This is a genomic window from Leucobacter sp. MMO-125, from assembly GCF_037148395.1.
Lineage (GTDB): Bacteria > Actinomycetota > Actinomycetes > Actinomycetales > Microbacteriaceae > Leucobacter.
On the sequence record NZ_JBBCTL010000004.1, the window covers coordinates 401,671 to 457,217 of the forward strand.

63 protein-coding genes (2 of these 63 only partly in view) are annotated in these 55,547 nt (G+C 65.1%); 44 read left to right on the forward strand and 19 right to left on the reverse strand.

What is annotated here, in order from left to right; all coding sequences use genetic code 11:
- Together WFI54_RS11945 and WFI54_RS11950 are read right to left on the reverse strand one after the other, a co-directional pair.
- Positions 1-2,187 carry the 5' portion of a hypothetical protein gene (locus tag WFI54_RS11945; protein ID WP_336653020.1) on the reverse strand. 552 nt of this gene lie to the left of the window's left edge, so only the first 2,187 of its 2,739 coding nucleotides appear in the window; its start codon is at positions 2,185-2,187; its stop codon lies beyond the left edge, outside the window.
- 1,514 nt (positions 2,188-3,701) lie between these two features.
- Positions 3,702-5,270, reverse strand: a complete 1,569-nt coding sequence (locus WFI54_RS11950) for an SLC13 family permease (RefSeq protein WP_336653021.1) — start codon at positions 5,268-5,270, stop codon at positions 3,702-3,704.
- A 160-nt stretch (positions 5,271-5,430) separates the two neighbouring features.
- Between WFI54_RS11950 and WFI54_RS11955 the strand changes: the two genes are divergently transcribed.
- From WFI54_RS11955 to WFI54_RS11975, 5 genes are read left to right on the forward strand one after another with little or no spacing between them, the layout of a single operon-like run.
- Positions 5,431-7,086 carry an AbgT family transporter gene (locus tag WFI54_RS11955; protein ID WP_336653022.1) on the forward strand — a complete coding sequence of 552 codons (1,656 nt, stop codon included), beginning with the start codon at positions 5,431-5,433 and terminating at the stop codon, positions 7,084-7,086.
- Positions 7,087-7,133: 47 nt separating this feature from the next.
- A complete protein-coding gene (locus WFI54_RS11960) occupies positions 7,134-8,651 on the forward strand; it encodes a leucyl aminopeptidase (protein ID WP_336653023.1) in 1,518 nt (505 codons plus the stop codon).
- A gap of 19 nt (positions 8,652-8,670) precedes the next feature.
- Entirely contained in the window at positions 8,671-9,096 is a 426-nt protein-coding gene (locus WFI54_RS11965) for a hypothetical protein (protein WP_336653024.1), read from the forward strand.
- A gap of 9 nt (positions 9,097-9,105) precedes the next feature.
- A complete protein-coding gene (locus WFI54_RS11970) occupies positions 9,106-9,396 on the forward strand; it encodes an SHOCT domain-containing protein (protein ID WP_336653025.1) in 291 nt (96 codons plus the stop codon).
- 57 nt (positions 9,397-9,453) lie between these two features.
- A complete protein-coding gene (locus WFI54_RS11975; protein ID WP_336653026.1) occupies positions 9,454-9,855 on the forward strand; it encodes a PLDc N-terminal domain-containing protein in 402 nt (133 codons plus the stop codon).
- Positions 9,856-10,459: 604 nt separating this feature from the next.
- Here the strand turns inward: WFI54_RS11975 and WFI54_RS12765 are convergent.
- The 6 genes from WFI54_RS12765 to WFI54_RS12000 all read right to left on the reverse strand — a co-directional run bounded on the left by WFI54_RS12765 (position 10,460) and on the right by WFI54_RS12000 (position 20,141).
- The gene (locus WFI54_RS12765; protein WP_442918652.1) at positions 10,460-10,759 is read right to left on the reverse strand and encodes an IS1595 family transposase; all 300 of its coding nucleotides are present in this window, start codon (positions 10,757-10,759) and stop codon (positions 10,460-10,462) included.
- 400 nt (positions 10,760-11,159) lie between these two features.
- Positions 11,160-12,188 (reverse strand): tyrosine-type recombinase/integrase, encoded by a 1,029-nt coding sequence (locus WFI54_RS11980; protein ID WP_336653027.1) that lies wholly within the window; start codon positions 12,186-12,188, stop codon positions 11,160-11,162.
- A 932-nt stretch (positions 12,189-13,120) separates the two neighbouring features.
- The gene (locus WFI54_RS11985; RefSeq protein WP_336653028.1) at positions 13,121-14,269 is read right to left on the reverse strand and encodes a carboxylate-amine ligase; all 1,149 of its coding nucleotides are present in this window, start codon (positions 14,267-14,269) and stop codon (positions 13,121-13,123) included.
- Positions 14,270-14,465: 196 nt separating this feature from the next.
- Positions 14,466-14,852, reverse strand: coding sequence for a hypothetical protein (locus tag WFI54_RS11990; protein ID WP_336653029.1), 387 nt, complete (start codon positions 14,850-14,852; stop codon positions 14,466-14,468).
- Between the two features lie 98 nt (positions 14,853-14,950).
- Positions 14,951-18,451 (reverse strand): DUF7507 domain-containing protein, encoded by a 3,501-nt coding sequence (locus WFI54_RS11995; protein ID WP_336653030.1) that lies wholly within the window; start codon positions 18,449-18,451, stop codon positions 14,951-14,953.
- A gap of 172 nt (positions 18,452-18,623) precedes the next feature.
- The gene (locus WFI54_RS12000; RefSeq protein ID WP_336653031.1) at positions 18,624-20,141 is read right to left on the reverse strand and encodes a SpaH/EbpB family LPXTG-anchored major pilin; all 1,518 of its coding nucleotides are present in this window, start codon (positions 20,139-20,141) and stop codon (positions 18,624-18,626) included.
- Between the two features lie 395 nt (positions 20,142-20,536).
- Between WFI54_RS12000 and WFI54_RS12005 the strand changes: the two genes are divergently transcribed.
- Positions 20,537-21,550, forward strand: a complete 1,014-nt coding sequence (locus WFI54_RS12005; protein ID WP_336653032.1) for an RNA polymerase sigma factor — start codon at positions 20,537-20,539, stop codon at positions 21,548-21,550.
- Positions 21,551-21,587: 37 nt separating this feature from the next.
- Here WFI54_RS12005 and WFI54_RS12010 read toward each other — a convergent pair whose 3' ends face one another.
- From WFI54_RS12010 to WFI54_RS12030, 5 genes are all read right to left on the reverse strand, one after another.
- Positions 21,588-23,300: an RNA polymerase sigma factor gene (locus WFI54_RS12010; RefSeq protein ID WP_336653033.1), complete on the reverse strand. Its 1,713-nt coding sequence runs from the start codon at positions 23,298-23,300 to the stop codon at positions 21,588-21,590.
- A gap of 545 nt (positions 23,301-23,845) precedes the next feature.
- Positions 23,846-24,763: a class C sortase gene (locus tag WFI54_RS12015; protein WP_336653034.1), complete on the reverse strand. Its 918-nt coding sequence runs from the start codon at positions 24,761-24,763 to the stop codon at positions 23,846-23,848.
- A 229-nt stretch (positions 24,764-24,992) separates the two neighbouring features.
- The gene (locus WFI54_RS12020; RefSeq protein WP_336653035.1) at positions 24,993-25,781 is read right to left on the reverse strand and encodes a class I SAM-dependent methyltransferase; all 789 of its coding nucleotides are present in this window, start codon (positions 25,779-25,781) and stop codon (positions 24,993-24,995) included.
- 146 nt (positions 25,782-25,927) lie between these two features.
- A complete protein-coding gene (locus tag WFI54_RS12025; protein WP_336653036.1) occupies positions 25,928-26,719 on the reverse strand; it encodes an SDR family NAD(P)-dependent oxidoreductase in 792 nt (263 codons plus the stop codon).
- Positions 26,720-26,848: 129 nt separating this feature from the next.
- Positions 26,849-27,070, reverse strand: a complete 222-nt coding sequence (locus WFI54_RS12030; RefSeq protein WP_336653037.1) for a hypothetical protein — start codon at positions 27,068-27,070, stop codon at positions 26,849-26,851.
- Between the two features lie 227 nt (positions 27,071-27,297).
- Between WFI54_RS12030 and WFI54_RS12035 the strand changes: the two genes are divergently transcribed.
- Positions 27,298-27,963 (forward strand): SOS response-associated peptidase family protein, encoded by a 666-nt coding sequence (locus tag WFI54_RS12035; RefSeq protein WP_336653038.1) that lies wholly within the window; start codon positions 27,298-27,300, stop codon positions 27,961-27,963.
- 297 nt (positions 27,964-28,260) lie between these two features.
- Here WFI54_RS12035 and WFI54_RS12040 read toward each other — a convergent pair whose 3' ends face one another.
- The 4 genes from WFI54_RS12040 to WFI54_RS12055 all read right to left on the reverse strand — a co-directional run bounded on the left by WFI54_RS12040 (position 28,261) and on the right by WFI54_RS12055 (position 31,191).
- The gene (locus tag WFI54_RS12040) at positions 28,261-29,403 is read right to left on the reverse strand and encodes a tyrosine-type recombinase/integrase (protein ID WP_336653039.1); all 1,143 of its coding nucleotides are present in this window, start codon (positions 29,401-29,403) and stop codon (positions 28,261-28,263) included.
- Between the two features lie 142 nt (positions 29,404-29,545).
- Complete coding sequence (locus tag WFI54_RS12045; RefSeq protein WP_336653040.1) at positions 29,546-30,220, reverse strand: SHOCT domain-containing protein; 675 nt, start codon at positions 30,218-30,220, stop codon at positions 29,546-29,548.
- Between the two features lie 18 nt (positions 30,221-30,238).
- Positions 30,239-30,637 carry a hypothetical protein gene (locus tag WFI54_RS12050; protein ID WP_336653041.1) on the reverse strand — a complete coding sequence of 133 codons (399 nt, stop codon included), beginning with the start codon at positions 30,635-30,637 and terminating at the stop codon, positions 30,239-30,241.
- Between the two features lie 11 nt (positions 30,638-30,648).
- Positions 30,649-31,191 (reverse strand): hypothetical protein, encoded by a 543-nt coding sequence (locus tag WFI54_RS12055; protein ID WP_336653042.1) that lies wholly within the window; start codon positions 31,189-31,191, stop codon positions 30,649-30,651.
- 88 nt (positions 31,192-31,279) lie between these two features.
- On the opposite strand from WFI54_RS12055, the gene WFI54_RS12060 reads away from it, so the two are divergent.
- The 19 genes from WFI54_RS12060 to WFI54_RS12150 all read left to right on the forward strand — a co-directional run bounded on the left by WFI54_RS12060 (position 31,280) and on the right by WFI54_RS12150 (position 42,967).
- A complete protein-coding gene (locus tag WFI54_RS12060; RefSeq protein WP_336653043.1) occupies positions 31,280-31,561 on the forward strand; it encodes a helix-turn-helix domain-containing protein in 282 nt (93 codons plus the stop codon).
- Entirely contained in the window at positions 31,558-31,800 is a 243-nt protein-coding gene (locus WFI54_RS12065; protein ID WP_336653044.1) for a hypothetical protein, read from the forward strand. Before WFI54_RS12060 ends, WFI54_RS12065 begins: the two co-directional genes overlap by 4 nt.
- An 84-nt stretch (positions 31,801-31,884) precedes the next feature.
- On the forward strand, positions 31,885-32,202 hold the full coding sequence (locus WFI54_RS12070) for a hypothetical protein (protein ID WP_336653045.1): 318 nt from the start codon (positions 31,885-31,887) through the stop codon (positions 32,200-32,202).
- Positions 32,203-32,413: 211 nt separating this feature from the next.
- Complete coding sequence (locus WFI54_RS12075; protein ID WP_336653046.1) at positions 32,414-32,794, forward strand: RusA family crossover junction endodeoxyribonuclease; 381 nt, start codon at positions 32,414-32,416, stop codon at positions 32,792-32,794.
- A 30-nt stretch (positions 32,795-32,824) separates the two neighbouring features.
- Positions 32,825-33,160, forward strand: coding sequence for a hypothetical protein (locus tag WFI54_RS12080; RefSeq protein ID WP_336653047.1), 336 nt, complete (start codon positions 32,825-32,827; stop codon positions 33,158-33,160).
- Positions 33,157-34,191: a YqaJ viral recombinase family protein gene (locus WFI54_RS12085; protein ID WP_336653048.1), complete on the forward strand. Its 1,035-nt coding sequence runs from the start codon at positions 33,157-33,159 to the stop codon at positions 34,189-34,191. The genes WFI54_RS12080 and WFI54_RS12085 overlap by 4 nt, the downstream gene beginning before the upstream one ends.
- Positions 34,191-35,099 (forward strand): phage recombination protein Bet, encoded by a 909-nt coding sequence (bet, locus tag WFI54_RS12090; RefSeq protein ID WP_336653049.1) that lies wholly within the window; start codon positions 34,191-34,193, stop codon positions 35,097-35,099. Before WFI54_RS12085 ends, bet begins: the two co-directional genes overlap by 1 nt.
- Positions 35,096-35,542, forward strand: coding sequence for a hypothetical protein (locus WFI54_RS12095; protein WP_336653050.1), 447 nt, complete (start codon positions 35,096-35,098; stop codon positions 35,540-35,542). Before bet ends, WFI54_RS12095 begins: the two co-directional genes overlap by 4 nt.
- Complete coding sequence (locus WFI54_RS12100) at positions 35,542-35,727, forward strand: hypothetical protein (RefSeq protein ID WP_336653051.1); 186 nt, start codon at positions 35,542-35,544, stop codon at positions 35,725-35,727. Before WFI54_RS12095 ends, WFI54_RS12100 begins: the two co-directional genes overlap by 1 nt.
- On the forward strand, positions 35,724-36,083 hold the full coding sequence (locus WFI54_RS12105; protein ID WP_336653052.1) for a hypothetical protein: 360 nt from the start codon (positions 35,724-35,726) through the stop codon (positions 36,081-36,083). The genes WFI54_RS12100 and WFI54_RS12105 overlap by 4 nt, the downstream gene beginning before the upstream one ends.
- Positions 36,084-36,088: 5 nt before the next feature.
- Positions 36,089-36,838, forward strand: a complete 750-nt coding sequence (locus WFI54_RS12110; RefSeq protein WP_336653053.1) for a helix-turn-helix domain-containing protein — start codon at positions 36,089-36,091, stop codon at positions 36,836-36,838.
- A complete protein-coding gene (locus WFI54_RS12115; protein ID WP_336653054.1) occupies positions 36,822-37,169 on the forward strand; it encodes a hypothetical protein in 348 nt (115 codons plus the stop codon). The genes WFI54_RS12110 and WFI54_RS12115 overlap by 17 nt, the downstream gene beginning before the upstream one ends.
- Positions 37,166-38,482: a replicative DNA helicase gene (locus tag WFI54_RS12120; protein ID WP_336653055.1), complete on the forward strand. Its 1,317-nt coding sequence runs from the start codon at positions 37,166-37,168 to the stop codon at positions 38,480-38,482. The genes WFI54_RS12115 and WFI54_RS12120 overlap by 4 nt, the downstream gene beginning before the upstream one ends.
- Before the next feature lie 3 nt (positions 38,483-38,485).
- Entirely contained in the window at positions 38,486-39,022 is a 537-nt protein-coding gene (gene ssb, locus WFI54_RS12125) for a single-stranded DNA-binding protein (protein WP_336653056.1), read from the forward strand.
- Positions 39,023-39,034: 12 nt separating this feature from the next.
- Positions 39,035-39,280 (forward strand): hypothetical protein, encoded by a 246-nt coding sequence (locus WFI54_RS12130; RefSeq protein ID WP_336653057.1) that lies wholly within the window; start codon positions 39,035-39,037, stop codon positions 39,278-39,280.
- Between the two features lie 157 nt (positions 39,281-39,437).
- Positions 39,438-40,643, forward strand: coding sequence for a DNA cytosine methyltransferase (locus WFI54_RS12135; RefSeq protein WP_336653058.1), 1,206 nt, complete (start codon positions 39,438-39,440; stop codon positions 40,641-40,643).
- A 78-nt stretch (positions 40,644-40,721) separates the two neighbouring features.
- The gene (locus tag WFI54_RS12140) at positions 40,722-41,030 is read left to right on the forward strand and encodes a hypothetical protein (protein ID WP_336653059.1); all 309 of its coding nucleotides are present in this window, start codon (positions 40,722-40,724) and stop codon (positions 41,028-41,030) included.
- A 420-nt stretch (positions 41,031-41,450) separates the two neighbouring features.
- Positions 41,451-42,089, forward strand: a complete 639-nt coding sequence (locus tag WFI54_RS12145) for a hypothetical protein (RefSeq protein WP_336653060.1) — start codon at positions 41,451-41,453, stop codon at positions 42,087-42,089.
- Positions 42,090-42,193: 104 nt separating this feature from the next.
- Positions 42,194-42,967, forward strand: a complete 774-nt coding sequence (locus WFI54_RS12150; protein WP_336653061.1) for a hypothetical protein — start codon at positions 42,194-42,196, stop codon at positions 42,965-42,967.
- Positions 42,968-42,972: 5 nt separating this feature from the next.
- Here the strand turns inward: WFI54_RS12150 and WFI54_RS12155 are convergent, their stop codons facing one another.
- Positions 42,973-43,146, reverse strand: a complete 174-nt coding sequence (locus WFI54_RS12155; RefSeq protein ID WP_336653062.1) for a hypothetical protein — start codon at positions 43,144-43,146, stop codon at positions 42,973-42,975.
- Between the two features lie 52 nt (positions 43,147-43,198).
- On the opposite strand from WFI54_RS12155, the gene WFI54_RS12160 reads away from it, so the two are divergent.
- Positions 43,199-43,819, forward strand: coding sequence for a hypothetical protein (locus tag WFI54_RS12160; RefSeq protein ID WP_336653063.1), 621 nt, complete (start codon positions 43,199-43,201; stop codon positions 43,817-43,819).
- Here the strand turns inward: WFI54_RS12160 and WFI54_RS12165 are convergent.
- Entirely contained in the window at positions 43,805-44,518 is a 714-nt protein-coding gene (locus tag WFI54_RS12165) for a hypothetical protein (protein ID WP_336653064.1), read from the reverse strand. The genes WFI54_RS12160 and WFI54_RS12165 overlap by 15 nt on opposite strands.
- Before the next feature lie 421 nt (positions 44,519-44,939).
- On the opposite strand from WFI54_RS12165, the gene WFI54_RS12170 reads away from it, so the two are divergent.
- The 17 genes from WFI54_RS12170 to WFI54_RS12250 form a co-directional block, all read left to right on the forward strand.
- Complete coding sequence (locus WFI54_RS12170) at positions 44,940-45,440, forward strand: NUMOD4 domain-containing protein (protein ID WP_336653065.1); 501 nt, start codon at positions 44,940-44,942, stop codon at positions 45,438-45,440.
- Positions 45,441-45,697: 257 nt separating this feature from the next.
- Positions 45,698-46,285 (forward strand): FxLYD domain-containing protein, encoded by a 588-nt coding sequence (locus tag WFI54_RS12175; RefSeq protein ID WP_336653066.1) that lies wholly within the window; start codon positions 45,698-45,700, stop codon positions 46,283-46,285.
- Between the two features lie 76 nt (positions 46,286-46,361).
- The gene (locus WFI54_RS12180; RefSeq protein WP_336653067.1) at positions 46,362-46,661 is read left to right on the forward strand and encodes an HNH endonuclease; all 300 of its coding nucleotides are present in this window, start codon (positions 46,362-46,364) and stop codon (positions 46,659-46,661) included.
- The gene (locus WFI54_RS12185) at positions 46,658-46,885 is read left to right on the forward strand and encodes a hypothetical protein (protein ID WP_336653068.1); all 228 of its coding nucleotides are present in this window, start codon (positions 46,658-46,660) and stop codon (positions 46,883-46,885) included. Before WFI54_RS12180 ends, WFI54_RS12185 begins: the two co-directional genes overlap by 4 nt.
- A 496-nt stretch (positions 46,886-47,381) precedes the next feature.
- Positions 47,382-47,648 (forward strand): hypothetical protein, encoded by a 267-nt coding sequence (locus WFI54_RS12190; RefSeq protein ID WP_336653069.1) that lies wholly within the window; start codon positions 47,382-47,384, stop codon positions 47,646-47,648.
- Positions 47,649-48,009: 361 nt separating this feature from the next.
- Complete coding sequence (locus WFI54_RS12195; protein WP_336653070.1) at positions 48,010-48,225, forward strand: hypothetical protein; 216 nt, start codon at positions 48,010-48,012, stop codon at positions 48,223-48,225.
- Between the two features lie 34 nt (positions 48,226-48,259).
- The gene (locus tag WFI54_RS12200) at positions 48,260-49,738 is read left to right on the forward strand and encodes a hypothetical protein (protein ID WP_336653071.1); all 1,479 of its coding nucleotides are present in this window, start codon (positions 48,260-48,262) and stop codon (positions 49,736-49,738) included.
- A gap of 13 nt (positions 49,739-49,751) precedes the next feature.
- A complete protein-coding gene (locus WFI54_RS12205; RefSeq protein WP_336653072.1) occupies positions 49,752-51,218 on the forward strand; it encodes a phage portal protein family protein in 1,467 nt (488 codons plus the stop codon).
- Positions 51,215-52,420: a head maturation protease, ClpP-related gene (locus WFI54_RS12210; RefSeq protein ID WP_336653073.1), complete on the forward strand. Its 1,206-nt coding sequence runs from the start codon at positions 51,215-51,217 to the stop codon at positions 52,418-52,420. The genes WFI54_RS12205 and WFI54_RS12210 overlap by 4 nt, the downstream gene beginning before the upstream one ends.
- 1 nt (position 52,421) lies before the next feature.
- Complete coding sequence (locus tag WFI54_RS12215; RefSeq protein ID WP_336653074.1) at positions 52,422-52,787, forward strand: DUF2190 family protein; 366 nt, start codon at positions 52,422-52,424, stop codon at positions 52,785-52,787.
- Positions 52,788-52,798: 11 nt separating this feature from the next.
- The gene (locus tag WFI54_RS12220) at positions 52,799-53,713 is read left to right on the forward strand and encodes a phage major capsid protein (protein ID WP_336653075.1); all 915 of its coding nucleotides are present in this window, start codon (positions 52,799-52,801) and stop codon (positions 53,711-53,713) included.
- Positions 53,713-54,030 (forward strand): hypothetical protein, encoded by a 318-nt coding sequence (locus WFI54_RS12225; RefSeq protein WP_336653076.1) that lies wholly within the window; start codon positions 53,713-53,715, stop codon positions 54,028-54,030. The genes WFI54_RS12220 and WFI54_RS12225 overlap by 1 nt, the downstream gene beginning before the upstream one ends.
- 20 nt (positions 54,031-54,050) lie before the next feature.
- Positions 54,051-54,410, forward strand: a complete 360-nt coding sequence (locus WFI54_RS12230) for a hypothetical protein (protein ID WP_336653077.1) — start codon at positions 54,051-54,053, stop codon at positions 54,408-54,410.
- Complete coding sequence (locus tag WFI54_RS12235) at positions 54,407-54,757, forward strand: hypothetical protein (protein WP_336653078.1); 351 nt, start codon at positions 54,407-54,409, stop codon at positions 54,755-54,757. The genes WFI54_RS12230 and WFI54_RS12235 overlap by 4 nt, the downstream gene beginning before the upstream one ends.
- A complete protein-coding gene (locus WFI54_RS12240) occupies positions 54,757-55,026 on the forward strand; it encodes an HK97 gp10 family phage protein (RefSeq protein WP_336653079.1) in 270 nt (89 codons plus the stop codon). The genes WFI54_RS12235 and WFI54_RS12240 overlap by 1 nt, the downstream gene beginning before the upstream one ends.
- Positions 55,016-55,465, forward strand: a complete 450-nt coding sequence (locus WFI54_RS12245) for a hypothetical protein (RefSeq protein ID WP_336653080.1) — start codon at positions 55,016-55,018, stop codon at positions 55,463-55,465. Before WFI54_RS12240 ends, WFI54_RS12245 begins: the two co-directional genes overlap by 11 nt.
- Positions 55,466-55,483: 18 nt before the next feature.
- Positions 55,484-55,547 carry the 5' end (the start) of a hypothetical protein gene (locus tag WFI54_RS12250; RefSeq protein WP_336653081.1) on the forward strand. 194 nt of this gene lie beyond the right edge of the window, so only the first 64 of its 258 coding nucleotides appear in the window; it begins with the start codon at positions 55,484-55,486; its stop codon lies beyond the right edge, outside the window.

Here is a 55,547-nt window from a genome sequence, read left to right on the forward strand (position 1 = left end):
GAGCGGCTGCTGGTCGGCATCAACGCAGGAAATGTTGCCCTTCCTCATGTAGAACTTCGCGTCCAGAAGCGCGTTCGGCTTGATCCGCTCGCTCACGATGTACTTCGTTCCGGGGGTGAGCTCGATCCCAATATCGCTGAGCACCTGGGTCGTGCCCCCCGGGTCGGTGATCGTGAGCTCCCAGTTCTTCGCGGAGAGCTCACCGAGCGTGCCATGCTCCACCGGGGCAATGGTCTTTGCACCGGTGATCTGCGGCTTCGCCGCAGCCGGGGCCGTGACGATGTAGACAGATATGCGGCTGTACGCGCCGATCACCGCGGACGGCACAGTCACGAGGCGGCTGCTGCTATCCCAGGAGCCGGGGACGATGAAGCCAAGATCCGGGCCGAACAGCGAGACGCTGGTGACCTCCGCTCCAGCCGGAAGCTTGCTGAGCCGGAAACTGACGGATGACGCCCGGTCCGACACATTCCCGTCGGCGAGCAAGGTGAGCCCGCCCCCCGGCGGCACCGTCGTCGTCGCTCCGGACGGGAACTGAACATTGGCGAAGCTGTCGATGGCGTAGTGCCCTGGGACACCTGCGACCCAGGCATCCACAGCCGTGTTCGCGTAGTTGCAACCGAAACCACCGTCGGAGGCGAGGTCGGTGATACCGCCCGCGTAGATCCCCGACGTCAGAGAGGTGTCTCCGGCATTGTTCGCTTTGCCGTTCAGCAGCTCGGCGACGCCGGTGCTGGGATCGATGCGCCAGAGGTACCTGGCCAGCACGGTCCTGGTCTGCGCTGTGCCACCCGTGATCGAGGGATAGGTGATAGTCCCCGAAGTGTTGTACCTGAGTCCGCTCGCGTAGAGGTAGCCTCCGCTGAAGGCGAGGCCGAGCGATCCACCCCCGTCAGTGCCGTCATTCAGTCCGTTGGCGCCGTCGATGACCGCGGTGTAGCTATTGGCGCCCACCTTGTACGTGCCGCGGAGCGGCTTGATTGCGCTGTATACCCAACCGCTTTCCGACTGCTCAAACTTCACGATCCAGCTGGTCGGCTTGGTCACTCCAAGGGAAGTATAGAAGGGGTCAATGTTCGAGCCGAGCTTGATGCTGGTCGAACGGACGATCGTATACGCGTTGCCGGAGGCGTCGATGGCGAGGTCGGAGGTCGGAGGCTGGCCTCCGACGCGAGCGGCATCATCGGCTGTTTTCGGCTTGATCGTCCCCGAGGTTGTGTATTTGCCTGTCTGCGGATCGAAGATCATGATCCGGTAACCACCGAAGGCGGAGTTACCGTTCGTGCTCAGCGCCTTGGTGTGCGAGAAGTAAATGTATCCGGTCTTCTGGTCGACGGCTCCGCCATCCCAGTAGTTGTCCGCATTATCCCCGCTCGCGCTCGGCACGGGCACAAAGAGCGTGGCATCGGGCTTGCCGCTCGTGCTGGTATTGGAGAACACGGCTACGCCCTGGTTTGAGCTCGAACCGGAGCCGGGACGGGACGCCCCGTTTCCGCTGCTGTCGACGAGGCCCGACACGTTGATGTCTCCGTTCCCGATGCTCCAGAGGTAGCTGCGTCCGGCTCTCAGACCGCCGCCCCCGCCGTCGATCGCCATCGAACCGAGTTCCGACATCGTCTTGGGGCTCCCGGTCCAGGTGTTCGTCGGCGTAGCTCCCGAGGTCGCCCCGGCTATTTTCGCGATCGTCGGCGTCGATGTGTTGTTCCCTGTGCCGGAGGCCATGGAGAAGAGCGCACCGGGATCGGTACCTGCGGTATCGACTCGTGCGACCGGCGCATAGGAGTAAGACGTGCCGCTCGTGCTGGTGTCCATGACAGTCGCCGCGTACAGGCCGCCCTGCACCACCTGCCTCGCCGTGCCTGCGGCGCGGCTCCCGGTGTATGTGTACATGTGCGGCTTGTTGCTGCCGGGGCCGTAGTAGCTGGAGAGCGTGACGTTGCGCAACGTGGAGCTGTCGGTTGCCTCGCAGGTCGCGAAAGCCGACCCGTAAGCCGTCGGCGCGGGCTCGGCCGTGGAGCGCACTTCCGCCGACCCTCCGGTTTCGCCGACGGCAGTGTCACCGGCGTCATCCGCATCCGACGCGCTCGGCTGTTCCTCATCCTGGGCGACAGCGTCTTCTTCAGACGGCGTCGACTCGCCCGGTTCTGCAGTTTGCCCCTCCGGGGCTTCCGAGTCTCGATCGTTCAAGGCTTCCGAGTCTCGATCATCCAAGACTTCCGAGTCTCGAACATCAGTACTCTCCATACCCGATGAGCTATCCCGATCCGGCTTTGCGAACGCGGGGGATGCCTGGGGGAGTCCGAGCGCGAATGCAAGCGTGAACGCGAGCATCAGCCCGCGGAGTCTGAACCGTGAACTACCCGTCTTGCTGCGGGACGGCTGAGCGGGCGGGAAGTTTCTCATATTACCTAGCAAGCCCTCTCTTCAATTTCATGCATCGGGGTTCCCGGTGCGCGGACTGGGCGGGGAAAAGCAGCTTGCACGAAGTGCTCACCCAACGACGGAGTATGCCTGAAATCGTTACGGCCGCCGCCCCCTTCCTGGAGGTCCTCCAGCGCTCTTGCGTGTCCATCGTTTCCAACGTACGTACACCGATCGGGAATACTGACCGCTGCCCTTCGGCCACCCACTCGCTTTACACTTAGAACCGCACGTTCGCAGTCTCATAGGACGAGAAACCACCGTTCGGGCAGTCACCCCAGGAATCGTTCATCCGGTGGATCGCCCTCGCGGGTTTCTGACGCTGGGCCCGATGGCGCATGCGCGCGGCTTAGGCTCCGCATCGCCCGGGCCCCTCGCTAAGCGGTCCGCTCTGCGGCCCGGAGCTGGGCTCGGAGAGGATGACGGGACAGCGGCGCAGCCTACTCCAAAGCACTCGCCGACGAGAAAGACGTGACCTGCGCCGGTTCCTGGAACGCGTGGACCGCTACTTGCCGAGCACGGGATGACCCGGATCGAGCGGCTGATCACCAAGAACGCGTCAGCGCAGCGGAAGTCTTTGCGCGGAGTCTGCGCTGAACACCGGATACTGCAGCAATTCACCTGCCCGCGCTGTCCCTGAAAGAACAGGGAAGCCGAATGCTTCAATCGCACCTGCAAACTGAATGGGCCTAGCGGCGCTCCTACGCCACGAATACGGAACGCACCAGAGCGCTTGCGCCCTGGCTCAAGTTCTACAAGATTGGACGCTGCCACTCAGTACTCGGAGGAGTTCCACCGATCAGCTGCCTAGAACCAGCCTCCTGACCAAGTACAGCTAGTGCTGGCGTCAGAGCTTCAATACCCGGCACAGCACCACCACCGGAGCCCCTCGATGGCGACCTATCTCACGAGCGGGTAGAGTCTTTTCCCGAGAGGAGTGCCTGGGAGAGATACAATGCCGCGCGGCGCGGTACCCGACTTCTTGCTCGATGCGCTTGTTCCGGCGGCCAACTCTCGGAGTTCCGCGTTCGCCTCTCGCGTGATGCCGGGCTTCGCCCCAGTCTCGACTCGTTCTTGCCGGAGCCATTTCTCGAGGGTTCCGACGTTGACGCCGGAGTCTTTCGCGAGCTGCACAAGCACCCCCAGGCGTGGCGAGGCTGGAGGGCGATGCGAACGACATCGATCACGGACTCCTTCGGGAAACGAGGGGGCATAGTGATCATCATTTCGGGTCAGCAAGAACCAGCTATATCGAATGTCACCTAAACATGCACCAGACCCTATGCTGTGAACGGCCAGATAAGCGGCACCCAGAACACAGCTACCGCGAAGAACAGCACCACGAACGGCAGCCCGAACTTCGCGTAGTCGCCGAAGCGGTACTGACCGGGTTGCATAACCATGAGATTCGCCGGAGTCGCGACCGGGGTGAGGAACGCAGCAGCACCGGTCACGGTCAGTCCCATCAGGAACGGCAGCGGTGAGACGTGCATGGCATCGGCGAGCGCGAGCGCGATGGGGATCATGATCAGCACGGTGGCGGTGTTGCTGATGAGTTGCCCCAGGATCAGCGTGACGATCGCGATCGCGGCGAGCGCCGCGGTGGGGCCGAATCCTCCGACCGCGGTCAAGAGCCAATCGGCGATCAGCTGTGCGGCTCCGGTCGATTGGAATGCGGTCGAGAGCGGGATCATACCCGCGACGAGCACCACGGTGGTCCACGAGATCGAGCGGTAAGCCTGCGTCGGAGAGACGACCTTCATGAGGATGAGCGCGCACGCTGCGAGCAGGCCGGCGACCCCTGCAGGAACGATTCCGGTCACCAGCAGCACCAGCATCGCGGCGGTGACGACGAGCGTGCGCTTCGCCCCCTGCCCCAGCGGAATGCTGCGGCGAAGCAGATCGGGGCGATCGACCACCAGCACCTCGCGGTCGTCGGAGGTGTGCCGGCTGAGATCGTCCCAGCTGCCATCGAGCAGCAGTGTGTCCCCCGTCCGCAGCGTCGACTTCGGTCCGTCGAGGTGCTCGTCTCCACGACGCGCGGCGAGGATCACCAGATCGCCGCTGGGCGTGCACATGCCAGGAAAAACGTGCATGCCAATCAGTTGCGAACGCGGCGGGACCACCACTTCGGTCACCCCGCGACTCGCGCTCACCGCGATGTCGGCGGGTGCCAGGTCGTAGTCGCGGCGCAGCAGTTCCGCGAGCCGCAGCACGTCCATGGGCGCCGACGGCGCGTGCCGCTCAGGCAGCAGCCGCGGGCCGAGCAGCACCACGATCGCCACCGTGCCCGCGAGCAGCGGCAACCCGGCCAGCGCGAACTCGAAGTACCCGAACGGCCGCGCGCCGGCATCCGCCGCCGCCTCGGATACGAGGATGTTCACCGGGGTGCCGGTGAGCGCGAGCATCGATCCGGCGTGCGCCGAGAACGCCAGCGGCAGCAGCATCTGCGACGGCGCGATGCCTGCTCTCATCGCGACCACCACCACGAGCGGCAGGAACGCCGCGACCGAACCGTTCACGCTGATCAGCGAGGTGACGACCGCCGTGAGCAGGCAGAGCACGACGATCAGCGGCACGCGCCTAGTGCCGGCCCGCGAGACGACCTGCTGGCCAGCCCAGGCGATCACTCCCGAGGACTGGAGCGCCTCGCTGACCACGAAGAGCGAGGCGATGAACAGTACGGTGGGATCCCCGAACCCGGCGAGAGCATCGCCGAGATCCAGCACTCCAGAGAGGAACAGCGCCAGAGACACCCCGATGGCGATCACGCCCAGCGGGATCCGGTTCGACGCGAATGCGACGACGGCCACCGACAGGATGATGAAGACGATGACGATCGGATCCATATATGCGAGCGTAGTCCGCGCACGCTTTCTCGTATAGTGTGGGCAAAGAACAGCGATAAGATCTGGCTAGATTGTCATAGTTGCTAGCTCGCCCTCGGAATTTGTATGTCTGTTCTTCAGCGGCGTCAGTGTCGTTTTCGCGAGTGTAGGAGTACCAGACATGAAAGCAGCCGCCGGCGTTGTTCCAGCCCCGCGCCAAAAGGGGTTTCTGAATTGGATCGAGCGGGTGGGGAACAAGGTTCCCGACCCGACGATCATGTTCCTGTACCTGATCGGGTTCATCGCCGTGCTCTCGGCGATTTTCAGCTGGGTGGGGGTCTCCGTCTCCGACGAGGTCGCGATTCCGGTGAACACCGATCAGGTCTCGCAGCTGAACGACCAGTTCGGCACGAACTGGCAGCTCTACGACACCGCCACGGGCGAACCAGCCGATGTTCCGAAGTACGTCGTCGAGACCCGTACGTTCGAGGTGAAGAACCTCATTTCCGTCGATGGTCTGCGTTTCTTCTTCACGTCGTTCGTCGACAACTTCGCCGGATTCAGCGTCGTCGCCACCGTACTGATCGCCATGGCGGGCGTAGGCGTCGCCGAGCACGCAGGTCTCATGGGTGCGCTGATCCGCCGCGTGGTAAAGGTCGCTCCGAGGCGCTGGCTCGCCGCCATCCTTCTCTTCGTCGGCGTCCTCTCCTCGGTCGCCACGGATGCCGGCTATCTGATCCTGGTGCCGTTGGCCGCCGCCGCCTTCCTCACCGTCGGCCGTCACCCGCTCGCGGGTCTCGCGGGAGCATTCGCCGCTGTCGGCGCCGCGTTCGGGGCGAACCTCATCATCACTCCGAGCGACAGCATGCTCACCGAGGTGACCAACGGCGTGCTGGCCGCTGCGGGGATGAAGCCGTTGCAGGTCACCCACAATCTCTACTTCGGCATCGTCTCGACGTTCCTGCTGACGCTCGTCGCGCTCCTCGTGACCATGTTCGTCACCGAGAAGCGACTTGGCGGCTACGACAAGTCCGAGATGACTATCGCCGACGATGGCGACGGCGTCGACCACGATGCCGAGGCGCGCGGACTGAAGTTCTCCGGTTGGGCGCTGCTCGGCTTCGTCGTCGTGATCCTGGCGCTCACGCTGCCCCCGGGGGCTCCGTTGCGTGCCCAGTCGAACGACGAGATCATGGGGACTTCGCCGTTCATGGCAAGCCTGGTGTTCATCATCTCGTTGGCCTTCCTGGTCTGCGGAGTCGCCTACGGGGCCGGAGCGAAGACGCTGAAGGGCGGTTCGGCGGCCGTCGCTGCGATCGCGAAGACCTTCGGAAGCCTAGGCGGGCTGCTGGTGATGTTCTTGATGATCGCCCAGTTCATCGCTCTCTTCAACTGGACGAATCTACCCACCGTTGCGGCGATCTCCGCCGCGGAGGCGCTTCAGCATGCGAACGTGCCCGCCATCGTTCTTCTGCTCGCGTTCATCCTGGTGATCCTGGTGCTCGACTTCATCCTGCCCGGTCTGGTGCCGAAGTGGGTGATCTTCGCGCCGGTATTTATCCCCATCTTCGCGTCGCTCGACGTCGCCCCGCAGACGCTGCTCGCCGCCTACCGTGTCGGTGATTCGCCGGTGAACGTGCTCACGCCGCTCATGGTGTATCTTCCGTTCATGGTCACCGTGGCGCAGCGCTACAAGAAAGACGCGGGCATCGGCACAATCATCGCCCTGATGATCCCGTATGCGCTGTGGATGCTGCTGGCCTGGACAGCGCTCTACGTCGCCTGGTTTCTCACCGGCATCCCGTGGGGGCCGGGATCGCCCGTGCAAATCGGATAACCCTCACGCGACCTTCATCTCACTCATCTCTGAAGGGAAATTGGATCATGACCCGCAGTCCGAACAAACTCATTCCCGAGGACTTCGCCACCGTTCCCGGTCTGGCCGCGGTAGAAGCGACTCGGATCAGCCTCGGAGACTCCACGTCAGATGTCGACCTCATCGCGGTCGGCGTCCCGGAGTCGGGCGACGTACCGATCCTGATCGGCCTCGGACGCGACGCGCTCGTGTCCACCGGCTTCAAGGCCAAGCCCGGCCAGACGCTGCTGCTTCCCCGGGCGAGCGGCCCCGACCTGCTGGCCGTCGGCCTCGGCGACTCCTCGGCCGTCACCCCGGCTGAGCTGCGCGATGCGGCGGCCGCGGTCGTGCATGCTGGGGCCTCGCGCGAACGCATCGGCCTGAGCCTCGACCTGCCGAGCAGCGACCGATCGACCGCGATCACCGCACTGGTGGAGGGTGCGCTGCTCGCCCGCTACCGGTACACTGAGCTGAAGAGCGATCCGAAGCACGCACCGCTCGTGGAGCTGGCGATCGATGGCACTTCCGAGGAGGATCGGCCGGCCGTCGAAGCCGCCCGGATCAACGCGCGCGCAGCGGTCGTGGCGCGAGACCTCGCCAATACACCGCCGGGCCACCTCACCGCGACCGATCTCGGCGAGATCGCCGTCGAGCTCGGTCACCGGTTCGGCTTCGACGTCGAGGCGTTCGACAAGCAGCAGCTGATCGAGCTCGGCTGCGGTGGCCTGCTCGGCGTCAATCAGGGCTCCGTCGAGGAACCGCGCATGATCGTGCTGCGCTATCGCCCTGAGGGCGAGCCGGCCGGGCGGCTCGGGCTTATCGGCAAGGGCATCATGTACGACTCCGGCGGTATCAGCCTGAAGCCGTCCGACCCGATGCACCTGCTCATGAAGATGGACATGGGCGGTGCGGCGGCCGTGCTGGGCGCCTTCACGGGACTGCGGGACGCGGGGGTGCGCACGGAAGTGCTCGGCTGGCTCATGTGCACCGACAACATGCCCTCGGGCACCTCGTACAAGCTCGGCGACGTGCTCACCGCACGGGGCGGCACCACGATCGAGGTGAAGAACACCGACGCAGAGGGTCGTCTCGTGATGAGCGACGCATTCTCGTTCGCCAACGAGGAGGGGGTTGACGCCATCATCGACATCGCGACTCTCACGGGAGCCGCCCTCGTCTCGCTCGGCGGCCACGTGGCCGCGCTGCTCGGCAACAACGAGCGGGTGATCGACGCAGTGAACCGCTCGTCGAGTTCGACCGACGAGCAGGTGTGGCGGTTGCCTCTGGTACGCAAGTACCGGAAGCAGCTCGATTCGGATATCGCCGACATCTCGAACCTCGGCGGCCCGTTCGGCGGCACCATCACCGCGGCGCTCTTCCTCGAGCATTTCACCGCTGGCACCCCCTGGGCGCACCTCGACATCGCGGGCACGATGCAGGTGGACGCCGATGATTTGTGGCGCACCAAGGGCGCGACCGGTTTCGGCGCGCGCCTGCTGCTCGATCTCGCAGGCGACTTCGCCGGCATCCCGGCGAGCTCGGCCTGACCTGGAGAAGGAGAACCATATGTCCGACGCCCAGTACACTGGACCCCTGAACTTCGCGGTGTTCGCGCTCCCACGCGCAGCCCGGCTCACGGAGATCGCGGCTGAGATTCGTGAGCTGGCCCGCGGAGGCAGGGCCGAAATCCTCGACGTGGAGTTGGTCTCGCGCACCGCCGCCGGCCACGTGCAGCTCGAGTCGCTGCCGCACGACCTCGCCCCCGCCGAGACCGACCTCCTGCAGCCCGACGACCTGACGACGATCGCCGAGGATCTCGGCGATGACGAGATGGCACTGGTCGTAGTTTACGAAGATCGCACGCTCACCGCTCTCGCCGGCAGCATCTCGGCCGTCGCAGGTCGCGAGCTCTGGTCCGGCGGCATCGACGCCGCGGATCTCGATACCGACAACGCCGATGTCAAGGTCGCCGACCCCGACGCGAAGAACTGAGGGAGCATCATGGGTCTTCTCCGCACCGCCGCTCGCGCATCCGTCGCCGCCCGCGTTGTCGGTAACGTGCAGCGACGCCAGCAGACGCAGTGGGCGGCTCAGGACGCAGCCCGGGCGCAGAGCGCACCGGCGCAGAACGTCCCGGCGCAATCCACGGCCCCGCCCACAGCGCCGGCAGCCGCACCCGACACGCAGACCCTCATCGACCAGCTGACCCAACTGGGGCAACTGCGCGATGCCGGGGTGCTCACCCCGGCGGAGTTCGATGCGCAGAAGCAGCGACTCCTGACTTCCAGCTGACCCGACCGCCCGTTTCCGACAAGCAATTCGATCTGCTCTGCAGCGAAAGGAACACCCATGACATTCCTCTCCAACATCTGGGACGCCATCTGGTGGATACTCACGATATTCGTGTTCATCGCCTACCTGATGGCGCTCTTCTCGATCATCGGCGATCTCTTCCGCGATCGGAAGCTGAACGGCTTTGCGAAGGCCGTCTGGCTGCTCTTCCTCGTCTTCCTGCCGTTCCTCACCGCCTTGGTCTACCTCATCGTTCGCGGGCGCGGCATGGGCGAGCGCGCGGCGGCCCAGGCGCAGCAGACGCAGGATGCCGCTGAGTCGTACATCCGCTCGGTGGCGGCCGAGGCCACGCCGACCGATGAGATCGTCCGCGCGAAGCAGCTGCTCGACGCCGGCGCGATCGCCGACGAGGAGTACGCGTCGCTCAAGGCGGCCGCGCTCGCCAAGGCCCAGGCGTGAGGCTGGGACGCGCCGTCTCGCTCGGCGGCCGCGTCCCTCTTCTCGATATCTCCTCAGTGGGAGCCTGCCGCGATCGGCCGCACGGACGGCGTGCGCGAGTCCATCGGCCTGCTCGTCGTCGTCGTGATCCCCGTCGCAGCGCTCGCGTTCGGCGTGCTCGGTGTCCTCCGGTAGGCGGACGCCGTCTGGCAGGCGCTGGCCCTCGACGGGCTGCTGCTCGGCCTCCTCGGATCGTTCATCACCGCCGCGCGCACGCCGTCCGTGTGGGCGCGGCTCGGCGGCGTGATCCTCACCGCCGGGTGCGGTGCACTGATGATCCTGCTGATCCGCCATCGCGCGAGCACGAACGGAACCTCGCCGATGGCTTTGACGTGTCGCTACGTGGCAAACTTGTGCCTCGCTCAACACTTGAGTCCTCTCTTTGAGCTGTACCTTCGGTTGTATCCGAGATCCGCGAGGCGGCGCATCATCTGGGCCTCGTCCGTATGAATCCTGGATCCTTCCTGGACATGGTTCTGCGCAAACGCGACGAGCCCGATCGTGTTCAGCCAATCCGCGAGGCCGAGACTCATCCTCCCGAGCGTGCGTCCAGGGGCCGGGGTTCTCAACCGCGGCCCCGGGGGCATGCCTTCCCCGTGGATGCGCCGCTGCTCCCGGCACTCATCCCGCCCACGAAGGTCTCGTCGATCTCGACCAGACCACGGAGTTTCTCTCTGCTCTCGCGCACCATGACCCGGCGGAATCTGCGCAACCACGCCCACGCTGTCTCGCACCACCCGAACCCGAGCAAGCGCTGCAATGACTGCGCACTCATCCCGTTCTTCTGCGAAGCGATCAGCCAGGCCGCCATGAACCAGATCTGCAGCGGGAAACGCGTGCGGTGAAAGATCGTGCCCGCAGTCACCGAACTGCAACGCTGGCATGCGCGGCATATTCGAAGCCCGTCAGCGGCCAGCCGGCAATCCTTCCCGGAGCATCTAGGGCATTTGAACCCCTCTCCCCGCCGCAATCGTTACAGGTAGCGCAGGCATGCGGCACCGTCGAGAAAACAATGACTGGAACTCTTGCATCGTGCACAGGTGGTACTCGCCGGCGATCGGGTGCCGCTCGTACGTGTCAACACAAGAATGCTTCAGCTAGACAGACACCCAGAAGCGATGTTCGATATGGGATCGATACGTTGCTGGGATGACATCCACCGAATCATCGGAAGCTGAACCAGTCGCAAGATGACCGGAGCCCAACGGAGCTGCCTATCTTCAAGGCAGTGGCTCCAGGCACCTTCGCCTCGTCCTCCCAAGTGCCTAGCTCGCACGACGGTAGGACTGAAGCTGGATCGGGACCGAGCTCCCGCCATCCGCCCCAACAGCGCGCTCACTCAACCGCATTACCAGCAACATCGCTTCGGAGGGGCTGATAGTGTTGAGGTCAATTGTGATGACATTCTCCGCATGCATTCTGAGCTTCACATCAAGTTCGATATTGAACGACTTTGTGGCGACAAGGTTGACGATGTCCCGTAGGTACTCCTCTTCTACTGGGACGTACTGTTGTGTCGTCTTCGGAGAAGAATGGCCGAGGAGCATCTGCACAGCGTAGATGTCGCGAGATACTTGGTAGGTCCGCTTCGCAAAAAGATGACGCAGTTTATGGAGGGTCCAAGCACCTTCAAGCACTGCATTCGCGAGCACAGAAACATACCGGGGAGAAAGGTGACCATCCTTGTTCCCCGGGAACAACCAAAGGTTCCCCTCCGCGAAGGCCGTGATCTCGAACGCGAGCGACTCAGGAACAGGCACGACGCGGATCTTGCCACCCTTTCCATGAACAGTAAGCCACCAATTCTCCTCGTTCTTGAAGAGGTCTAGCTCGGACCGAATGATGGCAATTTCACCGCGCCGAAGCCCTAGCTCGGCACCCAATCGCAGGATGAGGCACGTGCGTCTATCTGCGCGAAGCAAGGACGCCAAGTAGATGCGATATGGCACTGGACTGGGGTTGGGTGGCGTCATTGGAACGCGAGGCATATCTTCGACCGGGTTGAAGGTGGCCCGCCCATCCACGATTGCCCATTTCCAGAAGACACGGAAGGTTTGTAGTCGAGCACGACGCGTTTCACTCGACCAGTGCGTCCTCGATGCAAGGAAAGTGAGCAAGGCAGAGCGGTCGAAAGAGAACGGCTCCACTCCGGCTGCCCTCGCCAAATTCTCCAAGCGTTCTCGGAAGGTGCGGATAGTCTCCTCCCGCCTCCCTACCGCCGAGCAATACTGGAGGAAGCTGTCGATCGGCTCCCTCCATTCCACTGGCACCGGCAGAGCACGCGGATCGTCCAATTCCCACCTCAGAGATGTTGCTACTTATTTGCATCGAACTGACAAGCCCTACGCGGTTGTCAGATATCGATCTCCCTTGATCCGCATATCAACGATAGTAGAAGTGCAAAGGGGTCCGCCTCAGCGGACCCCTTTGCACTACGACACACCTCTCGGAGACCCGAAGGTAAGCTGCCTGAGGTGGCTCTCGACAATCGAGTCGGCCTCCCACAAGACTTGCAGCCCTCTGAGATCCCAGATCAAGCCATCCTCCAGAAGCCTCGGGATCGACTCCAGATCAGAAGGTCGGGGGTTCGAATCCCTCGGGGCGCACCAAGAGAAACACCCCGTCGCACAGCGACGGGGTGTTTTCGTTTTCCTCCCTCGGGTATGCCTGCGCCCTCACCCCTCCCTGCGCCAGCCCCTTTCCCATTGCTTTGCCCTGCCCAAACTCCCCCTCCCCACCCAGGACCTCCTCCGCTCCTGCTCCCCAGTTCAGGCGGAGAAGCCCACCCAAAAGCTCAGTTTGAACTGCGATTCACGCCTTGAAGAGAGCGGGAAGAGGAATGGGAGAGCAGAGAAGGCAGGGCAGGGCAGGGCATAGTAGCGGGCGATGGGTAGGTGCGCCAGCCCCTCCTGTGTAGGCCGGTCTTGCCGGATACTGAGGCTTCCCGCACAGACCGAGACGCGCCGTCAGAGAAGCGCCGTCAGAGACACATCGAGGAGCAGCAATGACCGACACTACGCAGCCACCCGTAGCCCCAGCCGCTGCCACAGTCATCGAAGACGACGAACTCGAGGCCACGATCCCGCTTCCGCATTACCGCCCCGAGCGGCTCATCTGAGCGCACCGAAAACGCCAGCCCCAAACACTGCAGCTCAAAGAACCTCAGCCTCGCCCACTTCAGCCCCGCAACCTTCGTCGCCGGGATCACGCCCCGTCCAGTCCTGCCCTACGCCGCCGACGGTGCGCTTGACGCAGCTGATCCGCGATTCGTGAACTCCACGGCGTCCATCACCACGGCGCGCAGGCTACCGCCCTCCGACAGCACCCGGAGTTGCCGATCCGCCCCAGTGCCTTCGGCGAGCATGCGGGTCACCCCGCGCTCCACTCGCGCACGGTCCCCGGCATGATCCAGCGCAGCGGCAACGTGGCTCAGCAGTTCCGACACGGCGGCACGGGGGCTGCGAGGGGCGCCGGCAATCGGATCCACCAAACCCGTGCCGCCGATCCCGAACCGACTCGCCGACCACATCGCGAGCCGCAGCACCGCGCTCTCGGCTGACACGGGCTCGATGCCACCGCGCCACTCGCGAGCGGCGGTCTCGACAAGCGCACGCACCAGCGCCGCGATCACCACCGCATCTTCAGCGTCCATGCACACATCGGCCACCCGCACCTCGACAGTGGGATAGTGGGCGCTCAGGCGGGCATCAAAGTAGATCATGCCGGGGTCGAGCACTACACCGCTCGCAATCAGCGATGCGACGACGCGATGGTACTCCGCCGGCGAGCCGAAGCGATCGTACACACCAGCCGAGGGCCAACGCCCCCACGCCTGATAGCGGTAGCTCGCGTAGCCGGTGTTCTCGCCCCGCCAGAACGGCGAGTTGCCGCTCAGCACGAGCAGCACGGGCAACCACGGCCTGATTCTGTCGAGCACCGCCACTCCCTCGGCGTCATCGGAGACGGCAACGTGAACGTGGAAACCGCAGGTCAATTGCTCACGCATGGTGACACCGAAGCGCTTGCCGATTGCTGCATAGCGGGGGCTTGGCGTGACGTGCGAATCGACGGAAAGCACACTCGTGCCGAGCGCAGCAGCACGCACCCCGACCCGCCGGGCAGCATCATCCGCTCGGCGGCGGCCGAGGAGGATGGATCGCGCGAGCTCGTCGAGGGTGCGGCACGGGGGCGAGACCACCTCAAGCTGCTCCCGTTTCGCCTCCCGCTCAAGGCCAGGAGACTCCTGGTCGGGTGCCCCCACCGCGGCCGCGAGCACCGCGTCGACCACCGCGACAGGCTGTCCCGACCGGCCGTCCACCAGCAGCAGCTCCTCCTCCACCCCAACCGTGCGGGGCTCGGAACCGGCATCCCTCATCACCATCCTGCATCTCCCGTTCACCACGCTCGAGCCGGGCGTGTGCACCGATGCTCAGCCATCCCGAGCCGATCAGGCTCGCCGGCTGCGCCGCCGGCACATTGCCGGGAATTGCTTCCAGCTTCGGGGGTGGAGCCCGCCAGGTCAGCCCCTTGACTTTTAAGCCCAGGGGTAGACCTAGACCGCGCCGCGCCTCTCAGTCGATGAGTCGCCGCACCCCCGCTCGCGTCAGCATCAGCGTCACCACCAGCAGGGTGACCGAGAAAAACCCTCCCAGGTGCACCGCGTCGCCGAGCACGAGATCGGTGAGCCAGAGAATGAGAGCCTTGCTGCCCGCAGCAACGATCACAAAGCCCGCGGTCGCAACAGCCCGCGCCTGCACGGATGGGGCGCGCTTGAATCTCGCGATGACGCGCGCCTTCGCCGCCACAGCAAGTTCAAGAACCACCTTCATTAGCACCGCCGTGACCAGCGAGGTGAGAAACGACTCGCTGACCACCTCGGGAAAGACCTCGGTGAAGATCGCGAGAACAGCGGTGTAGACGAAGACGTCGACAACATCTCTCGCGCGCAGCCTGTGCATGCCTTCATCGTAGGCACAGCCCGGCGCCGCCGCACCCGGAATCGATCGCTTGCGGCGCTGAGCGCCGAACCCCACGGGTTCGGCGCTCAGCCATGCGGTCATCGAACACCAGGCGCTGCACCGGAGCTTCGGCGTCGCTGCATCCATAGCGCGAGCACCAGCCCCGCTCCCAGACCACCCACGACGAGCGTGAAGCCCAGGGTGCCCACACCGCCTGTCAGCGGCAGCTGCGGCACCGCTGACTGCTCATTCTCGATCGGCATATCGAAGGCCGTCTCGCCGCGCACGGTGATGCTGCGCGGCGTATCGTCGAGGACATAGCCCACCGGAGCGCGGGTCTCCGTGAGGATGTAGTCGCCGGCTATGAGGCCCACGATGCGGAATGTGCCAGCCGCCGGATCACGATCAGGCCCGCTGCAGTCTGCAGCGTCACTCGCGATACAGTCGGTGACCGCGATCGCAGCCGCGACCGGGTCGCCGTTCGCGTTGACCCGCACCAGCGACCACTCGGAGCCCGAAAGATGCTCGCCCGAAGGCCCCGCACTCACCTTCTCCCACGCGAGCGTCGAGGTGTTGACGACGATGCCTGCGGGATCGCACGACTGGTCGACGGCGGTATCCGACGGTGTGGCGCAGGCATTGTTGATCAGGGTTCCGCCTGCTGCTTCGTCACCCAGTTCGAGCGTGTACTCGATCACGACGGCGTTCTGCTCGCCGGGAAGGAGCTCAGGGATCACAGCCCCGGCAGCAAGCCCTTCGGGCAGCGGATCGAGCGCGGCGAGATCGACTTTGTCATCGGTGATCTCCACATTGGTCAACGGCTGGTCGCCGGTGTTGGTGACGACGAGCCGGTACGGCACCGTGTCACCGGCGTATCGGGTCGGGTAGTCGTCGATGTTCTGCGCGTCATGCCAGGCGCCCTGGTCGTCTTGGACGTACTTCTTGATCGTGACAGAGTTCACAGCCGCGATCTGGAACCAGCTGGAAGTGCGCATCACGAGTTGCGTACGGGAGGTACGCGCCTCAGCACGGTTCACATAGATGTCGTCGAAGGTGGCTCCGCTGGTGGTGACCCCGATCGTGAACTGCTGGCTCGCGCCAGCGGGCAGCGCCGGGCCGATGACGCGCACAGCGGTGGCATCGGGCATGAAACTCGTGGTCCAGCCGACGGTATTGCCTGCCGGGTTGCCGGAGGCTCCATTTGAGGGGTGCGCGGGGTCGTCGGCCAGCGTGGCAGGATCGGCGACAGAGTAGTAGACCGTGGCTCCCGCAACCGCCGTCACCGGGTTTGACAACTGATATGAGCCTGAGAAGCTCGTGCCGCGACCGTCACCGTTGTACGGGAGGATGTCAATGGTGTCGGTGAAACTCTGCGCAACCGAATCCGCGGAGGTGAGCCTGATTGTCCACTGATCGCTCGCTGTCCCCGCCTGGTGAGGAACTTGCTGCGCATCGACGGTCTTGGTCAGGAAGGTGTAGCCTCCATCGCGCACGCGCGTCGCAGCCGTGTCCGAATCTTTCACACCCGCCAACTGGATCTCAGCACGATTGGTGAAGGTGTCACCGGGGTTGGCAGACCCGTTGATGGTCGCGCTCAGCAGGATTGTGTAATCGGTGTTCGTGGAGACACCGTCGATGTTCCAGGCAACGTTTTGCCCGTTCACCGCGGTCGGCGCAATGCTCGCGCTCCCTGGCACGTAGCTGAGGCCGGCCGGCAGCGCATCGGTGATATCAACGTCGTTGACAACCGTGTCCACCGGCGCATCTACCCGGTAGTTGAGGGTGAAGTTGACGGTAGCGCCCGGCATTGTGGTGGTCTGGTCCACGGATTTGTCGATGTGAGGTTGACCAGCGACGATGCGCAGCACGTCACGGCCACCGCCGGTGAAGGGATAGCGTGATCCTGGAGTTGCGGTTCCTGAGAGCGGCTTGTCAGCCAGGTTCGTGCCTCGCTGCGGGTTGAACCAGGCATCGTTGCCGAGTTTGTAGCTGGTCCAGGTCCAGATGTCCTGACCAACCTCAACATTGGATTTCACTGTGGCGAAGGTGCGCAACGGCGCAATCGCGTCGGGGATGTTCGCTGACGCTGGGAAGGTGGCGCGGATCGCTTTGACGGTTGACAGATCTGACGGCAACGTTGATTGCCAGTTCGATCCGGTGGACCCGTCGCAGCGGAAGTTGTCAGGATTGTAGTCCTTGCTATTAGGGTCGACCATGCCACCCGTGCCGGTGCCAGTGAAGTACTCGTACACGACGCCGGGATAGGGCTGAGAGCTCAGCCATGAAGATGCTTTGGTGCTGACGAACGTCACATACCTGGTGTCAAGCACCGTGCACACCTGCGTCTGGGTCTCGCTTCCTGTCGGAGGCCGTACGCCGGATGTGGCGAGCACTGGCTGGCCGGCCATCGTGCGGTAGGTGTCGGTCCAGATAGTGCCGGTGACCGGAGGAGACATCTGGTTGAGAATCCAGCCGCCGGTCCAGACGCCCCTCGTCACCGCGACCGAGTTGCTATTGTTCGCCGGATTGTCAGCGCTAGTCTCCCCGATCGTCGAGGTATAGGTGGGCGCTGTCGCGGTGAAGGAGAGTGTCGTCGGGCTCGTGTAGGTAAACCGCACCACAAGGAGGCCCGCAGCGACCACATCCCACTCGGTCGGCAGCGCCACCCCCGTCGAGTCTCGGCGAGGATCAAGCGTTTTCGAGTAGTCGATGCCGGTGAGTGTCAGCCTGAGCCGATTGCTCGACACCTGGGTCAGGGTGCAATTCGTGGGGAACGGAGCGGTCTGGGATGCGGCGAAGCCGGAGCCCGAGTAGGGGTATCCCGAGTTGCTGAGATTCTGTGCGGTGCAGCCCGTTGCGGCCGGGGTGACGGTGTCCCCGGCACTCGCGGTGAACGTGAGGTCGTAGCTCACGCTGTTTGGGCCGGCCGTCGAGCCGGGAGCGTGGCGCAAGGACCAGGGGAACGAGACAACGTTCTGCCCCCCGTCCTGCGAATTGTTCGGCGTGCCGCCGCTGAACTGCATGTCCATCGCGAACGGGTTTACGATGTCGAGCAGCGGCAGTGAAGCCATCACCTCATTGACACCGGGCTGCCCAATCTTGGCGGAGAGCCCGACCCGGTCACCGGTGTTTCCTTCGACTTGGATGCCTGCCAGCAGAAGCTCTGCCGTTCCGAGGTCTCGCGTGCCCAGATTGCAGACCAGCGTCGCGCCGTTGTCCTGGATCGCAGACACCGGTGAGACGCCACTCCTGAGGCACTCCGCCGGCATGTCGGTAAAGAGCGCGTGCTGTGCCGTGAAGGTGATGGTCACATTGCTCTGCGACGGGTTCTCGGGTGCAGCTTCAGAGTCATTCAAATTGTAGCGCCACACCGTGGTGAGCCCGGTGCCGGATTTTACCGGGTTCCCCGTGCCCGCAGACCAGTTGCCCTGGATTTCGTACACCGGGGTCACCGCTTCAGCTGCGACCGGAGGCTGCAGCACGGTAACACCGGCCGCTACGGAACACGCGAGCAAAGCGGCACCGGCTTTCTTCAGGCGGTCGCGCGCACTCGATCGCTTTTCGTTCTTGGCATTTGCGCTGAGATCGAACGTGAACATTTGGTCCATTCCTGATTGTGGATCGGGAAGTCAAAAACTCTCGCGCGCAATATTGCGCCGAGAGGCGGGCGGGCGACTTGAGTACCTCAGTCGCCCGGACGAGTCGCGGGCCTGGGAAAGCGGTGATTCCGCTGGGGTCGCAGCCAGTGCTGCGCCCCCAGCGGAGACCTTGCTAGTTTGTGTCAGCCGCTCGGCGTCGGTTGAGAAGGATCAGCCCTGCCGCAATGGCGATCGCGGCGATACCGCCTGCGATGAGGAGCACCTGCCCTGCCGCACCGGTCAACGGCAGTTCAGGGACCCCCTGCTGGGTGTTCACGATCTCGACATTGTCCGAGACCGTGGTTTCACCGATCTTGACCGTGACCGCCGTGAACGGGTCAGCGGGCAGAACATATCCTGCAGGAGCCGCGATCTCCTTGAGCACGTAGCAGCGCTGCAGCGCGTCGATCGCGGGGTTGACGCTGTCGCTCACGAACAGCCCCGGGATCGAGATGACACCGGTTCCTGTGGAGGCGAAGTTCGTGGTGCCGTTCACCTCGATCGGGTCTCCCGTGGCTTCAGCTGCAGAGCAATCCGCGGCATAGGGATCGACGGCGTTGTACACCTCGAACACCGCCCCGTTGAGCTTGCCCTGGTCACCAGCGGTTCCGGCAGCTCGCTTCTGCACGGCCAGTGAACCCCAGTGAGTCTCGACGGTGGGCGACGGCACAGGAGGCTTCGTGTTCGGGTCAAAGCCGGGGTTATTCGGCCACAGCTCAGCAGTGTTGGTAATGGTGCCATTCCCCAAGCTAGTCACCGTCCCGGCAAAGACCACCTGGATCGTCTTGCCTGCCTGCGCATTTGGGCCCTGGTTCAACCAGGCGAGGCCGGCAGGGGTGAAGTTCATGGTGATCTGCTGACCTGCCACGGTGAGCGTGTAGTAGGTCGGATCGAGCGCTGCCCCGTTGACCGTCACTGGCATGTCAGCGGCGGCGACGGGGGTAAGACGCGAGTCAAAAGTGTCGCGGATCGCGAATCCGGTCCAGTCATCACCGGTCGTAGGGATCGGCGCCGACACGGGGAACTTGACGACAGCCCCGAGACCGGTGTTCTGCTGCTCGTCGATCGACTTCGTGATAGTCGCCTCACCGTTCTTGGGATAGGCGTGCACGTCGTACACCCACCCGCTCTGGTGCGGCATGGGGATGGTGACGATGAACGGCGATGCGGCATCGATGATCTGCGCAGGCGCCGACGTTTCGCACACCTGGTAGGCGCCGATCGTGAGCGATACCTGGGCGATGCCTGCACTGTTCGTGAGCGGCATGGCCTGTGCAGCACCGAGTGTGTACCCGGGAGGGGCTGCGCAGCCCGCACCCGGCACGAGCGACTGCAGAGCATCCCAGTTCGCAGGAACCGTCAGGTCGAGTGCCTGACCGTTCTTCAACAACGGATAGACGGTGAAGACCACTCCCTCAACGGGATCAGTGAACTCTCCGTCCGCAGGCGCCTCACTGATGTCTCCCTGGCCCGGTGTCACCTGGTGAAGAAACTTGTGGACTGTGAGGGAGCCCGAACGCTCGAAATCGATATCCCCAAAGCCCTGGGGGGCAGCGACTGCGGCGCTCCCTCCGCCCATAAGTGCGACGACGCCCACGGCGGCCGCTCCAATCATCGCAGCTACGCGCCGCCTTGTGTTCCGCTTAAGCAACCGAACATCTCCTTCCGTACCGATCGAGGCCCGCTGAACCCCTCATCGAGCCATGCTCTTTGCATCGCGTCACCAACAGAGACACCGGCCCCGTGGAGATTCTGACGACCGTTATCTTTTTGTTACATTTACTGGAGCGGCACACTTCCACCATCCCTAGACAATCCCCCCGTACGTAGTCCCTCGACCGCGCACTGCAACAGCACATCACCGGAATGCAGCACCTGGCCTGCCCCAGGGCCCTCGCCGACCCACTACGCTGAGAAGCAGGTTCAACGGAGACCTCGCACGCACGTGGCGTGCCCGAGCTGAGGCTCCACGAGACGACCTCTGGGAGCGTCTGACCGGGAAGCTTCATGCGGAGTTTCGAAATGTGACCTTGGGGGAGGCACCACATGGGGGAGAAGTGTGGCTTAGCGGAGCCGAGCGACTTGGAGCTGCTGGAGGCGTCACGAGACGGCAGCGCCGCAGCGTTCGGCACACTTTGGAAACGGCATGCCGATGCGATTCTGTCGGCGATCCGGTCGCACACCAATCTTGATGCGAATGACGTCGTTCAGGAGGCGTTCCTGCGAATATGGCAACAGCTGAAATCCGGGAACGGTCCGCAAACCTCCTTTCGCGCATATGCAGTCACCACGGCACGATCGGTGGCGTCCACGATGGGGAAGCGTCGATCCAGCACCGAAATCACCGGCCTCCCTGAGGACCTTCTCGACCACATCACCCTCGAGGCTGATGACCCGGGAGAGCAAATCCAGGCCGACGGCTTCACCGCATCAGTCTTCGGGTCCCTCCCGCCTCGCTGGCAGACCGCGCTCTGGTACCGCGACGTCGAAGGTCTTTCCATCACAGAGATCTCGAGCTGCCTGGGCATCGGCGAAAACGCGACGAGTGCCCTTCTTGGACGAGCCAGGGAGGGCTTCAAACAGGCGTGGATCCTCGCCCACCTCGACATCGACGCGGCATGCTCAGCCGAATGCCTCTGGGTCATCGAGCGATTGCCCCAACACTCGCGCGGCCGCGGATCCGCAGCCGTGCGGCAGCGCGTCGACGCTCACCTGAGCGAGTGCGCCCAGTGCACTCGCTCGGCCCGCGAGGCGAACCGGCTGAAGCGCCGCCTGGCACTCATCCTGCTTCCGCTCCTACTCAGCGATCCAGGGCCCCTCGCCCACTCGCCGCAGCCCGATACGACCGTCGAGCACCCACCGACCGACGAGATCGCGGTCGTGGCGAGCGAAACGCAAGTCCTGGGCTCGGCGCGACTGTCCCGAGGACCGCTCACCTTACTCGCCTCGGCCGCGACGGTTTGCGCTCTCACTGTAGGCTTCGTAGCCTCATCACCCAGTGACAAGCAACGCACTGAGATCACAGCGTTGCATCTGTCAAGCGCCTCCCTGGAGCGGTGAGCCTGCCTAAGACTGCTACATCGGCTCTCACCCCGCGTTAGGAGGTGCGCCACCAGGTGCGGCGAGGCCCTTCCGAGGTGTCCCCCTGCCAGAAACGAAGATCTCCGAGGGCGGCACGGGCATAGGGCACCGTTAGCGCGACCTCACCTGCCGCGGTGGGCGGGTACTTCGACGCGAGCATCCCGAGCGCCGTCGATTCGATATTCACGACCTGGTTCTTCGTGGGCGAGCCGAGACCGGTGACGCGGATCGTGGTCTGATCGGGGCCGATCGACACCACTTCGATGCCCAAGCCTCTGCCCACCTGGAACACCCCGATCAGCACGCCTGCTTCGGCCGCAACCGAGCCTCCCGCAGGGTACGACTGGGATCCAGTGACCGTCACAACCCCCATCAGCTCCGTCGGCGTATATGCCCAGCGGCCCTGCGCGTCGGCATATGCTACGCCGGTGCGCGTTTCTCCACGTTCGTTTGTGACGGTGAGGGTCACCGTTGCTCGCGGCATTGCACGCCCCACAAGCCTCGGAAACACGCCGACCTCGTAGCCATCGAGCGGACTCGCAGCCAGGGTGACGAATCCCGAAGCGGGCGCACCAGGCAGCGGTTCAGCAGGGGCGGGCAAACCGTCAACGGCGGGCCCAGCATCCTCCCCGGCCAGCGAGGCTGATCCGCCTTCTGCATCCTTACTCTCCGCCCCGGAGCCCGCGCCCTCTGGGGATTCAGCAGCCCCCGATCCACGCCCGTTCACGCCCGTTCCCGCGCCCGACATCCCTGCAGTCGCTTCGACAGTTGAATCCCCCACTCCAGAACGCAGCTCTTCACGTTCCGTGGGCGGGGAGCCAGCAAACGCGAACGTCAGGATCAGCGCACCCGTAGCACCGAGGACGGCAACCGGAATCAACACTTTGCTCAGAGCACCCGGCCCCGTTCCGGAGCTCGACTGCGCGGCAGGTTCCGTAGCGCGCTCAAGAAGCGGATCGGAAGCCACGACCGCCGCAACTGCGGGGCCTGCACCGGCCGATTGAAGCCATGCTGCGTACTGCGTGGCAGCCGCACCGCCCATGAAGGCGGGCAGCAATACGAGTGCGAGCTTCGCATGCAGGTAGTCAGCCTGCTCGGCAAGGATCGCGCACCGAGCACAGTCCAGGAAGTGGGCCTCCATCTTTTTCAGCGCGCCGCTTCTGACTTTGCCCCTGGTGAACTGCGGCAGTCGTTCGAGCACCCAGGTGCAATCCTGTGAGAGCGCTTTCGAGGGCTCGAGGTTTGCGGCGATCCAGGCCTGCTTGAAGCCCTCGCGGGCTCTCTTCAGCAGCACCGAGGTGGCGTTCTCACTCATCCCCAGATACGTGCAGATCTGTCGCACCGGGAGGTCTTCGACCTCCCGATACCAGAGCACCTCCTGCCACCGCGTCGGCAAGGTCGAGAAGACCTGCACGGTAAACGCGTTTCCGAGCACAGTGCTCTCCGTGTCGCGTTGCACCCCGGAGGCTTCCTCGAAGACCTCGTCGGGGCTTCCAGTAACCTCATCACCGCTGGCACCGCGAGCCATGTTCGCTGACACGTTCCGTGCGGTCATGATCGCGTACGCGCGGAACGCCGTATTGGGCCCTCGGCCCTCTTGGATCTGTCGCAGCACACGCAAGAACGTCTCCTGCGCAACATCGTCGGGATCGAAGCCCGTGAAGCTCCGAATCGCGGCCTGCACCGCTGCAGCGTGCCGCTTCCAAAGTTCACCGAACGCGTCGCTCACGCCGCTCCGCGTCATTTCCACCAGCGACATATCCGATGCTTCTGCAAGCCGCATATGGCTTACCGAGCGCGTTCCCCTCACCCTGGTCTCCCCCTGACTGTTCACAGTTTCGGTCGGCTCCCCTCACCAACTCGGATATCACGTCTGGAATTTTCCGGCGCCGCGTCAGATTCGCGTCACCTCTGGTGTCTCAATAGATGCGTGCAGGTGCACAGACCGACGCTTCATCGAAGCTGCTCAGGCGCTGCGCACGTGATGCACTCACGTCGAGGTCTACCCAACTTCGTTCTCATCGCCGAGTGCATCGGACGCCCGCTCACCGCACAGCTCCCCCGGCTCCGGTGAGCGGGCGTCATTCTTGCCTTGACCCACATACGCGCATCGCAGGGCGCAAGGGTTTCCCGTGCGCACTCAGATCGATTTCATCCCCCATAGCGAGTGCTCCTTCCCGGCTTTCGAAGCCAGCCATGCCTGGCTCAGCCACGGCTGGCGTGAGCATGGCGTCAGAAGGCGAGACACCGCGTGCGACCAGAATCTGACGCCCGTTACGTATTCGTTATCTTGATGCGAGGCTGCGCACGACCATCAACGAACCCTTGCCGAACGCCGTACGCCCCTACGAGCAGCAACCCGGCCCCTGCGATGAGCGCCCACCAGGGGAAGCCGGGGATCAGCGGTGCAGCACCCGCGGCCGCAAGGTCTGCGGCGGGGGTAGGCGTGATGCGCTCCCCGGTCACGACGATCCGCTGCGAGTTGATGCCCAGCGGAGTGCAGGTGATGAGGGTGACCAGATCCTTCCCAGGCTGCACCCGCAATGAACCGGTTTCGTCAGGGTCGATCACCTGAATGTCGAACACCCGATAGCTGAGCACCTCGCTCATGACTTCAATCGTGATCGTGTCGCCGAAACGAACCTTGTCGAGATTCGTGAACATCGTCGAACTCGCCAAGCCGCGGTGCGCGGTGATGACCGAGCGGGTATCGGCACCCCCAACGGGCAGGTGGGAGCCCTCAAGGTGCCCTGCACCCTTGAGAAGGGTGGCTTCATCGGTGCCGTGGTAAACAGGCAGATCCACATCGATCGCCGGAATCTTGACTCGGGCCATCAGACCCGCCTTGTTCGCATTGAGCAGGTCCGAGTATCGCAGCCCGGTCTCCCCCGAATCCCCCACCCCCACCGGAACGTTGGCGCCGGCCTCCAAGCGAACGCCCGCAGACAGTGCCGCGTTGTACCTGCGTGCATCGGCGAGCTGCTGCTCGCCTCCCGGGGTGAGCATGTCCCGCAGCGACTCAGCACTGCGGATCACCTGCGACTGGTTGTAGGAAGCCACCCACGCGGCCGCTGAGGGGTACAGGCCGGCACCGAGACCACCGACCGCCAACACCATGATGAGCCAGGTCAGGAGGCCGGGCCGCCACCTCCGACGCTGCACGTGTCTCCCCACCTGGCTCTCGTTCCCCATGCCCCTCAACCCTTAATCTGGCGGCGCGGACAGCGCTCACCAATACAGACAGTTCGGGACGGCGAAATCTGACGCGCACGAGGCAGCTTCGCGGCGGATCGCGAGCACGCTGATCGCGGTAACAGAACCGCCTCCTCCACACAAGCCCGCTCCGAGCCGGTTGAGCGGTCGGTGCCCACGGCCGATATCGCCGGCAAGGCCGAACCGCTCGAATACCCCCTTCGAGGCGTTACGCTCTGCTGGTCGCCGCGGCCTTCGCTGCAACAACGGTGGTGACCTCCGTGCTGGAGGTCACCGGCGCACCCCGTCGGTAGTCACCGTGCAACTCCACGTCGACGAAGCCGCACAGTTCGAGCAGGGCGCACATCTCGTGCAAGCCCCAGAAACGCAGGATGAAATGCTCGAGTTGCGACTCGGCAAGCAAACCATCCACCCACCGCTCGTAGCGCAGCTGCGAGGTTCGGGTTTGCGTCGAGGGGTCAATGCTCTCGATGGTCTCGGTGAGAGTGATCAGTCCATCATCGGTCGGCCAGGAGCGAGCGCTCGCGCTCGAGGCGAACAATCCGCCGAGAGCGTCGAGATCGAAGATCAGCCGACCGCCAGCGACAAGCGATCGGTGCATGCGAGTCAATGCCGCTCGAGTCTCGGCAGGTGAGGTGAGCAGCTGAATCGACCCCGCCGGAATGATCACCGCCTCGTAGGCTTCGACCGCGTCAATATCGGTGAACAGCCCGCTCCCCACGGGCACGTCGACTCCGGCCGCGGCGGCCGCCTGCTCGAACAGCCGTCGCATGTCGGGCGATGGCTCGGCGGCGCTGGCCGTGTGGCCGTCGAGCGCCAGTGGAATCAGAACTCGTCCATTGCCCGCCGCTGGCTCGAAGATGGGCCCAGTGGCCCCGGCGAGCAACTCGCCGTAGAACTCCACGTCACCGAACGAGTGCCCGACAGGCTTGTCCAGGTGATACACCTCTGCTGCCAGGTTCCGATAGGCGCGCACGCCCTGCAACGTCCTCTGCACCTGACCCACGCTATCAGCCGCGCTGGCCATCGAGCTCAGCACCGAAGGTCGCGCATGCTGACCGCCATCGCGGGGAGCGTCCCACTGTGCACGAGGCTGCTTCGCGGCGGATCGCCCCAGCGCGGCTGCGGGCAACTCCCGAGAGGTTACCCCTTCTCATCCTGGATCGAGTTTCCACCGTCGACCACGAGCAGCTGCCCGGTGACGTACGAGGCGCCCTCGGATGCGAGGAACTCAGCGACGGCGGCGACCTCGTCGGGTGTGCCCGACCTCTGCAACGGGGTCGCGAGACCCATCGCGTCTTCGTGCGGTGTGGCAGATCCGGTGTGGATCCACCCCGGAGCAATCGCGTTCACCGTGGTGCCGTGCCCTGCGACGTCAACGACGAGGCCCCGCACCAGCCCCACCATGCCCGCTTTCGCCGCGTGGTAGCCGATGTCACCACGGTAGGCCAGCAGCGGCCCCGACACTGAGGACATCATGATGATGCGGCCAGCAGGGCTCGCGTTCACCCACGGCAACGCCGCCCGAGTGACGAGAAAGCTCGTCGTCAGATTGCGTTGCAGAGCGTGGTTCCAACCTTCGAGCCCGATGCCATCGATAGCCGCAGGATCTTGGGGGTCGGTGACGGAGGTCATTCCCGCGTTGTTGACGAGCACGTCCACTCCCCCGAAGGCGGAGACTGCTGCTTCGACGATCGCGACCGCCCCGGCTTCGTGGGAGAGGTCTCCGATGCTCGCTCTGACTCGTTGCCCGGCGCCGGGATCTGACAGCTCGGCCAGGAGCTCGTCACGACGCTCGTGAATGCGCTCCGAGGTTGCCCCGATCACAACGTTCATGCCTGCGAGAAGCAGTCGCCGCGCAATCGCGAAGCCGATGCCGTCGGGTGCCCCCGCGCCTGTAACGATTGCGGTTCTGCGCTGCTCGAATGTGGTCATGCGGCGAGCCTACCGAGGCGCACGATTCTGGCGAAAGCGGCATCTTGCACCACTGCACTGGTGGTTCGTGTGCAGTTCGAGCGCGACCCGGCCGGCAAGCTCCGCCGCCATACCGGCCGCGCGGCCGCCCTACTCGCCGTCGTAGTTCTCGAAGGAGCGACGGCGCTTCTTCGGCTGCGTGGTCGACTTGAGAAAGAGGCGCACGAGACCGCGCTTCTTCTCAAGGTAGGCGTGCCGCTCGATCTCACCGGCCGCGTACTGCGCTTCAAGTTCAGCGATCACTGTCTCAGCATGGGCGGCGTCATAGCGCGATGCTCCCGCATCGAGCTCTCGGTTCTCTCGGATCGCCATGCCACCGAGCGTAGCCGGGGCCTCTGACATTTCACCGCCCGCCGCGCAAGCTTGCGATACACGGTGCAGTCGAGCTTCGGCGAGGAGATCAGGCGGATCGCCCCGCGTAGGCAGGGCGGCAGCTGGCATGCGGAGGCACCGCAGCAGGCAAAGCCGGCACCTGGCAAGGAACCTCAGGAGACCATTCGGGGCTTTCGCGCGCGGCGACACGGACATACGCTGGGCGCATGTGCGCTTCATATGGCCTCAGCGGCGACGGCACCCCGATTCCGCTCCCCGGAGAAGACGAGCCGATCAGTGAACCCGGTTCGCTGGCCTTGCTGAACGACTGGTTCGCGCAACACAACGGGCACGCCAAGATTACTGGCCGCCATGCGAAGAACTTGAACCCGGTGCTTGTCGGGGATCATCTCGCGCTCGGGTGGTGGTCGCTCTGGGCAGATGGCAGCGGACCCAGAGGCCGCAACAGTTTCAACGCGAGGGACGACTCACTCATGAGGCACTGGTCTCGCGCATTTCAGCACCGGGCGTTGCTCCCGGCAACCTGGTACGACGAGGGGAAACCGCGGTGGTCTCTCGCCGATGGATCCGTCTTCTGGATCGCGGCCGTCACTTCGACCGTCACAGACGATGAGACCGGAGAGACGCGCCTCAGCTATGCGATGGTCACGCGGCGCGGGGTAGGGAAGGCCTCGGCCGTGAAGTCGAAGAGCAGCGGCGGCACCGAGTCGCGAATGCCGCTCCCGATCCCGGCAGACTTCGCTGCCGAATGGCTCGATCCCGAGCGCCCCGGGGATGCGAGGCTCGTGGCTGAGACGCAGATCGCTTCGGAAGACCTCGCTCGCGCGATGGAACCGCACTACCCCACCGACGGCACGGCAACACTGTTCTGACACATGCACAAGCCCGCGCCACTCCGAAGAACGGCGGGGCGCACCACATTGCGGCTGCGCGGAAGGTAGCGCGATCGACGTCACTGCCGAAGACAAGACAAAGGCCCCGAACCCAGTTCGCACTGGGACATCGGGGCCTTCGCGTGTTGTTCCTCTGGCGGAGACGGGGGGATTTGAAACCGCCTCACGCCTAAGCGGGGCGGTCCCTCCCGCGGAATCATGCGGATCATGAGGGGGCATGAGGGGGTGTCAGGGAGCATGAAACATGGTCGAGTGTGGGCAAAATGTGGGCAAAGATCACGCAGCCAAACCGGCCTTCTCCGCGGCCGCAGAGAGGCGATCCGCGACGCTATCCAGGTCGTCCTCGAAGAGATCCGCGTACGTGTCGAGCGTCATGGCAGCAGACGCATGCCCGAGCATCCGCTGCACGGCCTTGGGGTTCGCCCCCGACGACACGGCGAGGGACGCCGCAGTATGACGGAGCTCGTGCACGGAGACCGTCGGCACCGGCGTGAGCACCAGCTTCCGGCCCGCCGCCTTCGCAGCAGCGACCTCACGCTCCTGCTGCTCTCGCGCTTTCCGCGCCGCCTCGTTCAGCCACGAGTGCGAGGGGTGCGGGAGCCGCATGTAGTGGGTGCCGTCGCCGAACAGGAGCTCGTTCGGGTCGCGGCCTTCGCAGAGCTCCCTTATTCGCCGGGCGAGCACGCGCGGGTACGGGACAGTGCGGTGCTCGTGCGTCTTCGGGGTGCCCGAATGGATGACAGAGCCGACGAGCACAGCATTCTCCTCGATCGAGAACCGCCGCCGCACCTGGTTCACGTGCTTCACCCTGAGCGCGCTCACTTCGCCCCATCGGAGACCGGTGTAGCCGAGCACGAGCATGAGAGTGGGGTACTTCGACGCTGCCGCGAGACGCTGCAGTTGGTCGTGCGTCAGGTAGGTCTTACCGGCTCGGCCTTTCCTCGGGAGCTGCACGGCGCGGGCGGGGTTCTTCGAGATCCGCCCGTCGTGCATGGCGCTGTCGAGGATGCCTGCGAGGATCCCGTGGGCCCGCAGCACGACCGTCGCCGAGCGGCGGCCTCGCAGGTCAGCAATCCAGGTCTGCACCTCCGACTTCTTGATGCTCCCGACGGTGCGCTCGCCCCACACGGGCTGCACGTGTGTGCGCCAGCTCGAATCGAGCGACGCGTACTGCGACACCTTCACCACTGACTTCTTGCCTGCGAGCCATGTCTTCCCGAGCTGCGCGATCGTGATGCGTCCGGCCTGTGGGTCGATGTAGTCGCCGGTTGCTTTCGAGATCGTGGTCGAGGCGAGGAAGAGTTCGGCTTCCTTCTTCGTCTTGAAGCCTCTCTTGTCCGTCTGGGCACCGTCCGGTTTCCGGTATCGCACCCGGTAGCGCTTCCCCGCTGCAGTCTCGTACGGCTTGATCGTGGCCATCAGGTCACCGCGATTCGGGCGCGCTCGACTATCGTTATCTCCATCGGTTCACCTTCCTGGTGGATCGTGTCTATGGCCCTCGTGGCGCGATTCTTGCTTGCCGGCGGAACGCGCTGCGGGGGTCCTTTGTGTTGGCAAACTTCTACATGCGAGAGAGAATCTCGGCCTTCTTCATCGCGAACTCCTCGTCTGTGAGCACGCCGGCGTCGCGCAACCCTGCGAGCTGCTGCAGCTGAGCAGCATAGTCGGGCGCCGTGGAGGGTGCCGATGCAGCGGTTTGCTGAGCGACCGTTACGTTGACCTGGGTTGCCGACCCCGTCTTGCGAGCTTGGATCGCGTTGAGGATGGCCTGACGGAAGTCAGCAGCTTCATCGCGACTCACGCGGAATCCGATCGTGTTGACCGCCCCGCCGGATGCAGTCTGGACTTCTACGAGATGGTAGAGCATCCCGTCTTTGCGGTTTGACACGTTGGTCACGTGCTCGAGAAGCAGCATGTCGTATGCGTCCTTCCCACCTTTCACACCAGTCGCGAGCATCGAGAGCCCTCCGGTCATGACACCGGCGGTGATTTTCGCTCCCGAGACACCGCGCTTCCGCTCCCACTCGATGCGATCCGGCCAGAGCCGCACCATCGCGTTCTTACCGTCAATATGACTCACGGCCTGGTAGAGAGGCTGGGGGCCTGCTGGAGCGATAATCGCAGGCTCCTCATCCCGCGATTCGGCAGCGACATCGGCGCGGGTCAAGGAGACGGCCTGTTTGGCCTCTGACATCGCCTGCGCGGCGGTGTCCTTCATCTTGTCGAAGAGTCCCATTCTCGATTTCCTTTCGTCTTAGGCGGCCCGCGTGAGGAGCTGGCTGCCGTGGTGCTTCCGCCACTCAAAAATGATGTTGGTGGTGAGGTCCATGTCGAGCGCAATCGCCGCCGGGTGCGGATTGATTCGCTCTGAACGCGCGTACTCGTCGACGTTGACGAGGAACCGCGTCGCCCACCTCCATGCTTGCGCTTCGGTTGTGGGGTCGGTGCACCCATGCCCGTAGATGCTGTGCCCGAGTTCGTGGCCGCAAGTCTCGAGATACTGCGGGAGGACCAAGGCCTTATCGACGATGATTAGATTCAGGTCCGGAAGGCTGGCTCCGCGCAATGGCGGCTCGAGCGGTGCACGGTGAATGGTGATGCCGCGTCGAGCAGCTTCGGCATGGAGGCGCCGCGCGATCGGATGTTGGTCCATGTCTCTCCGTTCTATGGATGCGGGTCAGCTTCGGCTTCTTCGTCTCGGCCGTCTCGCTCATCCGCCGCGAATCGGTGGGTCTTGAGGAGTTCGGCCGCTTCGTCGGCGGTGAGGTTTTCGCCGAGCGCGCTGTCAAGGCCAACAGCCTGGCGTCGGGCCTTGAGATCGTGCACGGTGGCATCCTGCCTGGATCCACTGACATTCCCAGCGCGCTCCACGGCTTCGGTGACTGGCACATCCCAGTTCAGTGATGACGGGGTGACCTCGAGGCGCCGCCCAACCTCGACCACGAGTTGCTCGTCAGTGGCAGCAGCGAGCGCGCGCTCAATTCCCTCGATTCCAGCGTCGGCGTCACTGAGATGACCCAAGGCAATGAGGTCGGCGAGCACCGAGCGCCCATACGCCCGGGACACGTCGCGCACCGTTTCAAAAGTGAGTTGATTGTCGTTGACCTGGCGGATCAGCTTGGCGGAGGTGATGTTCGCCTTGCGCGCTGCCCCTCGGAGGGAGTCAATTCCTCGAACATCGTCGATCCACTGCATCGCTTCATTCATGACTCAAGAATAAGACACATGCGTATCGCGCGCAAGCCATTTGCGTTGCTGGCTTGACGAAACGAGTTGCCAGAGTGATGATTGGATCATGAACGCAGCAAATGACATGGCTGTAAGTCAGCCGACTCGGATCTTTCGCCCCGGCCTTCTCGACCGCATCAAAACCAACAACGGCATCCAGTCCGACGAAGCCCTTGCCCGCATCATGGGCATTAGCAGGGCAACCCTGCAGCGCTACAAGGGCGGCGACGAGCCCTCACTCCGCTCTATTGCGAACCTCGCCGACGCATTCGGGCTCGCGCTCGGCGAGATCGTCGTGAAGCCGGAACCGGCCGAGCCCTCCGAGCAGCGTGAGGCAGTGGGAGCGTGAGCGCCGAGGTCGTCGCGCTGCGGGCCGGCAATAGGCCCCAGGCGTCCGCCCCGGTCTGGCTTTCGCCCGCGGACGTGTGCAAGCAGATCCCCGGCATGACCGAGGAGATCTTGTCCGAGCGGCGGAAGAAGAACCTCAAGCCTCGCTTCTTCAAGCCGTCCTTGAAGACAGTCATCTACGAGCAGTCCGACATCACCGAGTGGATCCGCTCGACGGCCTCTGAGCCGCGCGCGTTGTAGCCCCACTCTTCTCCAGCTTCATCAATCCGACGCCACTGCTGGGTGGCGCGGTCTTTCACACCCATTTTTCGGAAGGAACCCATCATGGACCCCCTCATTCTCACTGCGTCGGTCGCGGTGGTGATCGTGTCCGGCACTTATCTCGTGCTCACGCTCCGGGCGGAGGCTCGGCGCCGGAAGCGCGAGCGCGCTCTCGCGGAGATGCTCGAGCTCGCGAACGACGCGCTCACGGCGGACCTCAGCCGGCGCAATGGCCCTGTTGCGGGGATGGTGGAGATCGATCCGTCCTCCCCGCTCGGGCGAGAGCTGCTCGAGCAGATCCGCATGGGCTGCGAATGCCCGAACTGTGAAGAGTCGCGGCGCATCGCGCACGCTGAGCAGCAGAAGCGGGGCGAGCAGTGAATGCGCGCCCCACGGACACGAAGGGGCTGCCCGTCGCTTCTGATGTGGCGGCTCCTGTGCGGGCTCGCGATCACGTCGCTGCTCGCCACGGTGGCCGGCCTGATTCCGCCCGGATGGGTGGCGGTCGCCGCGGTGCCGGTGTGGGTCGTCGCTGGCTGCGTGCTCGTGGCTGGGTGGCGCGACTCGCAGAGCGCATGCCGAGGGCGACCCGATGACGTGGCAGCCGAGGTTCGCGTTCCGGGCCGGTGGCGAGCCGCTGCCGAAGGAGCGGCCGAGGGCGACGAAGACCGGCAGGTCGTTCACGCCGAAGCGCACCCGGGAAGCGGAGGCGCGCGTGCTCGCGGCGTTCCGGGCGGCATACCCGAACGCTGAACCGCTCACCGGTCGCCTGCTGGTCGAGGCGAGGTTCTACCGGGCGACGCGGCGCGGCGTGGATGCCGACAACCTCGCGAAGCTCGCGATGGACGCGCTCAACGGAGTCGCGTTCGTCGACGACGAGCAGATCGAAAAGTTCATCGTCGAGCGCCACTACGGCGCTGGCGACCAGGCCCGCTCTGAGGTGCGGATCTACGAGAAAGACTCCCCCGCCTGACCGGGCTGGGGCCAACGGAAGGTAACGAAAATGGTACTCAAGTACACGTCGAAGCGTCCCGACGAGGAGCTCGACGGCATCCAGAGCCTCGAAGACCACTTCAAGGGGCACCAGCCCGGTGACGTGCTCGCGGTCGTCGTCGTCAGCGGTCACAGCATCGTCGAGAGCCTGGCCGACGGTGCTCGCACCGCGACAGTGCGGATCAAGCAGATCGAGCCCGTCTCCGGCGCTGACGCGCAGACGGTGCGCACGCTCCTCGCTGAACGGTACGAGCAGCGCACGGGGAACGCTCCCCTGCCGCTCGAAGACGCAGAGGAGGGTGCCGACGTGCTGCCCTCGATCCCGTGGGGCGGTGAGGAGCAGTGAGCCTCACGTTTACCGATCTCGATCCGGTGCCCGCACTGCTCGACCTCGAGTCGCGTGCCGGCGCTTCGGACCAGGACCGCGAGGCCTGGCTCGCCGAGCGGCGTCAGGGCGTGACCGCGACCGAGCTCGCAAAGATCATGGCCGCGAGCAACCGCGATGTCGCGATCCAGGATCTCGTGAAGCAGAAGCGAGAGGGCGACAACTTTCTCGGCAACGCATTCACCGAATGGGGGAAGGAGCGGGAGCCAGTCATCGCTGCCGACCTCGCAGGGTTCGGTGTGGCACCCGAGTCCCGGGTCTTCCATGCCGAAGGTAGCTCTCGCCACCTCGCCTCCCCCGACGGCATCTCAGTCGACTTCGACGGGAACATCGTGCTCGACGAGATCAAGACCTGGGGGTCACCGAAGCCCAAGGGATCTGCCGCGCTGGCCGCCTCCGGGTACGAATGGCAAATGATGTGGTGCTGCTACGTCACCGGTGCGATCGGGTGCTGGCTGAACGGCGAGGTGCGCCTCGGACAGCCGGGCGGGTTCTATCCCGGGAAGCGCACCCGTGAGTGGTTTCCGCGCGATGACGAGATGATCGCCCAGCTCGTGGGGGTCGCCGACTTGGTGCTCGCCGCCATGGATTACGACGAGGCGCCCGAGATCGACGAGGAGCAGGACACCAACGCTCTGAACTATCTCCGTGGCCTGGCCGCGGAGAAGGAGGGCAAGGCGCTCAAGGAGGCCTCGTACAAGGCGGCAATCGCGCGAGGCATCTCGCAGGAGTCTCCGCTTGCTCGGGTGACGATCACGCCGGGCACCCCGGATGAGGAGTTCGACGACGAGGTGGTCGACCTCGAAGCGGCGGAGGCGGCGCACCCGAAGGAGGCGCAGCAGCTCGCCCGGGCGAAGGCCCGCGTGACGAAGCTGCAGGCCGCGTTCGACGAGTTGGCGAACCAGCACACGAAGACGGTGCGAGCCGTGAAGAAGGGCAAGCCGGCGCGGGCAACGATCACCGCCGGCAAGCAGACGAAGGAGGCGAAGTGATGGGCACTGAGCTCATGGAGAAGCTGCCGCAGGACGCCAACATTCAGGCGTGGTCGGCCTCGCAGTATGCGCTCATGCAGCAGCTCGGTCTCGTGGATCGCAGCAACTGGAAGGGGAAGCAGCCCGACGCGCCGCTCGGCGTGATCGAGGCGTTCCTGATGCAGTGCCAGCGCACCCAGCTCGACCCCGCTGCCCGGCAGATCTACGCAGCGGAGATGGGTGGGAAGTGGACGGTGCTGATCTCGATCGACGGGTTCCGCCTGATCGCTGATCGCACCGGACTGTACCGGGGCAAGAAGCCGACGGAGTGGTGCGGCGACGACGGCATCTGGCGGGACGTGTGGCTGTCCAGCGAACCGCCGGCCGCGGCGCGTGTCGCGGTGATGCGAGAGGGTTTCTCAGAGCCGCTCGTGGCGGTCGCCACCTACGCTGGCTACTGCCCTCGTGACCGGAAGACCGGTGACCTCAAACCTTCTGGGCAGTGGATCAACAACCCGTCGAACCAGCTCGCAAAGTGCGCGGAGATGCTGGCGCTCCGGCAGGCTTTCCCGAACGAGCTCTCGGGCCTGTACGGAACGGAAGAGATGCAGCAGGCGGGCACTGCGAAGCCCGTGCAGCGCGCGCCGCAGCCTGCACCCCAGGCCGCTCCGTCTCCCGCCGCGGAGGAGGAGCCCGTGGAAGCCGAGGTCGTCGACGATGCACCGTCGTTCGAGCCGGCGGCGTGGGTGGAGCGCGTGCAGCAGTGCCTCGCGACCGAGGACGCGGCGATCGCGGTCGACATGCTGCGCACGCTCTACGGGGAGGCGAAGGAGTCGGGCCTGCTGCGCCAGGTGCTCGTCGAGGACATGACCGTCGACCAGGTGCTGCGCGGAGCGAAGGCCGAGATCCTCGCCAGGGGTGAGGCGTGAACGCAACGCCGCACACCGCCGCGGAGGTCGAGGGGTGGGTGGCGAAGATGCGGCAGGAGATCGCGATCGAGCCGCCCGCCCCGGGCACCATCCGCACCCCGGACGAGATCATCTTCCAGCTCGAGCGTGTGGACTCCGTCGCGAACAAGGCGCTGTGGATCGTGAAGGAAGCCGACCGGGTGCGCGGGGACGCGGCCGAGGTGCTGCTGCGGGCGAAGTCGAAAGCGCAGGCAGGCGCGGAGGGGAAGAACGCGGCCGAGCGGACAGCGGCGGTGGATCTCGCGACCGAGCAGGAACGGGCGGAGGAGGCCGCGGCGCAGATCGCATACCGGTATGCGAAGGGCCTCGCCGACCTCGTCGACTCCCGCAAGAGCAGCCTGCAAACACAGTCAAAGCTCGTGCTCGCCACTTACCAGCTCGCCTCGAACCCGAGGAGGGCGTGATGGTGAAGCTCGAAGAGATCCACGTCGGCGACGTCGTCCGCGTCGACGACGATCCGCAGCCGTGGCGGGTGGAAGGGCGCACCCGGAAGGGGATGCTCACGCTCGAGGCGCTGCACGCGATGAACCGGATGACGTGGACAGGTGTGCACGAGTTCCGGGTGCAGAAGTCCGGGGTGTTCGCATGAGTAATAAGCGGACCGGCCGGATGCCGCAAGAGCATGTCGACCTCCTCGAAGAACGCTCGGGAGGCATGTGCGAGTCGGGGTGCGGGAAGCGGGCAACGCAGATCCATCACCGCCGCTTCACGGGGCGTGGCGGGAAGCACAACATGGCGAACCTGCTCGCGCTGTGCGGGTCGGGTAACCACTCCGGCTGTCACGGCGTCGCCCATCAGGGGCACGCGCCGGCCGGGTGGGCGATCAGCCGGCACGAGCGACACCACGAGGACGTGATCCCGTTCGTAGATCTCGGAGGCAGGACGTGGTGGCTCGACGACAAGGGCGGCAAGCATGACCGCCCGCAACACGCAGGAAGGAGATGAGAGAGATGGCAGAAGGATTCGCAGCGATCCCAACGTGGATGTTCCGGGAGCACGAGCGCGTGTCGCTCTACGCCGTGATGGTGTTCGGCGCCCTGGCAACTCGCGCGGGACTCCGGGGGAACTATCCGTCGCAGGCGACGCTCGCCGACGAGGCGCGCTGCTCGGAACGGAAGGTGCGTGATGCGCTCGCCGAACTCGAAGGGCTGGGCGTGGTTGAGCGGGTCAAGCGCGGATCGAAGGCCGGCGGACGACTTCCCGACGGTTACCGCCTGATGGACCGCCCTCTCAGTGCGCAGGAGTTCCCGGCACCAGGTGCCGGAAAGGCTGGGGGGTTTCCGGCGCCTGGTGCCGAGGTTACCGGCACGAGCGAGCATTCGTACCTCTCTATAGAGGTAGATAGTTCTGAGGTAGATACATGCGCAAATGCGCATGCGCAGAGTGCGCACTCCTTCGATGAGTGGTGGCAGGTCTACCCGCTCAAGAAGGACAAGGGCCGCGCACGCAACGCGTACAAGGCGGCACTCAAGAAGACAGCGCCCGACGTGCTCTTCGCTGCAGCAGTCTCCTACCGAGATGACCCGAACCGTGCTGACGCGTTCACGAAGTATCCCGCGTCCTGGCTGAACGCTGAGGCGTGGGAAAACGGGCCCCTCCCGCAACGCTCAGCCCCCAACGGCGGGACCGCGGTGGAGCGCATGGCCGAGCGTGCTCGGGCGATGCAGGCCGAGGGGGTGCGCCGTGAACTCGGAGCATGACGGCAAGACGCACGCGGAGCGCGCCGCCCTGGCCTGCACGGCGGGCGATCAGGCCCGCCTCGGCCACTCGGTCAGCCGCACCGATTCTGACGCCGCAGATCGCATTCCGCGGGTTGTGTTTCACGAGCAGGCGTTCGAACTGCTCGCCTGGGCCGCAGCATTCGACGGACGCGAACGCGGGCCGTACGAGGCCGCCGCGTGGGCACAGGCTCTGCACGGGCAGCCATACGAGGCCGTGAAGGACGCGATCACGGAGCACTACCGGCGCTCCCGCTACCCCGTCATGCCGGCCAACGTCATCGAAATCATCGAGGAAGGAGCAGCGCTGTGACCGTGCTCGAATACGATCCGGCAACCGAGGCGTTCATGCTCGGCGCCGTGTTCGCGCAGCCTTCCCGCATCTGGGAGATCCGGCAGATCGTCCGCGAGTCCGACTTCGCGGTCCCCCGGAACGCGGCCCTGTTCTCGATCATGTGCGACGTCGCCGACCGCGGCGACACGGTCTCCCCGATCACGGTGAACGACCGCCGGGTCGCCGCCGGCCGCGCGCACGAGTTCGATGCGACCTACCCGCACGAGGTCAACGGGGTCGGCGCCTACGGCTACCAGGCCATGCAGTATGCGGAGATCGTTCGCCGGCACGGGGAGCGCCGCAAGCTGCACGAGGCCGCGGCCGGCATCCAGGAGCTTGCCGCGTCGGGTGACGCTGAGGGCGACATCGTGGAGAAGGCTGCGGGCATCATCGCTGAGCTGCGCGACGGCACCCTCAGGGAGTCACGTCCGATCGGACAGGTATTCGGGGCGCTCGTCGACGAGATGAGCACGCAGGCCCCGTTCACGCCGACGCCGTGGCCGTCGCTGAACGCGATGGTGGGCGGGATCCGGCCAGGCAGCCTCTACACGGTCGCCGCCCGCTCCGGCGGCGGCAAGAGCATCTTCGGCCTGCAACTCGCCCTGCACATCGCAGAGCTCGGTCAGCGGGTCGGGTACGTGTCGCTCGAGATGACCGAGAAGGATCTCCTCAAGCGGCTGATCTCGATGATGCAGGGCATCCACCAGTCTGCGCTGCAGAACCACCAGCTCACGGATCAGGGGTGGGCGTCGGTGCGGGCCGCCGAGCAGGCCTTGGCGGCGTTGCCGTTGGAGGTGTACGACCGTCCCGGCGCCCGCTGGGAGGACATCACCGGCTTCGCGAACGCCCTGCACAGGAAGGGCGACCTGGGGCTGATCGTGATCGACTACCTCGGCCTCGTGAAGTCCCCGCCGGCGTCGAAGTCGCGGCAGCAGGACCTCGAGGACTGGGCGAACGCCGGGAAACAGTTCGCGAAGCAGCTCGGCTGCGCGGTCGTGATCCTCGAGCAGCTCAACCGCAACATGACGAACCGCCCCAACCCGCGCCCCCTGATCACCGACCTGCGCGGCTCCGCTGGGCTTGAACACGCGTCTGATGCGGTCGTGCTCATGCACCGCGGCGAGAAGAAGCTGCAGGGCCGGGTCGTGAAGACCAGCGACATCGACTTCATCGTCGCGAAGAACCGGCAGGGAGAGGCCGGCACCAGAACGCTCCGATTCGAGGGGCAGTTCGCACGCATCGTCCAGAAAGAACACGAGAACACGGCTCTCATCGAGCCGGGAGAGGTATAGATCATGGCCGGAGAGCCGCTCATCACCGTAGTAGGAAATCTCGTCGCCGACCCCGAGGCGCGTGTGTCGCAGTCGGGCAAGTCATGGGTGACGTTCCGCATCGCTTCGACCCCGCGGGTACGCGATCGCCAGTCAGGGGACTGGGCCGACGGCGAACCACTGTGGCTCGGATGCCGCGCATATGGGGAGTCTGCCGAGAACATCGCCTCGTCGCTCACGAAGGGCATGCGCGTCATAGTCATGGGGCGCCTGTCGCAGCGCTCGTACACGGACAAGAACGGGGAGCAGCGCACCTCCCTCGATCTCGACGTCGAGGAAGTCGGTCCGTCGCTCCGGTTCGCCACGGCCGCGGTCTCGCGCGGTGGCAGTGGCCCTGCCGGGGGTGGGTACGCGAAGGCCGGGAACGGCGCCCAGCCCTCCTACGGGCAGACCGAGGGAGGCGGCTACGGCCAACCCGCCTGGGGATCACCCGCCGCACAGCAGCAGGCCGGCGAGGGGCAGCAGTCCCACGTCGGATTCGACGACGAGCAGCCCTTCTAGGAGGGGATCATCATGGCAATTCAGGAATGCATCACTGTCGAGCTCGCATCGGTCGAGGTCGACGACGAGCTCCGCATCGAGCTTCGCCAGGAGAAGAAGCGCATGCGGTATACCGCGTCGCAGGCGCGGGATCTCGCGATCGAACTGATCGACGCTGCTGAGCGGGTCGACGTGCTGATCGTCGAGGACATGACGGAGCGCGGTCTGCGCATGGTGCACGGCATGGTCGTCGCTGACGGTGGGGAGGTCGTGCTGTGAGCGGCGTCACCTGCCTGGCCTCCCCTGTCTTTTGGCGCTCGTCGTACTGCGGGAGCACCCGCAATACGATCGCACCGCTCAGCGCGAGCACCTGCCCGAACTGTGTGGCGGCGCTTGGCGCGGACGAGCAAGCGGCCGAGCACCGAGGCGGTACAGCATGAGCGCCCCGCTCGTCGCGCTCGATCACTTCGCGGGCCTGGGCTGGGGTGTCGCGTGCGAGCGTCTCGGTATCCGCGAGTACGGGGTGGAGATCGCCCCGTCAGCGATCCGAATGCGCAGATCGAACCGCATGAGGACGATCTACCGGGACGTGTGGAGCGGCTTGTTCCATGACGACCTGGTGCCAGAGCATGACCTCTTCATCGCTTCTCCGCCCTGCCAGACGTTCTCGATGGCGGGCAAGGGTGAGGGTCGCAAAGCGCTCGACGACGTGCACGAGGCTATCTACGAGCGCCGCTTCGAGGATCCCGCAGCACTGCATCAGCTCAACGAGACACTAGACCCGCGCACCGCGCTTGTGCTGACGCCGCTCGCGCACATCTGGCAGCATCGGCCTCGCCTGGTCGCACTTGAGCAGGTGCCCGAGGTGCTCCCGGTCGGGCACGCCTACGCCGCCGTGCTTCGCAGCATTGGCTATTCGGTTTGGGCGGGCATCCTCCGTGCCGAGCAGTACGGGGTGCCGCAGACCAGGAAGCGGGCGATCCTTATGGCCCGCCTCGACGGCAAAGTGCAACCGCCTTTGCCGACGCATTCGCGCTACTACTCGACCGACCCGGGCCGTCTGGATCCTGGCGTGGAGAAGTGGGTGAGCATGGCCGAGGCGCTCGTGTTCGGTCTCGCGTCGCGGCCGTCTCCCACTATCACTGGCGGGGGCACGGAGACGGGTGGGGCGGAGCCGATCGCGAAGCTCGCACGCTACACGGAGAGCGCTGACTGGGTTATGCGCAGCAACCAGCGGAAGGGCGACACCGGCGAGTACAACATTCGCAGCGTGGAAGCACCGTCACTAACGCTCACTGCCAACTCGTTCCGAAATCGCTTTGAACTGCGCCCAGAACTCGCTGAATGGGAATGGCTCGACGCCCCCGCAACCACGGTCGCAGGTGATCCGCGCATCACCGCTCGTGAGCATCACGAACACGGCGAGCAGTCGGGCACGTCGCTGCGGCTCACCTACCTCGAGGCCGCTGCGCTGCAGTCGTTCCCGCCGTCGATGCGGTGGCCAGGGAATCAGGGCGAGCGCTTTCTTGCGATCGGGAACGCTGTGCCGCCGCTACTCGCCGAAGCGATCCTCGCAGCGCTGCTCGCGCCGCCGGCTGAGCGTGATGCCTGGGATCTGGCATTTGCGGAGGTCGCCGGATGACACGCCTCCTCACACAGCCCGAGATCGACGTGCTTGCTCGTCTCGGCGTCACCGAAACCGACCTGACAGGAGAAGAACATGACGAATGAACGAACCGACTACGCCGCGGAAGACGACATCCCGTGGTCCGATCACGGCCGCCTCATGACGTTGCCGCCTGATCCGCATGAGCGGATCGCGGATGCTCTTGAAGCTCTGGTGGAGCAGCAGCGCATCCAGAACCTCATCGCGCTCAGCCAGGCGCTCGACGGCAACGGGTGGCAGGCAGCTGAACCTCTGGATTCAATCTTCGCCTACCGCAACGCAGAGCCACACGACGAGTTCGGCGGGCTCCACATCCGCCCTGAGATCGCTGCTGCTCTCGGTATCGAGGAGGTGCAGTCGTGACCGCTCGCGCCATTCTCGGAGAGGAGATCGACCGTGCTGCGCGTTCTAGCGAGCCCGCGGAACTTCCCTGACCTGCCGTCGAAGTGGGACGGCAGTGAGATCGCGTGGGGTGCGTGGGAAAAACGACTCCGCACCTCGCTTGACTTCATCATTTCACCAGCCTGTGAAGGGTGCCGGTCCACCACTTCGTTGTGGGAGGCGACCGGATGGTGGATGCGGCACCATCGCATCGACCTGGGCTGTGAGTGGGAACGCCGCGGCATGCGGAACTTCCACGCGACCCGTTGCGGGTGGTGCGGTCGCACGACCGTTTTCACGATGCACGACGGACAGGCGTGGGATCTCGATGAAACCGACTACGGGCCTGCCGGGTCACTCGATCCAGCAGACGCCCACACTCTCTTTTGAAAGGACACGACCATGACCGATGAGAAGACTCGCGCCCTGATCGCGGAAGCTGAGCGGCGCACGAGCGAGTGGAGCGATCCGGCCGAGATGCCGTCTGACGTGAAGCTGATCGGGAGCCTCGCTGCTACTCTCTCGGCGCTCACGCTACCGGACGGAGACGTGCGGGAACGCCTGGCAGAGAGCATCGCGGGCGGGACGATCAGCATCCCCGGTGGCTACGCCGAGTTGGCGCGTGACGACGCCGAGAGCATCGTAGATACGATCCTCGGTAACCCGGTGCTCTCTCGTGCTGCTGCACCCGAAGCGGTTGCGAAGGTCCGTGAGCTGCATCGTCCCGTGGAGATCGAACCCAGTAGCACCATCTGCCACGAGTGCTCACATCAGCTACCGAGTGGCGACTATGCCGAAAAGGTGACCGAGTGGCCGTGCGCAACGCTCGACGCCCTTGGGCCTACACCCGAACCCGAATGGGAGTGGGGCGTGCAGGCCACCGTCAACATCGACGGGTCGCCGAATGCGCGGATCGAGCTTGCGACAGAGAAGGAACTGCCGCACCTTCGCGACGCGCAGCGTCGCGGGTGGTGCACCCTCCACCGCCGCCGCAAGGCTGGCCCGTGGGAGCCGCTACCGGTAGGGGGTGAGACCGAATGATGCGGAGGCCGCACTGCTATCCGCCGCCGTACTGCGGTGAGTGCCCGTCCTGCCGGGCTGGAATCGACCAGGTCAACCGCGAAGAGCGAGAGAGGAAAGCTCAGATGACGACCACACCTAACCCGACCGCCGAGCAGATTATCGAGGAAGTGCTGCACCCCTTTCCCGAGCGCGTCTGGCTGTCACATCGAATCGTCGCCCGCCTCCGTGCTGCTGGTCTGCTCGGGGGCGACCCCACCGAGGAACGGATCGAACGGGCGGCTCAGGCGATGCACGCGGCGTCTTCTGGGTTCTTCTCGGAGGCTTCCTGGCGTGCGCTCGCTCGCGAGGGTCTCGCCGCTGCTGACGCCGCCACGCAGTCGACTCCCACCGAGGTGCCGCAGCGAGATGCGCGCTGCCCGGAGTGCTTTGAGCTCGGCGGGGCACACGGCAGCGTCCATGTGCGGCATCCGCAGGGCGGGGGTGGATGGAACCGTCCGTGCTCTCGCGCTGCTGGTGTCGCCCCGCAGGAGCCGAGCGCCAAGGTCGTCATCCGCGGCTTCGACACAGACTGCGCGGCGGGCATCTGCCCGGGCGCCTGCTCGCATCTCATGTGGTACTGCGATCGGTGTACCAGCGAGGGCGGCTGGGGCGCGCCCCGCGATCTGCTCGAGCAGTGGGCGGCAGATCACGTCTGCCCGGTACCCGATACCGGCGATGAGAAGCAGCGTATCGAGGTTGACCTAGCCCACCTCTCGGGGCGCCTCGTCATCGATGAGACGGCACTCGCCGAAGTCATTGAAACTGCTCGCCGACGCTGGGACGGGTCTGGCCGGCACGAGCCCATCAGTACCGCGATCACGCGCGCCGTGATGGAGCATCTGGGTGGTGGGCGATGAAGGACTTACTTGCGCTTGCCGATGAGGAACGCCTCTGCCTCGTCCCACGACCTGAACTCAGGCGCGAGCACTTTCATGTTGATCTCCGCGAGCGGGTGGGCATACCAGCATCCAGGTGTTCCGGAGATGTATCCCGCGAGTTCGCCATCAACGTCCCTGACCTCTTCATAGCCGTCCATAGCTCGACGGTACCCGCACATCGACACTATCTCCAAGAAGCGGAGGAACAGATTGAGCACGGCTGACCGCACGTGGAGCGAGTGGTTCCGCTGGCACCTTGACCATGTCCCGTTCCAGATCCTGCACATGCGCGAGCTCGTGGAAACGACCGTGCGCGCGCAGGACACCGAAGCAGTACGGGTGTCGGGTGGCAGCGACCCAGCACGCCTCCCGTACAACGTGGACCCTGCCGACGACGCTGACGCCCTCTACGTCGAGATGGTGCTGTTCGCCCGTGAGGTGTCCGAGCACACCGGGATTCTCGCCCCCGCCCCCGTGCGCAACGGACTGTGGCAGGGCGCGAGCGAACCACAGGGCCTCCCCGTCTGCCGACCCGATCAGGCGTTCGCCTGGGCCGGGGAGATCCGCACCTGGCTCACCAACCAGATCAGCGACCTCGAACAGCTCGCGCACGACGGGAAGCTCGGCGACTCCCCCGAACACCTCGTCGACACCATCCGCAAGATGCGAGGCCGCTACCCCCGAGCAGAGCCGAAGTTCAAGGCGTACAGGCCCCGGCCATGCTCCACTTGCGGCGAAGCGACGGTTTCCATCCTTTGGGGACCAGGGGGCCTTGACGGAGCGCGGTGCGAAAATTGCGGGCAGACTTGGCAGAGGTTAGGTGAGCAGTAGCGGTGGTTGAGGCGGGTATCGATCGCCCTGGTCAATGAAGAGAACCTGCTGATACGGCTCTGTGGCCTGAACGAACCCGCCTATACCCTTTTCAAGAAGCTCAATCTCCTCTTCTGGGAGCGGTTGTTCCCACGAAAGGCGCAGGCCGTGTGCGATTGCAGGGCCATACCTAGTGAGGAGCCTTGCCTCTATCTGTTCCCCTGGGTCAAGGCTAATGGTGTGACTCTCTACATCCCATTGGCCCTCAAATCCGTGGGTTCGATCTTGGATCGAGAGGTTGATGGCAGGTCCGGTTCCGGTATTCGTGATGATCCAACGGTCGCTGCCATCGGCACGGGGCCTCACGTCAAATCGAGCCTCGCTCCGAGACCGCGACAGGGCGTCGAGAGTTGCTTCTGCTTCAGATCGTGTTTCATCGGCGGATCGTTCCTTTTCCGACCACATGTTTTTGGCGTCGAGGTACGCGTTCCACCGACGCTGGTTTTCATCCAAGACCTGTTGTAGGTGAGCAGCCATCTGCATGCCGTTCACCTGCTTGCTGAGCGAGTAAGTCATCCAGGCAATTCCCACAGTTAGGAGACCAACAGCAAGGGAACTGATCACGCCGGCAGAAGCCACCAGGAGCGACAACAGGTCCGACACTCTCAGATCCCAGAACCCACTTGCCCCAACGGATCCCACGCTAGAGAAACCAGTCATGAACCCCACATTATCCCTCACAGCGGGAGCTCTCACCTATCGGGAGGCGGCTGCCCGAGTAAACCGCTCGGTGCGGACAATAAAGCGCTGGCGTCGCGACGGCATGCCAATGAACTTTGACCACTATGGTCGCCGTGTCGTCACCGAACGAATCCTCCTCACGGAGTACCGGCGGCGCCTCGCTTCCGATCCTGTCCATCAGCAGCGGATCCGCGCCCTGACACGCGACACGCCGCCGGATGACCTTCTTGACACCCTATCGGTGTCACCCCCTACTGTGATGGTTGAGTAAGTGGGCCGGGACACGACACCACGTCGAGTCACCGGCCCTTTGCGTAGGATTGAAACGGCCCCAAACCGAGTGCTACCAACACTCGCCGGGGCCTAACCCCATCACTTGAACCAGCAAGGAAGGGCTGCGATGCAGTCTACAGAACCCGAAACATGGGAAGTCGTCGTCGGATACGAAGGCCTCTACGAAGTCAGCGACACCGGGCGAGTGCGAAACGCTCACGGACGCATCCTGAAGCTGTCTCCCACCTCCAACGGAAAGTACCTGAAGGTCGACTTGAGCAACGCCAGAGGGAAAAGAGCGACAAAGCGGGTGCACCGCCTCGTCGCTGAAGCATTCCTCGGCCCGGCACCAGCCCCCGGGATGACCGACTGCTGCCACAACGACGGGAACGGCCATAACAACGCCGTCTCGAATCTCCGGTGGGATACCCGCGCAGGCAACATCCACGACAAGGATTTGCACGGCACGAATTTCAAGCGCAACGTCACGCACTGCCCCAGGGGGCACGAACTCACGCTGGACAACGTCATTCGCAACGTCTGGGAGAAGAAGCGCCACCGAACTTGCAAAAAGTGCAAGAACGAGCAGAACCAGGCATATCGGGAAGCTTCCCGCGTGAACAGCTGAACGACCTCATTCCTTCCGACCCGCGGTGTGCGTCGGGCAAGGGCGCCCACAGCCCGCGCACACCGTCGGATAACCAAATGGTCACGGAAGCGCGTATGAGGGACACATAGACGACGACCGTCTGCCATTATCTCCTCATGAGCACACCCAATGGCGAGCAGCCAACAAACGCCCAGCCCACCTACGCACCGCCCCAACCGCAGTATGCACCCCCTCAGCCCCCTTCCGCACCAAAGGGCCTCGCGATCACTGCCCTCGTGGTCGGCATCGTCGCATTCCTGCTCGGGCTGGTCCCGGTCCTGGGAATCATCCTCGGTCTCACCGGCGTGGCATTAGGAATCATCGCGCTCGTGAAGAAGCAGCCGAAGGCATTTGCGCTGACCGGCCTCATCCTCGCCGCGTTGGCTCTGATCGCTTCCTCCTTCACCACCGCCGGCCTCGGCGCAGCGGTCGAATCCGTAGCGAAAGACACGGGCACCGCTCAGACAAACGAACCGAGCGACACCGAAGCTTCAGAACCGGCAGCAGAGCCAAAAGCAGAGGAAGAGCCACAACCGGAACCCAAGGAACGACTCACTCTCGACGAGGGATGGACTGTCGCCCCCGACGAGTACGGGTTCTCAACTATCGTCAGCGGCTACGTGTCCAACAACAGCGACAAGGCAATCACGAACTACGTTCAGATCACCTTCGACTCGTATGATGCTGCCGGCGCAAACCTCGGCACTTGCCTTGCTAACACGAACACGATCGATGCCAACGGCAAGTGGAAGTTCGAAGCTCTCTGCCTCGACACCAACGGAGAGATCGCCGAGGTCCGATTCAAGGAGATCACTGGCTTCTAACCATCCACCAACATCATCACTGACTGAGCCCCGGAGCCATCACGGCGTCGGGGCTCAGCCATTCCCGGAGGTGATCGTGGGCACGCAGCAGATCCGCAATGGCCACGGCCACCGCGCGTACCGTCGCAAGCAGGCCGCGCTCAAGCGCCGCACCGCCCGCGACAATCTCCCCTGCGGATGGGGCAGCGACTACGGATGCGGCCAGCCCATCGACACGACCCTCCCCTACACGGATCCGATGTCGTTCACCGCTGACCATCCCACCGCGCTCGCGAACGGCGGCGACCTAGTGAAGCAAGACCTGCATCCGTTTCATCGGAAGTGCAACCGAGACAAGGGCGACGCCGCCCAAGTCGAGATCTGGGAGGCAACGTGAACCCGATCATCCTCGCCGTCAGCATGCATGACGCCGCCGAGTACGCGAAGCAGCGCGGGTGGCGCCACCACGTCACCGTCACGCCCCGCACCTCCTGGGCAGCACGAGGCCGCACCGGCCCCGTCTACGCCACCCCCGCAGTCGCAGACCACCCCGCCTATGACGAGATGCTCGCAGACGCTGCTCCGTGCGCGTACACCGTCGACCGCGACCGCGTCGCTTAACGCGGCCGCGACGGGATAGGAAATCTCCATTCCAACTGGCTGGCGTCACCGGGTCGCTTCCAGCACACAACGATGTCACGCACCCACGGATCCGACATTCGGGACCCGTACATGATCTTGACTGCGCTGCGTGCTCCAATCTTGCCCGGCATCTCCATCCCGATCTGAAGAGCCAACTCCTCCGGGTGTGACGAGATCGCGACGTCCAACGCATCCACAGAACTCGTATTGGTAAGCAGGTAGGTATCGCCGCTCCACCATTCAAAGCTCCACGGTGGTCTATTGAACGCGCTCTCCTGCATCATCACTGACCGCTCATTGATGCGCGCAGCCTCTACCGCGGACTTGTTCGCCTCATCTTGAGCGCGGAGGGAGTCGCCTCTCGCGAACCATGCGACTACGGCTGACGCGACGGCCGCCGCAGTTCCACCCAATGCAACCCAAAGCGCAGCAACTTCCATGTGAGTCACCATACCCACCGACCGGAGAACCCACCATGGCCACCACTCTCGGCATGATCTCGATCAAGCTCCACGCATCCATCTTCAACGGGACACCGTTCGAGATCGGAACCATCGAGATCCCCATCACCGGCGAAGTCATCGCCTCCGACACGAAATCCGGGCGCATCGTCATCGCCGAAGCACTGGAACGCGCAGCCGCAGCGCTCCGCGAAGAACTGAAGAGCATCCCGCACGACCCGCACGCCTGCCCCGAAGGGCGCAGTGCCGCGCAGTGCGTCCTCGACTGCCCAGACGCCTGACCCCCTCCCCCTGAAAAATCCAGATCCATCCCTCCGCTGCCACTCTCCCGCTCGGCCGAGGCAGGAATCCCCCCGTGCGAATTCGTGTGGGGTGCGAATTGAGTTGAGGGGGTGCGATATGGCGCGTCCGAAGGCCCCGTGTGGGACGTACGCGGCGTATCGGCGGCATCTGCGGGAGAAGTCGCCGGTGTGTGATGCGTGTAGGGATGCGAAGCGCGCGAATTCGCGTGAGCGTTCGAACTCGGCGGAGGTTCGGCGGGAGAAGCAGGTCGCTCGCGAAGCCGATAAGGCACCGGTTCCTGTTGATCCGGCGCCGACGACGCCTGAGGGGCACGTTTCCCGACTGGAGACGCTGCGGGAGATGCTCGAGCAGTCGCGGTCGGTGGTTGCCGCGTTGACGACGTCCGATCCGACGCGCGCGTACCTCGCGTTGCGGGAGCAGCGGGAGATCCTGCGGGAGATCTCCGAGATTCAGGGCAATGGCCAGTCGACGAAGGGGGTCACCCTTGAAGACCAGCTTGCTGCTGCCAGGGCAGAGCGGGAGCAGCGAGAAGCTGCTCGGGCTGCAGGAGCCTAGCCTCCTCCGCATCCCGGACCGGGCCGGATCCCGGGTGGGCGAGGCTCTCGACCTCGCTGCGGTCGCCGGCCTCCGCGAGGATCCGTGGCAGGAACTCACGCTCGACGCGATTCTCTCAATCGACGGCTCCGAGCGGTGGGTGTGCACGGAGTTCGGTGTGCTCGTGAGCCGGCAGAACGGCAAGGGCAACATCATCTTGCCGTTTGAGCTCGCGCACCTGTTCCTGTGGCCGAAGGCTGACGGGGAGCCGAAGACGATCCTGCACTCCGCGCACGAGGTAAAGACCGCCATCGAGGCCTTCCGGCGCCTGAAGCGGGTCATCACCTCGTCGCCTCTGCTCATGGGTGAGCTGCTCGGTGGTGAGCGTGGCATCAAGGACAACAACCAGTGGCGCGGCTTCGAGCTCGCGAACGGCAACCGCCTCATCTTTATGGCCAGGTCACGAAACGCGGGTGTCGGCTTCACCGTCGACGTCCTCGTCGTGGACGAGGCGCAGGAGACCCCGCAACCCGCAATGGATGCGCTGCTGCCGACCATGTCGGCTGTGGACAACACGCAGGCACTCTTCACCGGCACGGTCCCTGACGAGCTGAACAACTCGGAGTACTTCGAAGGGGTGCGCGACCGTGGCCGCGCGGGCACAGACCCGCGCACCGGGTGGGCGGAGTTCAACCCGAAGGGGTCGCACGATCCCGACGTCGCGGCGAAGATCGACATTCGAGATCCCGAGGTGTGGCGGGCCGGGAATCCTGGCCTGGGCTACCGTCCGGGGCTGACTCGGGCGACGATCGAGGACGAGATCTCGCGTCTTGATCCTGAGTCGGTGAAGCGGTTGCGCTTCTCGATCTGGCCGAACCGCCGCGAAGAGGAAGCCGTGCAGCTCTCCGAGCTCGACATCGCGGTGTGGAAGCGCGTCGCGGGCGAATACCCCGTGAAGGGTGACGGCGGCGTGATCGCGGTCGCTGTCGGCCGTGGCGGCGGGTACGCGACGATCTCGAAAGCGATCCGCGTCGACGACGAGCACATTGCGGTCGAGCACCACAAGACCGACCGCAAGGTGCGTTGGGTCGCCGACGAAGTGAAGACCCTCAAGGCAGAGCTTGGGAATGCGCTCGTGGTGGTTGACCCGAAGAACGCGGCGATGATCCTCGCGGACCTCGACCGTGTCGGTGTGAAGTACCTGCCGATGAGTATCGACGAGCTCGCTGCCGCGCACTCGATCTTCATCGAGATGTCGAACGACGGTCTCGTGCTGCACCGAGATCAGGCCGAGGTGACGAAGTCGCTCGAGCTCGCAACGACCCGCGCGATCGGCCGCGCCGGCTTCACGTGGGAGCCGTCCGACCCGACCAAACCGATCTCGCACGCCCAGTCCGTGACGTGGGCGGTGTGGGGCGTCATCAAGTCCGAAGCCTCCCCGAAGAAGCGAACGCCGCCGCCTGCAAGGGCTGCGGTTCTGACCCGCGACAGCATCGCACGAAATGAAGTGGACCTCCGTTCGGCGGGGTTCTGAGAGGAGGCCCGCCTTGGCTGAGATCGGATACCAGGCGGACGCCGGGATGCTCGGTTGGGGAAAGCTCACTGCGGAGACGCACGAGGAGAACCCCGATCTGCAGTGGCCGAAGTCGATCGATGTGTTCGACCGGATGCGCCGCGAGGACCCCCAGGTGAAATCGGTGCTGCGCGCCGTCACGCTCCCGATCATGCGCACCGAGTGGGTTATCGATGGATCAGGCTGCCGACCCGAGGTCGTCGCCCACGTCGCTGGGGACCTCGGTCTGCCAGTGAAGGGCGAGCCGTTCGTCGCTCCGCTGAGAACGAAGGGCCGGTTCTCGTTCAAGGAGTTCTTGCGGCTCGCGCTGCTCGAACTGGTCTACGGCCACAGCTTCTTCGAGCAGGTGTACGACCAGAGCACTGGCGCAACGCATCTCGGCAAGCTCGCGTGGCGTCCCCCTCGGACGATTTCCGACATCGAGGTAGCGAAAGACGGTGGCCTCGTCGCGATCACGCAGCACGGCCGCGATGGGCATAGCGAGGTCAAGATCCCTGTCGATCGCCTCGTCGCGTTCACCAACGAGCGTGAGGGCGCGAACTGGATCGGCGAGTCGCTGCTGCGGTCGGCGTACAAGATGTGGATCCTCAAGGACCGGGTGCTGCGCATCCAGGCGCTCGCCGCAGAGCGGAACGGGCTCGGGCTGCCGGTGTTCACTGCGGCTCCTCCACCGGAGGGAGCTTCTTACGAGGAGATTGCCGCCTGGGCTGAGAAGGAGATCGAGCGCGGGTTGGGCATCGCGAAGAGTGCGCGCGCGGGTGACGCAGCTGGCGCCTCTCTCGCTCACGGTTCGACGCTGCAGTTCGTCGGCGTCACCGGGAAGATCCCAGACCTCGACAAGCCGATCAGGTACTACGACGAGCAGATCGCTCGCGCGGTGCTCGCGCACTTCCTGAACCTCGGCACAGAGACAGGGTCCTGGGCACTGGGGTCGACGTTCGCGAACTTCTTCACGGACTCTCTGAACGCCGTCGCCCAGCACATCGCGGACGTGACCAACCAGCACGTCATCGAGGACATCGTCGACCTGAACTGGGGCACGTCGGAGCCGGCGCCGCGACTGGTACCCGCATCGATCGGTGAGCAGCAGCCAATCACAGCTGAGGCGATCCGGGCACTCATCGAGTGCGGAGCTATCGAGGTCGACGAGCCCCTCGAGGCGTGGCTGCGCGAACGCTTCGGCGCCCCGGTGAAGGACCTCTCGACCGCCAGGCCCCGCGCCGATGCGGCTTCGGCAAGCGGGGGGGGGGGCGAGTTGACAGTAAGAGAAACGGCGCGGTTCGCCGCTGAGACTGCGCAGAAGGTGTACCTCGCAACCGACAAGCCGCCGCTACGGCAAGACGAAGCGCGAGAGATCATCCGCCTCGCTGGCGCGGACCTGACAGGAGACGGCCCCGACGCGAGTCGGATCCCGAACAACGAGCCCGAGGAGGCCGCATGAACCCCTTCCGACATGCTGCACGCGGAGACGCGCAGCGCACACCCATCCGCGCCGAGGCACCGACATCCCGCTCCGACGGGACCGTCGCGACGCTTCGCCTCTACGACCCCATCGACAGCTGGGGCGAGTGGTGGGGCGTCTCAGCGAAGGAGTTCGCCCGCGTCCTCGACGAGCTCCCGGCGGAGACGACCGAGATCCGACTCCTCATCAACTCTCCTGGCGGTGAGGTGATGGAGGGCATCGCGATCATGAATGCGCTCCGCGCCCACTCCGCGCGCGTCGTCGCAGTTGTCGAGGGCATCGCTGCGTCCTCGGCGTCGTTCATCGCCGCGGCGGCCGACGAGCTCGTGATGATGCAGAACACGCAGCTCTACATCCACAATGCGTGGGGCGTCGTCATCGGCGACGCGGCGGACCTGCGGGCGGTCGCCGACGAGCTCGAAAACCACTTCGACCGGAACATCGCGTCGATCTATGCCGCGAAGTCGGGCGACCCGGTCGAGCACTGGCTCGCTGAGATGGACAAGGACCGGTTCCTCACCGCCGAGCAGGCGGTCGCGGAGAAGCTCGCCGACCGGATCGAGGGCGTCGGTGACGCCGAGGCCGCGAAGGCGAAGTTCGACCTGTCTGTGTTCGCGCGATCGGACGGACGCCGCGCCGCCGCGCGCGCGGACTCCCCCAAGCCCCCGAGCTCGTCCGAGCCGGGTGACCCCAACCGAAAGGAGAACGTCGTGGCTTACGACGATCTGACGGCTGGCATTCGAGAGCGGCTCGGCGTGACCGATGCCGAAGCCTCCGACGAGACGCTGCTCGCAGCGCTCGACGAGGCGCTCGAGGAGCGAGCCGAGACCCCGGCGGCACCGTCCGCCGCCATCCCTGAAGGCGCCGTCGTGATGGACGCCGCCACCCTCGAAGAGCTGCGCCGGAACGCCGCACTCGGCGCGCAGGCTCGCCGCGAGCAGGAGTCCGCCCGACGCGACGCAATCGTCGCCGCGGCGCTCCGCGACGGCCGCATCGCCGCGTCGGCTCGCGACAACTGGCGGGCGCAGCTCGACAAGGACGAGGAAGGCATCGCAGCGCTGCTCGAGTCCTTCCCCAAGAACGCCGTCCCGGTGCAGGAGGTCGGCCACTCCGACACCCTGACCAGCGCCGACGACGCCCTGTACGGCGCCGTGTACGGCTCGACCCACAAGGAGGCCTGAGATGGCTGACTACCTGCCCAAGTTCAAGCCCGGCCAGTCGGTGACCTTCACCGCCTCGGCCGACGTCACCGGCGGGCGACTCGTCGAGGTAACCGGAAACCGCTCGGTCGGGCCGGCGTCCGCAGACTCCGCGAGCGTGGTCGGCGTGGCCGGCTTCGACGCGAAGGCCGGCGAGCGGGTGACCGTGTTCACGCGCGCCGGCGGCGTGCAGCAGCTCACCGCGAGCGGCCCCATCGCGGCTGGCGACAAGGTCTCCTCGGCTGCGGCCGGGAAGGCGCAGACGCTCGGCTCCACCGAGAACCCGATCGGCCTCGCCCTCGAGGCCGCGGCCGCCGACAACGACGTCATCGACGTCCTGTTCATCTGAGAGGAGATGACATGGCCTACACCTACCCCGTGAGCCACCCCTCGGGGACACTCACCCCGGAGCAGCTGCACCTGTTCCTGTCCCGGCCGAACCTCATCGCGCGCCGCGTTGCGGACATCACGAAGATGCGGTTCATCGCCGACTACCTCCTCCAGGGGCGCTTCGACGCCACCGGCGGGGGCATCTTCTACGAGACCGGAGAGCCCGTCGACGCCGGCGCCGATCCCGAGTCCATCGCACCGCTCGGCGAGTACCCGCTCGTCGTGCTCGACGAGGGCGAGGTCGTCTCCGCGAAGACCGACAAGTGGGGCCTGGACACGATCGTCTCCGACGAGAAGATCGCCCGTCAGGGACGCACCCCGGTCGACCGCGGCATCCTCCGCGTCAGCAACTCGATCGTGCGCTACGTCGATTCCGTCGCGATGGCCGTGATCGCTTCGCGAGTCTCGAGCACCTTCAACGCGGGCGACTGGGACACCGCGGGCGCCGCGGTCGAGTCCATCATCACGCTCCAGGCCCAGCGAGAGGAGCTCGGCCTCGGGCTCGAGCTCGACACGGTCGTGCTGCGGCCGGCGCAGTACGCGAAGGTCATCGGCATGCTGATCGACGACAAGGCGCTCCCCCGCGAGTCCGGCGCGACGGCGGTGCAGGGCAACCTCCCGGTGGACGCGCTCGGGCTCACCTGGGCGACCACGCCGCACTTCCAGGGCCCGAACCCGCTCCTGGTGGATCGGGACCAGCTGGGCGGCATGGCCGACGAGAAGCTCAACAGCCCGGGCTACGCCTCGGCCGGCGACTTCGGCGTCGAGGTCAAGAGCATCCGCGACGACGACACTGAGGGCTACAAGCTCCGCGGGCGCCGCGTCACGGTGCCGGTCGTCACCGAGCCCCTCGCAGGCGCCCAGCTCGTCGGGACGGGCCTCTGATGGCCGGCCAGAGCGCCGCCGCGAAGGCGGCCGAAGAGCAGGCGGCAGCCGAGAAGGCAGAGGCCGAGAAGGCTGCCACGGCCAAGGCCGCCGCGGAGAAGGCGGAGGCCGACAAGGCTGCGGTGAGGCCGTCGTCGGCAAAGCCCACCACTCCGAAGGTACCGGCCCTCGTCGTGACCGCCCCGGTCGCGGTTCTCCCGCTCGCCGCTGGCGGAGAGCGGTACGTCTACCGCGGGACCCCCGTCGGCGACGAGTTCACCAAGGAGGGCGTCAAGCACGCCCAGGCTGTCGGCCTCGTCGGCAAGCCGAAGAAGTAAGAGAGACAGGGGGCGTTGACGTGATCACGCACGACATGATCGGCACCGATGAAGACCTCGCACGCGAGGTGCTCATCGTCGCTCGCGGCATCGCCCCCTGCATCTCCTCGTTCGCTGCAGGCAGTGAGGAGCAGAAGGACGCGCTCGCTATCCTTCGCCGCGTCTACACCGACATCCAAAAGCGCGGCCCGAGGTTCGTAAAGTCGCAGCGAATCGGGCCGGCGTCCGTAGATTACGGCTCGATCAGTTCCGCGTTCGATGGTGATCCGAGCCGTGCACTGCGGGCGCTCTGCTCGAACATGAACGGTCGTGGGCTGTCGGTAGGCAGCTTCCCGAAGGAGCGGCCAGTGTCTCGGCTTTGGCCGGAGTCGTACCGATGAGTTACCCGCACGGAGAGACGGTAGTCAGGCTTCGACGCGCGGAGGAGTACGACGAGTACTCGGCAACAGTGATGATCGGGAACTGGGATGAGCCGGACGAACTAGTGCTCGAGGGCGCTTTCGTGGCATCCTCCTCGACTTCGGCCAGGCGCGATGCTGCACGCGCGGAGCTGCTCGAGGAGAAGAGTCTCTATTTGGACGACCCACACGCCGATGTGCAGGCGCAGGACAGGATCCGCGCGGGTGGCGTGATCTACCTGATCGACGGCATGCCGAGCGCGGACACGAACCCGTGGACGGGATGGCAGCCGATCCGTGAGATACCACTACGAAGGGACACCGGCTGATGGAGTTTCAGAACGGCTACTTCGAGGGACTGCTGCGCTCGGCGCCGGTCCGCGCGGTCGTCGATGAGGCCACGGAGCGAGTTGCTGCGAAAGCGAGATCGGCCGCTCCGGAGGACGGCGGCGACTACAAGAACAAGATCACGACCGGCGGCAAGATGCAGGAACGCTATGTCGGCGTCGTGACGGCGAACGCGCGGCACTCCATGAAGGTCGAGGCTCGCACCGGGAATCTGGCGCGCGCGGTGAGGAGCTCGGGCCGTGGCCGGTGAACTCCTCGACCCCGACGTCGAACGCTTCCTCACGGGCGAGATCCGCACTCGACTTACTGCTCTCGCTGGCGCCGAGTTTCCCGCAGCGCGCGGGCATGTCTCAAACCGCCGGTGGGTCCCGCCTGCCGCGACGCCGAGCACGCCGCCGCCTGCGTGGCAGGTGATCGTCCGCGATGACGGTATCAACGACGTCGACCTGTCGCTCGGTGACGCGGGAATCGGGATCGTCTGTCTCGCGGGCTCTCAGGACAACCCGGGCCCGGCGATCCGCCTCGCGAAGCTCGTGAAGGCGATCGTGAAAGCGTCGCCGCGACCAGGACCTTCCTCCCCCGTCGCGGCTGTAATCGACTTCCATGGCCCCTACCCAGTGTCGGAGGACTCGCAGTACGAGCAGCGGTACATGACGTGCTCGCTCGCGGTCGTTTCCGAACCGCTCTAGACCTGATTGGAGGACCGTATGTCGGTCATGATCATCCATCCGCAGGGCGCTGTGCGCGAGATCCGCGAGGACGAGGTGGCGG

Bases quoted from the DNA above. Each gene is read 5' to 3' on its own strand.
- WFI54_RS12050 (WP_336653041.1), bottom strand. From the start codon at position 30,637: ATGGACCAACATCCGATCGCGCGGCGCCTCCATGCCGAAGCTGCTCGA.
- WFI54_RS12035 (WP_336653038.1), top strand. From the start codon at position 27,298: ATGTGCGCTTCATATGGCCTCAGCGGCGACGGCACCCCGATTCCGCTC.
- WFI54_RS12150 (WP_336653061.1), top strand. From the start codon at position 42,194: ATGACGACCACACCTAACCCGACCGCCGAGCAGATTATCGAGGAAGTG.
- WFI54_RS12105 (WP_336653052.1), top strand. From the start codon at position 35,724: ATGAGTAATAAGCGGACCGGCCGGATGCCGCAAGAGCATGTCGACCTC.
- WFI54_RS12005 (WP_336653032.1), top strand. From the start codon at position 20,537: ATGGGGGAGAAGTGTGGCTTAGCGGAGCCGAGCGACTTGGAGCTGCTG.
- WFI54_RS12135 (WP_336653058.1), top strand. From the start codon at position 39,438: ATGAGCGCCCCGCTCGTCGCGCTCGATCACTTCGCGGGCCTGGGCTGG.
- WFI54_RS11985 (WP_336653028.1), bottom strand. From the start codon at position 14,269: ATGAGGGATGCCGGTTCCGAGCCCCGCACGGTTGGGGTGGAGGAGGAG.
- WFI54_RS12015 (WP_336653034.1), bottom strand. From the start codon at position 24,763: ATGGGGAACGAGAGCCAGGTGGGGAGACACGTGCAGCGTCGGAGGTGG.
- bet (WP_336653049.1), top strand. From the start codon at position 34,191: ATGGGCACTGAGCTCATGGAGAAGCTGCCGCAGGACGCCAACATTCAG.
- ssb (WP_336653056.1), top strand. From the start codon at position 38,486: ATGGCCGGAGAGCCGCTCATCACCGTAGTAGGAAATCTCGTCGCCGAC.
- WFI54_RS12045 (WP_336653040.1), bottom strand. From the start codon at position 30,220: ATGGGACTCTTCGACAAGATGAAGGACACCGCCGCGCAGGCGATGTCA.
- WFI54_RS12145 (WP_336653060.1), top strand. From the start codon at position 41,451: ATGACCGATGAGAAGACTCGCGCCCTGATCGCGGAAGCTGAGCGGCGC.
- WFI54_RS12235 (WP_336653078.1), top strand. From the start codon at position 54,407: ATGAGTTACCCGCACGGAGAGACGGTAGTCAGGCTTCGACGCGCGGAG.
- WFI54_RS12240 (WP_336653079.1), top strand. From the start codon at position 54,757: ATGGAGTTTCAGAACGGCTACTTCGAGGGACTGCTGCGCTCGGCGCCG.
- WFI54_RS12100 (WP_336653051.1), top strand. From the start codon at position 35,542: ATGGTGAAGCTCGAAGAGATCCACGTCGGCGACGTCGTCCGCGTCGAC.
- WFI54_RS12060 (WP_336653043.1), top strand. From the start codon at position 31,280: ATGAACGCAGCAAATGACATGGCTGTAAGTCAGCCGACTCGGATCTTT.
- WFI54_RS12070 (WP_336653045.1), top strand. From the start codon at position 31,885: ATGGACCCCCTCATTCTCACTGCGTCGGTCGCGGTGGTGATCGTGTCC.
- WFI54_RS12130 (WP_336653057.1), top strand. From the start codon at position 39,035: ATGGCAATTCAGGAATGCATCACTGTCGAGCTCGCATCGGTCGAGGTC.
- WFI54_RS12040 (WP_336653039.1), bottom strand. From the start codon at position 29,403: ATGGCCACGATCAAGCCGTACGAGACTGCAGCGGGGAAGCGCTACCGG.
- WFI54_RS12165 (WP_336653064.1), bottom strand. From the start codon at position 44,518: ATGACTGGTTTCTCTAGCGTGGGATCCGTTGGGGCAAGTGGGTTCTGG.
- WFI54_RS11960 (WP_336653023.1), top strand. From the start codon at position 7,134: ATGACCCGCAGTCCGAACAAACTCATTCCCGAGGACTTCGCCACCGTT.
- WFI54_RS12025 (WP_336653036.1), bottom strand. From the start codon at position 26,719: ATGACCACATTCGAGCAGCGCAGAACCGCAATCGTTACAGGCGCGGGG.
- WFI54_RS11955 (WP_336653022.1), top strand. From the start codon at position 5,431: ATGAAAGCAGCCGCCGGCGTTGTTCCAGCCCCGCGCCAAAAGGGGTTT.
- WFI54_RS12155 (WP_336653062.1), bottom strand. From the start codon at position 43,146: ATGGACGGCTATGAAGAGGTCAGGGACGTTGATGGCGAACTCGCGGGA.
- WFI54_RS11970 (WP_336653025.1), top strand. From the start codon at position 9,106: ATGGGTCTTCTCCGCACCGCCGCTCGCGCATCCGTCGCCGCCCGCGTT.
- WFI54_RS12075 (WP_336653046.1), top strand. From the start codon at position 32,414: ATGACGTGGCAGCCGAGGTTCGCGTTCCGGGCCGGTGGCGAGCCGCTG.
- WFI54_RS12055 (WP_336653042.1), bottom strand. From the start codon at position 31,191: ATGAATGAAGCGATGCAGTGGATCGACGATGTTCGAGGAATTGACTCC.
- WFI54_RS12215 (WP_336653074.1), top strand. From the start codon at position 52,422: ATGGCTGACTACCTGCCCAAGTTCAAGCCCGGCCAGTCGGTGACCTTC.
- WFI54_RS12225 (WP_336653076.1), top strand. From the start codon at position 53,713: ATGGCCGGCCAGAGCGCCGCCGCGAAGGCGGCCGAAGAGCAGGCGGCA.
- WFI54_RS12140 (WP_336653059.1), top strand. From the start codon at position 40,722: ATGACGAATGAACGAACCGACTACGCCGCGGAAGACGACATCCCGTGG.
- WFI54_RS11995 (WP_336653030.1), bottom strand. From the start codon at position 18,451: ATGTTCACGTTCGATCTCAGCGCAAATGCCAAGAACGAAAAGCGATCG.
- WFI54_RS12110 (WP_336653053.1), top strand. From the start codon at position 36,089: ATGGCAGAAGGATTCGCAGCGATCCCAACGTGGATGTTCCGGGAGCAC.
- WFI54_RS12170 (WP_336653065.1), top strand. From the start codon at position 44,940: ATGCAGTCTACAGAACCCGAAACATGGGAAGTCGTCGTCGGATACGAA.
- WFI54_RS11965 (WP_336653024.1), top strand. From the start codon at position 8,671: ATGTCCGACGCCCAGTACACTGGACCCCTGAACTTCGCGGTGTTCGCG.
- WFI54_RS11950 (WP_336653021.1), bottom strand. From the start codon at position 5,270: ATGGATCCGATCGTCATCGTCTTCATCATCCTGTCGGTGGCCGTCGTC.
- WFI54_RS11975 (WP_336653026.1), top strand. From the start codon at position 9,454: ATGACATTCCTCTCCAACATCTGGGACGCCATCTGGTGGATACTCACG.
- WFI54_RS12190 (WP_336653069.1), top strand. From the start codon at position 47,382: ATGGCCACCACTCTCGGCATGATCTCGATCAAGCTCCACGCATCCATC.
- WFI54_RS12030 (WP_336653037.1), bottom strand. From the start codon at position 27,070: ATGGCGATCCGAGAGAACCGAGAGCTCGATGCGGGAGCATCGCGCTAT.
- WFI54_RS12210 (WP_336653073.1), top strand. From the start codon at position 51,215: ATGAACCCCTTCCGACATGCTGCACGCGGAGACGCGCAGCGCACACCC.
- WFI54_RS12080 (WP_336653047.1), top strand. From the start codon at position 32,825: ATGGTACTCAAGTACACGTCGAAGCGTCCCGACGAGGAGCTCGACGGC.
- WFI54_RS12195 (WP_336653070.1), top strand. From the start codon at position 48,010: ATGCTCGAGCAGTCGCGGTCGGTGGTTGCCGCGTTGACGACGTCCGAT.
- WFI54_RS11990 (WP_336653029.1), bottom strand. From the start codon at position 14,852: ATGCACAGGCTGCGCGCGAGAGATGTTGTCGACGTCTTCGTCTACACC.
- WFI54_RS12220 (WP_336653075.1), top strand. From the start codon at position 52,799: ATGGCCTACACCTACCCCGTGAGCCACCCCTCGGGGACACTCACCCCG.